Here is a 56503-nt window from a genome sequence, read left to right on the forward strand (position 1 = left end):
CCGAGCAAAAAGCGAATGACGTAGAACTGGGTCGGCGTGGTGACGAACATGGTGGCGGTGGACAGCAGCCCCCAGGTGATCATGATGCGGGCGATCCACATCTTGGCGCCGACGCGCTGCAGGATCAGGTTGCTCGGCACCTCGAACAGAATATAGCCGACGAAGAACAGCCCGGCGCCCAGACCAAAGGCCGCTTCGCTCAGCTGCAGCGCGTCGGCCATCTGCAGCTTGGCCAGCCCGACGTTGATGCGATCGAGGTAGGCCGCCAGGTAGCACAGGCAAAGAAACGGGATCAGTTTCCAGGTGATTTTGCGGTACAGCAGCAGCGATTCTGCGTCCGCTTTCCCCGCCAGCGGGGTGTCGACAATGGCCATGATGTTGTCTCCAGGTGGTGCGTGTTGGCCTCCGCAGGAGGCGCCTGTTGTGTTTGCGTTGCATGGGCGCCGCCCTGTTTCGGGCGGTCGCGTGAGGCGCTGTTTGCGCCTTCGTTATTGTCGTTGCAGGTGAATCGTTGACTCATAACCGGTTCAGGTAGTCGAGCGCCTCCCGTTTGTGCACCACATCGCCGTATTTGCTGTCGATGTCGAACAGGTTGGCTTCGTGCGGGCCGGGGTGACGATCGCCGACGCACTCGCGCACCACCATGGCGCGAAAGCCGTGCTGCACCGCATCCACCGCGCTGGCGCGGATGCAGCCGCTGGTGGAGCAGCCGATCATCAGCAGCGTGTCGATCCCTTGCGCCACCAGCAGCGGCGCCAGCGCGGTGCCGAAGAAGGCGCTGGCGTATTGCTTGCTCAGCACCACCTCATCGGCCAGCGGCGCCACCGGCGGGCAGAACGCCGCCAGCGGGTTGCCCGCCACCATGTCTTTCATCACCGGCGCTTTCTTCACCCACAAGCCGCCATCGGCAAAATGGCCTGCATGATAGCGGATATGGGTGTGGATCACCGGAATTCCCGTTCGGCGTGCGCAGGCCAGCAGCTCGCGGCTTTCCTCGACCGCGCTCACCACGCCCGGCGCGAACAGCGGCGCGCCTTCGGTGGTGTAGGCCTGCATAAAGTCGATCGCCAGCAGCGCCGGGCGCCGGCCGAAGCCGATGCGCTGGCCCCAGACGCCGCGATAGTTGTCGCTGAGGGTGTCGTTCATTCTGCCTCCTCAATAAGCGCCGGACAGCAGGGCGCCGGCGCCGGGAACGATCGGTTCCAGCTCCAGCGCGGTCAGCATCGCGTAAGTGGTGGCGATGGCGGCGGTGATCACCGGTTTGCCGGTTTGGGCCTCCACCGTCGGGACGGCCGGCAGCGAAGGCATCTGCACGCAGGCGGACAGCACGATAGCATCGACCTCGCGTAAGTCCATCTCGGCGACGATCCCCGGCAGCCTGGCCGGATCGTGCCGGCCGACGTCGAGGTTGTCCGGGATCTCCAGCGCGCGCCATACTTTGACCTCGATGCCTTCGTGCTGGATGTAGTCCACCACCAGCTGGGTCAGCGGTTTCATGTAGGGCGCCACCAGCGCGATGCGTTTGGCACCGATCACCTTCAGGCCGTTGACCAGCGCGCCGGCGCTGCTGATGACCGGCGCGGCGGCCTGATTGTCTTTCGTCACCTGCGCCAGCCGGGCCTGCGATTCGCGGTGGTAACCCAGCCCCATCGCCATGATGGCCACCAGGCAGGCGTAGCCGAGCACGTCGACCCGCGCGTCGGACAGCTCCAGCGCGCAGCGATCGGACTCGGCGTCCATCGCCGCCAATTCTTCTTTATTGACGTGTTTCATGCGCATGCGGCTGGAGTGAAAGGTGAAACGCTCCGGGCGTATCAGTTGGCGCGCGCCCAGCATTGCCGGGATCTCGGTTTCCATCGTGGTGTTGGAGCTGGGCACGATCTGGCCGATGCGGTAGTGGTTGCTCATGTCGGTGTTCCTCAGTTAATCCAGAAAATCGCCCAGGGCGCGGAAGAAGCCGTCGAAATCGTCCCACGGGATCATGTGTCCGGCGTTCTCGACCTCGACGATGGCGATCTCCGGCTGCAGCGCGCGGATCTCCGCCCGGTCTTCGGGCTGAATGACGCCGCCTTTGCCCGCGGCCATCAGCAGCGTCGGCATGCTCAGCTGCGGGTAGTCGCGGTGGCTGTCCACCTGATGAAAATCGTCGTAGGCGCGTTGGATCGCCGGCTCGTAGCAGGTGTGCAGCCACTCGGCGCGCAGCTGACGCTGTTCTTCGCTCCAGGTTGGGCAAAAGGCGCGCATCTGCTCGGCGCTCATGCCCGGCAGCGACTGCCGGATGGAGTCGGCGTACCACGGCCATTGGCCGGGATAGGCGCGGCGGCCGGGGCCGGAAACCGGCGGATCGACCAGCACCAGCCGTCGCACGCCGTCGGGCTGCAAAGCGGCGGCGCGCAGGGCGAAGCGGGCGCCCATCGAATGGCCGAGCAGGGCGTAACTGCCTAGGTTCAGCGCGGCGGCGAAGGCGTTGACGTCCTGTGCGCAGGTCTCTGCGTCATAAGCCAACTCCGGGCCGCTGGACGACAAACCGCGGCCGCGCACGTCGAGCACGTAGACGTCGTATTTTTCCCCCAGTCGCTCGGCGACGAAGCCCCAGGTGATCGCCGGGCTGGTGATGCCGGGGACCAGGATCAGCGCCGGGCCGTGGCCGCCGTAGCGCAGGTAATGTTGGCGAATGTCGTTGGCGTGAACGTGGGCGCCGTAGAGGAAGGTGCTCATGCGGCGTTCTCCGATTTCAGCGCTTGCGCGTACAGGTCATAGCCGTAGACCCAGGCCGGATCTTCCTGGGTGCGCAGGAAGGTGTTGGCGTTGGACACCGCCTGCACCCTTGATGCGCGCTCCTTGCGGTTGGCTTCATACAGCTGGAAGGCGGTGCGGTAGTCGCCGAGGCCGGTTTCCTGCAGACAGCGGGTCAGCATGGCGGCGTCTTCGATCGCCATCGCCGCGCCCTGCGCCATGTGCGGTTTCATCGGATGGCAGGCATCGCCGAGCAGCACCAGGCGGCCTTCGCTCCACAGCGGCAGCGGTTTGCGGTTCAGCAATGGCCATTTGGTGACCTGCTCGCTGGATTCGATCAGCGCCTGCACGATCGGGTGGTAGCCGGCGAAGGTCTCGAACATCTCTTCGCGGCTGCTGTCGATGAAGCTGCCCTGGAAATCCCAGGCCGGGTGCGGGACGCCGCTGACGTAGTAATACTCGTCGCGCCGTTGGGTGGTGTAGTAGACCATCAGATGGCGATCCGCCGACCACCACTTTACGCAGTCTTCGAACGTCAGATTGTATTTCGCCAGCTTCTCGCCGCGGATCAGCGCGCGGTGGGCCACCCAGCCGCTGTAGGTCGGCGCTTCAGCGCCCAGCAGGTGCTCACGAATGCGCGAATTGATGCCGTCGGCGCCGATCACGATGTCGGCGTGGGCCGAGGTGCCGTCGACGAAGTTCAGCACCACCTCGTCACCGCGATCTTCAATTTTGCTCAGGCATTTGCCGAAGTGCAGGGTGCCGGGCTGCAGCGCGGAGAGCTGCAACGCCTGCAAATCGCCGCGGTGTACCGTCACATAGGCGGCGCCGTACTCCCGGCGGGCGAAGGCGCCCAGTTCGATGCGCGACAGGTAGTCGCCGCTTTCGGCGTCGCGGCTGAACCAGAAATCGGGATGAGACGCCATCTGCTCCAACCGCTGCTCAATACCGAGGCGGCGGAAAATCTTCAGTACGTTCGGCCCCATGTGAATGCCCGCGCCGAGGCGTGAGAACGCCGGGCTCTGTTCATACAGATCGACGGTAAAGCCGGCTTTTTGCAGCAGCCCGGCGGCAGCGGCGCCCCCCAGCCCGGCGCCGACGACGGCGATGCGTGGTTGTTTGCTCATCATGTTTCCCCTGTCTGTTGGCTTTTTTCAGCGTAGGTCCAACGCATGGCTGGACGATCGATTTATAGTGCACACGCTAGATAACGCAAAGTTGCAAAAGTGTTAAATCAGATCTTGCTCACGCTAATTGACGGCGTATTACTGTTAAACTCATGTTAATCACAGGATTGACGCGGGATGAAATAGGACTTTCTTATGGTGGATATTCGCAGCTTGCTTTCCTTTGCTTTTTTGACTTAGATAAAACGAGTGTGTTCACTTTAAATTGTTTGAAAAATAACCGCCGCTTTGCGGGCGTCGGTCACCCTTGACGAGACAGGAGACAGGCCATGGCGGTCAATGAAACCCAGTTGGTACAGCTGTTCGAGCAGGTGCTTACGCTGTCGAAGGTCGATGCTTCGCAGAGCGTGGCGATTTTGAAAAGCCATTATTCCGATGCGCGCACGGTGCGCGCCGCGACCGACGCGGCGCTGCGGCTGGGCGCCAAGGTGTATGCCGTCGAACTGCCGGCGTTCAACCATCCGCGAGCGATGGGCAACGACATGACCGCCTATTGCGGCGATACCGCGCTGACCGGCAATCTGGCGGCGCAGCGTGCGCTGGAGGCCGCCGACCTGATCGTCGATACCATGATGCTGCTGCATTCGCCGGAGCAGGAACAGATCCTGAAAACCGGCACCCGCATCCTGCTGGCGGTGGAGCCGCCGGAGGTGCTGGCGCGCATGTTGCCCAACGCGGAGGACAAGGCGCGGGTGCTGGCCGCCGCCGCCGTGCTGGAGCAGGCGAAGCTGATGCAGGTAACCTCCGCCGCCGGCAGCGATTTCCGCGCGCCGCTGGGGCAATACCCGACGGTGACCGAGTACGGCTATGCCGATGAACCGGGGCGCTGGGATCACTGGCCGAGCGGTTTCCTGTTCACCTGGCCAAATGAGGAGCAGGCGGAAGGGGTGCTGGTGCTGGAGGTCGGCGATATTTTGCTGCCGTTCAAAAGCTATGCGCGCGAACGCATCACGCTGGAGATCGAAAAAGGGTTCGTCACCCGCATTCACGGCGGCTTCGAGGCGGAATACCTGCGCGAATATATGAAATACTTCGACGATCCGGAGGTGTACGGCATCTCGCACATCGGCTGGGGCCTGCAGCCGCGCGCCCAGTGGACGGCGATGGGCCTGCACGACAAGAACGACGGTATGTGCATGGACGCGCGCGCGTTCTACGGCAACTTCCTGTTCTCCACCGGGCCGAACACCGAAGTGGGCGGCACGCGCAAAACGCCTTGCCATATGGATATCGCGCTGCGCCGCTGCGACATTCGCCTCGACGGGCAAACGGTGGTGGCGGACGGTGAAGTGGTGGCGCCGGAGGCGTCGCGCGTGCGCCGGGCGTAATCGTTGCTGCCAACGGCGGGGGTTTGTACTATTCTCGTGGATTCCATAGATGGTGAGAGTAACGCAATGACGCCCCCCGAATACCCGTCAGCCGTGAGCGGCCAACCCGAAAATTATCATTTTACCGAGCAAGTCGGGCACCTGCTGCGCAAGGTTTATCAGCGCCACGTGGCGATTTTCCAGCAAAACGTCGGCGATTCGCAGCTGACGGCGGTGCAGTTCATCACCCTGTGCGCGGTGCGCGATATGGGGCCGAGCTCGCTGACCGAGCTGGTGCAGGTGACGGCGGTGGATCAGGCCACCATCCGCGGCATCGTCGAACGGCTGAAGGCGCGCGATCTGATCACGGTAACGCCGGATCCGATCGATCGGCGCAAGGTGGTGGTCGGCCTCACCGACGCCGGCGGCGCGCTGCTGGCGGAAACGGTGCCGCAGGCGGCGAAAATCACAGAACTGACGTTCGGTACGCTGAACCCGGCCGAACGGATAGCGCTGATATTCCTGCTGAATAAAATGCTGGAAGAACCTGCCACCGGCTGATTCGCCCGCGCAACGTCGGTTGCCTGGTGGTCGGCGGCGAGAGGCCAGCCCATAAGACCATCACGTGCAGGCGGAGACGCGAACAATGGCGATATCTGAAGTGCAATCGCCCAGGGAAGGCGCGAAAACCACGCTGACGGAGCATCCGCTGATGCTGTCGGTGAACGGCGAACAGCTTCATGCGCAGGTGATGGCGGATACGCCGCTCTTGCTGGTGCTGCGCAACGATCTGGCGCTCAACGGCCCGAAATACGGCTGCGGCCTGGGCGAATGCGGCGCGTGTACCGTGTTGATCGACGGCGTGGCGGCGCGCTCCTGCGTGATCCCGGCGCTCGGCGTGTCCGGACGGGCGATTGTGACCCTGGAAGGCCTTGGCGATCGCCAGCGCCTGCACCCAGTGCAGCGTGCCTTTATCGAAGAGCAGGCGGCGCAATGCGGCTACTGCCTCAATGGCATGATCATGACCACCAAAGCCCTGTTGGATCGCAATCCCGCCCCGAGCGAGGCGGAGATCCGTCAGGCGCTGTCCGGCAACCTGTGCCGCTGCGGCACCCATCTCGAAATCCTGCGTGCGGTTCAGCGCGCCATCATTCTCTGCCGCGATGAGGACGCCCACGCCCATGACTGATTCCCGTGTCCCATCGCCGAGCCAGGCCGACTTGCTGCAGCGCGACGGCGTGCTGCTGATCGTCGACAGCGTGCAACCGCCTTCGGGGCCGGTGCCCAAAGGGCAAACGCCGGTGCTGAAGCCCAAAGAGCAGGGGCTGTTTATCGCCCTGTGCGGCAGCGGCGAAATCTATGCCTTTAACGGCCATGTCGATCTTGGCACCGGCGTGCGCACCGCGCTCGGGCAGATCGTCGCCGAAGAGCTGTACCTGCGCGTGGATCAGGTGCAAATGGTGTTGGGCGATACCGAACGCGCGCCGAATCAGGGCGCCACCATCGCCAGCGCCACGCTGCAGATCTCCGCCGTGCCGCTGCGCAACGCCGCCGCCGAAGCGCGCCGTTGGCTGTTGCGCCAGGCGGCGCAGCGCTTCGATGCGCCGGTGGAACAGCTGACGCTGGAGGAGGGCGTGATCCGCAGCCCGCAGGGGCAGGCGCTCAGCTACGCCGAGCTGGTGGCCGGCGGTCATGTCGAGCTGTCGATTTCCGGCGACGCGCCGCTGAAACCGCAGGCGGAGTATCGCCTGGTGGGCACCAGCGCCGCGCGCGTCGATATTCCGGCCAAGGCGACCGGCGAAACCACTTACGTACACGATATGCGCCTGCCGAACATGCTGCACGGCCGGGTAGTGCGGCCGCCCTATGCCGGGTACGACAGCGGCGAATTTGTCGGCACCAGCCTGCTGGCGGTGGATGAAACCTCGATCGCGCATATTCCCGGCATCGTCAAACTGGTGGTGATCGGCGATTTCATCGGCATTGTCGCCGAGCGCGAAGAGCAGGCGATCAAGGCGGCGCAGGCGCTGCAGGTCAGTTGGAAAGACTGGCGCCGCAATTTGCCGCAGATGACCGACGTGGCGCAGGCGCTGCGCGACAATCCGCACTCGACCCGGGTGGTGCACGATACCGGCGATGTGGACGCGGCGCTGGCGGCGGCCGACAGGCGTTTCACCCGCAGCTACCTGTGGCCGTATCAGCTGCATGCCTCGATCGGCCCTTCCTGCGCGCTGGCGGACTATCGGCCGGAGCGCCTGCAGGTCTGGTCAGGCAGCCAGAATCCGCACCTGCTGCGCGCCGATCTGGCCTGGCTGCTGGAATACCCGGAAGCGCAGATCGAGATCGTTCGCATGGAGGCGGCCGGCTGCTATGGCCGCAATTGCGCCGATGACGTCTGCGCCGACGCGGCGCTGCTGTCGCGGGCGGTGGGCCGGCCGGTGCGGGTGCAGCTGACCCGCGAGCAAGAGCATGTGTGGGAACCGAAGGGCACGGCGCAACTGATGGAGGTGGACGGCGGGCTGGACGCCGCCGGGCACCCGGTCGCCTACGACTTTCGCACCTATTATCCTTCCAACGGCGCGCCGACGCTGGCGCTGCTGCTGACCGGCCGGGTCGAACCGCTGCCGGTGGCCTATGAAATGGGCGACCGCACCTCGGTGCCACCTTATGAGTATCCGGCGCTGCGCGTCAGCATCGAGGACATGGCGCCGATCGTGCGCGCCTCCTGGATGCGCGGCGTTTCCGCCTTGCCGAACACCTTCGCCCACGAATCTTATATCGATGAGCTGGCCCACGCCGCCGGCGTCGATCCGCTGGAATATCGGCTGCGCTATATCCATGACGAACGCGCCAGTGAACTGATGCGCAGCACCGCAGAACGCGCCGGCTGGACGCCGCACACCGAACCGATGCAGACCCCGGCGGAAGACGGCGTGCTGCGCGGGCGCGGCTTTGCTTATGCCCGTTACATCCACAGCAAGTTTCCCGGCTTTGGCGCGGCCTGGGCCGCCTGGGTGGCCGACGTGGCGATCGACAAAGCCAGCGGCGAAGTGGCGGTGACGCGCATCGTGGTCGGCCACGACGCGGGCATGATGGTTAACCCGGACGGCGTGCGCCACCAAATTCACGGCAACGTATTGCAATCGACCAGTCGGGTGTTGAAAGAGCGCGTGACCTTTGAGGAATCGACGGTCTCCGCCAAAGAGTGGGGGGCTTACCCGATCCTGACCTTCCCGGAGGTGCCGGAGGTGGACGTGGTGATGATGCCGCGCCCTTACGATCCGCCGCTGGGCGCCGGGGAGTCGGCGTCGGTGCCCAGCGCGGCGGCCATCGCCAACGCGGTGTTCGACGCCACCGGCATTCGTTTTCGCGAGCTGCCGATCACCTCGGACAAGCTGCGAGAGGCGCTGAACGGGCCGGACGCCGAGCGGCAGGCCGCGCCGCCCAAGAAAAAGAAGCGCGGCAAATGGTGGTTCGGCGGCGCGGCGGGGCTGTTCGGCGCCGTGCTGGGCATCGCCGGCAGCGCCTTGCCGTGGCGGGCGGAGATCGCGCCGGTGGCGACGCCCGGCGCCGGCACCTGGTCGGCCGCCACGCTGGAGCGCGGCCGTCAATTGGCCGCCGCCGGAGACTGCGCGGTTTGCCATACCGCGTCGGAAGGGGCGACCAACGCCGGCGGGCTGGCGATGGCGACGCCGTTCGGCACGCTCTACAGCACCAACATTACCCCGGACGTGGCAACCGGCATCGGCAACTGGTCATTTACCGCATTCGATCGGGCGATGCGCCAAGGCATCGCCCGCGACGGTCGCCATCTGTATCCGGCATTTCCTTACACCGCCTTCAGCAAAATGACCGACGGCGACATGCAGGCGCTGTACGCTTATCTGATGTCGCAGCCGGCGGTGCGCCAGAGCAACCCGGCCAATCAGATGCGCTTCCCGTTTAACCTGCGGCCGCTGATGGCGGGCTGGAACGCGCTGTTCCTGCGCCAGGGGGAATTTCAACCCGATCCGCAACAAAGCGCGCAGTGGAATCGCGGCGCCTATCTGGTCAACGGGCTCGGCCACTGCGCCGCCTGCCATTCGCCGCGCAATCTGCTGGGGGCGGAAAAGGGCGGCGCGGCTTTCCTGGCGGGGGGGATGGTGGACGGGTGGGAAGCGCCGGCGCTGAATCAATTGGCCAACGCGGACAAACCCTGGACCGAGGAACAGCTGTTTCAGTACTTCCGCAGCGGGCATTCCGCCGAGCACGGCGTGGCGGCCGGGCCGATGGGGCCGGTGGTCAGCGAACTGGCGACGTTGCCGCAGAGCGATCTGCGGGCGATGGCCAACTATGTGATGTCGCTGAGCGCCAAGGCGACGCTGAATGTGGAACCGCAGGCGCAGTTGGCGGCCCGCGCGTTGCCTGCGGGTCAACTGGCGGGCGAGCGGTTGTTTCAGGGCGCTTGCCAGGCCTGTCACAGCGCCGCCGCCGGCGGGCCGCAGTTGTTCGGCGTCAGCCCGGATCTGGCCAATAACACCAATATCTTCAGCGATCGCCCCGATAACCTGATCAAGGTGATCCTGCAAGGGATCCCCAAACCGGCCACCGCCGAATTGGGCTTTATGCCGGGCTTTAAGGACAGCTTTTCCGATCGGCAGGTGACGGCGCTGGTGAATTATCTGCGCCATCGCTATGCCGGCGACAAACCGGCCTGGCGCGACGTGGAGGCTCAGGTGGCGCGGCTGCGCGCAGAGCCGCGCACGCACTGAGCCGCCTCAGGCTTGGCGCAGGAATGCCACCAGCCGCTGCGCCGGCAGCGGCAGCTGCGCCAGGTCACGCATAGCGATCGACAGGCGCCGGGTCGCCCACTCGTCTGTCAACGTCAGTGCGCTGTGCCGAATTTGCGGATGGCGTTGGGCGCTCTCTTCCGGCACCACCGCCAGCCCGGCACCGCGCAGCACCATGCGGCAGATGGCGTCGAAATGAGCCGCGCGCGCCCGCAGCCGCATCGGGCCGCCGCTGCGTATCGCCAGCTGTTCCAGATGCTGTTGCAGCGCACTCTCTTCCGGCAGGCCGATGAAATCAAAAGGCAGGGCGTCCGCAAAGCTGAGCGTGCGGCGGCCGCTGAGCGCATGCCCCGGCGGCAACGCCAGCACCAGACGATCCTGGCGAAAAGGGTAGCTTGCCAGCCCACGCAGATCGGCGTGATCCGCCGCGATGCCGATATCCGCTGCCTGTTCAGCGATCGCCTGCGCGATGGCTGGGCTGGGCAGCTCCTCCAGTACAATATCGGTATGCGGGTGCAGCACCAGAAAATCCGCCAACAGCTCCGGCAGAAAAGCGTCGGCGGCGACGGTATTGGCGACGATGCGCAGCCGGCTGCGCTGGCCCGGCGCGAACTCGGCCAGGTCGCCGCGCAACCGCTCACGCTGCTGCAATAGCACTCGCGCGTGATGCAACAGGCGCTCACCGGCGGGCGTCGCCTGGACGCCGCGCGGATTGCGCGTCAGCAGCGCTACGCCGGCCTGTTGCTCCAGCCCGCGCATGCGAGCGCTGGCGGCGGCCAGCGATAGCCCGACGCGCTCGGCGCCGGCGGTGATGCTGCCGGTCTCGAGCACTGCCGCCAACAGTCGCAGATCGATAAAGTCAAAATGCATGCGTTTTCCCTCTGTCTTTGCCGCAGGCAGGCTCTGCCATTGCCGCATTGTGCCGCGCCATACCGCCGGCCACAATCGAGCCGTTGATTCGCCATAAGGATAGACGCATGTCGCTGACGCTACTCGAGATTATCGCCCTGACGGGCATTTTTACACTGGCCGGCACGGTCAAAGGAGCGATCGGTCTGGGGCTGCCGACCGTGTCGATGGGGCTGCTCAGCCTGATGATGCCGCCGGGTCAGGCCGCCGCGTTGCTGTTGCTGCCTTCGCTGATCACCAACCTGTGGCAGTTGCTGCGCGGGGCGCGGCTGGGGGCGCTGTGCCGCCGGCTCTGGCCGATGATGCTGTGCGTCACGCTTGGCACGGTGTTGAGCGCGGGGGCGCTCACTGCCGGCGACGGCCGCCTGGCGCCGCTGGCGCTGGGCGTGTGTCTGATCGGTTATGCGCTGCTGGGTTTTACCCGTTTCGACTGGCGCGTTTCCGCTGCGGCGGAACCCTGGTTGGGGCCGCTGTGCGGCCTGGTGACCGGTGCGCTGACCGGCGCCACCGGAGTGTTCGTCATTCCGGCGGTGCCTTACCTGAATGCGTTGGGCCTGGCGCGCGACGATCTGGTGCAGGCGCTGGGGCTGTCGTTCACCGTCTCGACGCTGGCGCTGGCCGCCGGTTTAGCCTGGCATCAGGCGCTGCCCGCCACGCTGCTCGGCGGTTCGCTGTTGGCTCTGTTGCCGGCGTTGGGCGGCATGTGGCTGGGGGAGAGGGTGCGTCGTCATTGTCGCCCGCAGCTGTTCCGCCGCCTCTTCTTTATTGGGTTATTAATCTTGGGCGTTGAGATTATTTGGCGATTCAATTAATTGAATCGATAGCATGCGCGTGTAATTAGGTTCGATATATTATTCTGGGGTTTATTTTAATATGATGAGTTGCAATGTTTAGAACACACTTTTCTTATTGGTTTTTTTCATGGAATACAGGGTGGTTATGGATTGTTATTAGTGTGTTTTACATTTGCCACTGCAGCTGTTTTTAATGACTGTAAAACCAGTAAACCCATAGGAGAGTATTTATGAATGAAATTTTAAGTAGCCAATTCGATGCGGTGTCAGGTGGATGGTAGGATCGAGATAGGAGTGGAAAAAGAGCGTCTGATAACGGAGATGGGGTATATGATGAATAGATATGTTGTTTTTATAAAGAGTGATGAATCAAAAGTGCTAAAAAAGGAAGTGGTTACGCGAGAAATAATTAACGTCATGAAGCAGAAGGGGTTCAGAAAGCATCATATCGAAGTAGAGGCTGAGAACGAAAGCGATGCCATTAAAAAATTAAATAAGAACAGCAATGATTATTTGGATTCATTGAGGGATTTTTCAGGTGATTTATTGTTCTGTTCTATTTTTGTTATTGTTATGACGATCGTCTATTTTGCTACGATGAAAATGAGTTAGAAGTAGATGCTGTAGGATTTAAAAAATAAAAAGGCTTGTCGAACTGGATCTCTCGGATTTTCTCTGGATATGATACTGCTATTGGGTGAAGCATACGTTCATAAAAATTTATTGGCGCCAGGAATCACTCAGAAGATTTAAAGGTGTTTATTTTAATAGTTTCATATCCTCTCACCAAAATTAACTGACCTTCAGCTTATTTTATTGTCAATACAGTAGTCTGTGAATTTGAATGTTAGCTATCACTAAGGGACGCTGCTCATGTTTCGCCAGGAAGCGATCGAGAATCAGAAAATGAAGTGGCGTGGCAGGGCGCTCCTGCTACCCGGTATTCCCGTTTGGGGCACGACAGGGCTCTGCCTGTTTTTCTTCATCGCCTTTATCACCTTCGCGATCGCCGGTACCTATACCCGGCGGGTCAACGTGACCGGTGAGATCAGCACTTATCCGCGCGCCGCCAACGTTTATTCCGCCGTCCAGGGGATAGTGGTCAAGCAATTCGTCACCGAAGGGCAGGTGATTGCCGCTGGTGCCCCCATTTACCAGATCGACGTCAGCAAGAGTACCCGTAGCGGTGTGATCAGCGACAATCAGCGCCGGGATATCGATGGCCAGCTGGCACGCATTGCGCAAATCATCAACCGACTGGAAAGCAGCAAGCAGGCCACGCTTATCATGCTGGAACAACAGAAGGCGCAATACACCGCCGCATTCACCCGTTCCACCGATATCCTCAAACGCGCCCAGGAAGGGATTCGCATCATGAAGGAAAACATGGAGAACTACCGGCACTATCAGACCAAGGGGCTGATCAATAAGGATCAGCTCACCAACCAGGTGGCGCTGTATTACCAGCAGCAGAACAACCTGCTGGGCCTGTCCGGCCAGAACGAACAGAATGCGCTGCAGATCACCGCGCTGGAAAGCCAGATCCATATCCAGGCTGCCGAATTCGACAACCAGATTTACCAGATGGAGCTGCAGCGCTACGAGCTGCAAAAGGAGCGGCAAAACATAGATGCCACTGGCGATATTATCGTTCGCGCGCTGGCCGGCGGCCGTATCGATTCGCTGAGCGTCACGGTTGGCCAAATGGTCAACGTCGGCGACAGTCTGCTGCAGATTATCCCGCAAAACATCGATCGCTATGCCCTGGTACTGTGGGTGCCCAACGACGCTATCCCCTACATCGTCGCCGGCGATAAGGTCAATGTGCGCTATGACGCTTTTCCGGCGGAGAAATTTGGCCAGTTTGCCGGTACGGTGGCCGTCATCTCCAAAGCCCCGGCCTCGCCGCAGGAAATGCTGACCTATCAGGGAGCGCCCAAAGCGGCGCTGACCGCCGCCGTGCCGTACTACAAGGTGATCGTCATGCCGGAGAAACAGGCCATTGCCTACGACGGTAAACGTCTGAGCCTGGAAAACGGCATGAAAGCGCAAAGCACCCTGTTTCTGGAAAAAAGGAAGATTTATCAATGGATGCTGTCGCCGTTCTACGACATGAAACACAGCGCGACGGGGCCAGTCAATGAGTAGGACCTCATTCAAACAACGGGTCAGCCAACTGGATCTGCGGTTGCGCCACCGGGTTTCGATGGTGCACCAGACCGAGTCGTCGGAATGCGGGCTGGCCTGTCTGGCGATGATCTGCGGTTATTACGGCAAAAATATCGACATGATCGCGCTGCGCCGGCAGTTCAACCTGTCAACCCGCGGTGCAACGCTGGTTGGACTGACCGGTATCGCCGAGCAATTGGGGTTGAGTACCCGTCCCCTGTCGCTGGATCTGGACGAACTCGGCGCGCTAAAACTGCCCTGCATTTTGCACTGGGAATTCAACCATTTTGTGGTGCTGGTCAGCGTCAAAGGCCACCGCGCAGTGCTGCATGATCCGGCGCGCGGGCGCCGGGCCGTCAGCCTGACGGAACTGTCGCACAGTTTCACCGGCGTAGCGCTTGAGGCCTGGCCTGGCAGCGAATTCACCGCCGACAGCGTCCGCCATCGCATTCATCTTCGCACGCTGATCGGCAGCGTGCATGGCCTCAAGGGGGCGCTCGGCAAAATTTTTTGCCTGTCTCTGGTATTCGAAACCATCAACCTGGTGATGCCCATCGGCACGCAGCTGGTGATGGATCATGCTATTCCTGCCGGAGATCGCGGGTTACTGTCGCTCATCTGCGCCGGATTGATGCTGTTTATCTTGTTGCGGGCCGCCATCGGCATGGTGCGGGCATGGTCAGGATTGGTCATGGCGACGCTTATCAACGTTCAGTGGCAGTCCGGGTTGTTCACCCATCTGCTGCGCCTGCCGCTCGGTTACTTTGAACGTCGTAAGCTGGGGGACATTCAGTCACGCTTCGGTTCACTGGATACGCTGCGCAGCACTTTCACCACCAGCATCGTCGGCGCCATCATGGACGGCATCATGGTGATCGGTGTGCTGGTGATGATGGCGCTGTATGGCGGCTGGCTGACCTGGGTAGTGCTCACTTTCACTGCGCTTTATGTGTTGATGCGACTGCTGACCTACGGCTATTACCGTCAGCTGTCCGAGGAGGCGCTGGTGAGAGAGGCTCGGGCCGGCTCGTATTTTATGGAAACGCTGTACGGTATCGCTACCGTCAAAATGCAGGGCATGGCAGAACGCCGCATCGCTCACTGGCTAAACCTTGAAATCGACACCATCAACACGGGGATCCGCGTCACCCGAATGGACATGCTGTTTGGCGGGATCAACACCTTCATAGCGGCGTGTGACCAGATCGTCATTCTGTGGTTGGGAACCAGCCTGGTGATCGATAACCAGATGACCCTCGGCATGTTCGTGGCGTTCGGCGCCTTTCGGGGGCAGTTCTCCGACCGCATCGGGTCGCTGACGGAATTTTTGCTGCAGCTGCGCATGATGAGCCTGCATAACGAGCGCATTGCCGATATCGCCCTGCATCCGCGGGAGGAGCGTAAACCCGATCACCCTTACACGGCGGGCCTGCAACCTTTGGGATTGACGACCCATGCCCTGAGCTATCGTTACGACAGCCAGTCACCGGCTATCTTTGATGGCCTGGACATCAGCGTTGCGCCGGGCGAAAGCGTGGCCATCGTGGGCCCGTCCGGCGCCGGCAAAACCACGTTGATGAAGGTGTTGTGCGGACTGTTTACCCCGGCTGCAGGGCGGGTTGAGGTGAACGGCGTTGATATTCGGCAGCTCGGCATCAACAACTACCACAAAATGATTGCCTGCGTGATGCAGGACGACAAACTGTTCTCCGGCTCAATCCGGGAAAATATTTGCGGGTTCGCGGACAAGATGGATGATGCCTGGATGGAAGCCTGTGCCCGTGCCAGCTATCTGCATGAGGTGATCATGCGCATGCCGATGGGGTATGAAACCCCGATCGGCGAGTTGGGGGAAGGGTTGTCCGGCGGGCAAAAACAACGGCTATTCATAGCCCGGGCAATCTACAAGAAACCGGCTATTTTGTTCCTGGATGAGGCCACCAGTGCACTGGATAAGGAGAGCGAAGCTGCCGTGAATCAGGCAATTAAGAGACTCAATATCACTAAGCTGATCATTGCCCACCGTGAAACGACCATTGCGTCGGCAGATCGGGTTATCCATCTTGGATAAGGGGGGATATCACCTGCGCCACAAGCCATTTACATTGCTTTAAGTGGCGATGGGGCAAGGCTATTTTTGCTGCTCGCTTCCGCTTTCAATTTACGGCGCGGCGCATTGCGCGATATTCTGGTTTTCTGATGGGCTAACGGCGGATGAGGGAACCATGACAGACAGCCAGGCATTTGAACAACAAAGCCTCGATAATCTGCTGAGCTATTGGCGGCGCCACCGCCGCCTGCCGGGCGCGCGTTATCCGGCCGGCCCGACCGACACCCTGTGCGACGTGCCGGGCGTCAGCGTCGGGCATCACACGCTGGCCGACGGCGAATGTCAGACCGGCGTCACCGCCATCGTACCGCCGGGTGATCTGTTCAACCAGCCGCTGCCGTGCGGCAGCGCGGTGCTCAACGGCTTCGCCAAGCCGCTGGGGCTGGTGCAGCTGAACGAACTGGGGGTGCTGCAAACGCCGATCCTGCTGAGCAACACCTTCGCGGTCGGCACGCTGTTCAACGCCATGGTGCGGCGCAGCTGCCGGCGCTATCCGCAGATCGGCCGCGGCAGCGCCACCATCAACCCGCTGGTGCTGGAGTGCAACGACGGCTACCTCAACGATATTCAGGCGATGGCGGTGCGTGAGGAGCACGTCTTCAGCGCGCTGGATAACCATTCCACCCGCTTTGCGCGCGGTAGCGTCGGTGCCGGGCGCGGCATGAGCAGTTTCGGCTTGAAAGGGGGCATCGGCACCGCCTCGCGCTATTGCCCGGGGCTCGGCACCACGCTCGGCGTGCTGGTGCTGGCCAATTTCGGCACTCTCGACTCGCTGACGCTGAGCGGCGTGCGCGTCGGCCAGGCGCTGGGCAAGCTGTTGGCGGATCCGCCGCCGCAGGTGGACGCCGGTTCGGTCATCATCATCATCGCCTGCGATCGGGCGCTGGACAGCCGCCAACTTAACCGCATCGCCCGCAGAGCAGGCGCGGGCCTGGGGCGGGTGGGCAGCCATTGGGGGCACGGCTCCGGCGACATTGCGCTGGCGTTCTCCACCCGATTGTTGGGGGCCACGCTGCCGGATGAACGGCTGGAGCCGCTGTTTGCGGCGGCCGCGGACGCCACCGAATACGCGGTGCTGGATGCATTGCTGAGCGCCGAGGGCGTCAGCGGTTTCCAGCAGCACGATCGTATGGCACTGGGCCCGCTGCTCGATCGGCTGGCGGCAAATTAAATAACGGGAGTGTGATGTGAAAGTCTTTATCTCTGCGGATATTGAGGGTATTGCCGGCGTGATGCGGCCGGAGCAGTGCAACCCGGCCCACGCCGACTATGCGGCGGCGCGCGAGCTGATGGAGCAGGAGGTCAACGCCGCCATCGACGGCGCTTTTGCCGGCGGCGCCACCGAGGTGACGGTGGCCGACAGCCACGCCATGATGCAAAACCTGCGCGCCGATCGCATCGATGCGCGGGTGCGCCTGGTGCAGGGCAAGCCGCGTGGGTTGTCGATGGTGGAAGGGCTGCAGCATCAACGTTACGACGGCCTGATGTTTATCGGTTATCATAGCGCCGCCGGCGAACGCGGCGTGCTGGCGCATACCATCAACGGCCGGGCCTTTTATCGCGTTAGCCTGAACGGCGAGGCGGTAGGCGAAAGCGATCTGTATGCGGCGATGGCGGCGGAGTTGAACGTGCCGCTGTGGTTGGTGAGCGGTGACGACGAGCTGCAACGTTGGATTGCTGAACGTTATCCGCAATCTGGCTATGTTTGCGTAAAACGCGCCATCTCGCAAACCGCCGCCGAATCGCTCAGCCCACAGCGGGCGCGGGCGGAGATCCGCGAACGGGCGATGCAACAGGTGCGCCAGGGCGCCAGACTGCCGGTAGAGCGCCGCTTCATGCCGCCTTACCGGCTGACGCTGATGGCGGCCAAACCGGTGCTGGCGGATCTGTTCAGCCTGGTGCCCGGCGTGGAACGCCAGGACGCGCTCACCGTGGCCTTCGACAGCGACAACATGGCGGCGCAAATCAACCTGCTCAGCGTCTTCTCCTATCTGGCGACGACGCAGAGTTGACTCCGGTGCGGGGGCCTGCCCGCACCGCACGATTCTCCAATAGAAAAACCCTCTTCAACATTAAGTCTACTGAATAATAGGCTACGCTAATTATTGCTCTGTTGCGCTATATCACCTGACGAACGCGACAAGCCATTCCCATAACAAGATTTGTTTCGCCGAAGGCAGTGACGCCTTCGGCTTTTTTGGAGTCATGAGCAATGAGCATATCCCAAGTTCCGCTTTCGCGGCGGCGGTTTATCGTCGGCGCCGGGGCGTTGGTGATCGGCGCCTATCTGCCGTCCACCGGCGCGCTGGCGCGCTCGAACGCCCCGGCCGCCGCCGGCGCGACGGCGTTTGACGCCAACGCCTTCGTCCAGATCGGCGCCGACGGCATCGTCACCGTCATCAGTAAACACACCGAAGTGGGCCAGGGGGTCTATACCGGCATGGCGACGCTGGTCGCCGAAGAGCTCGGCGCCGACTGGGCTCAGGTGCGGGTCGTGGCCGCGCCGGTGGATACCAATATCTACAAAAACCTGGCCTTCGGCTTCCAGGGCACCGGCGGTTCCAGCTCGGTCGCCAATGCCTATGAACAGATGCGGCGCATGGGCGCCATGGCGCGCGCGCTGCTGGTGCAGGCCGCCGCGCAGAGTTGGAAAACCTCCGCGCAGGAAATCACCGTGCAGGCGGGTAAGATCCGCCATGCCGCCAGCGGGCGCGAAGCGGGTTTCGGCGAGTTCGCCGAGTTGGCCGCCACGCTGCCGCCGCCCGATCCCGCCAGCCTGGCGCTGAAGGATCCGGCCAATTTCACCCTGATCGGCAAAACGCGCGGTCTGCACCGCGTCGATTCACTGGCGAAAACCAACGGCAGCGCGCAATTCTCGCAGGATATCCACGAGCCGGGCATGTTGACCGTCACCATCAAGAAACCGCCGCGCTTCGGCGGCAAGGTGGCGACGTTTGACGCCGAACGTGCGTTGGCGGTGCCGGGCGTGGTGGCGGTGAAGCAAATCGCCACCGGCGTAGCGGTTTACGCCAACAATACCTGGGCGGCGATCCAGGGGCGGGATCGGCTTAGGGTCACCTGGGACGATGCGCAGGCAGAGCGACGCAACACCGAGGAAATCTACGCCGAGTTCCGCCAGGTGGCGCAGAAAACCGGCGTGGTGGCGAAGAGTCTCGGCAAGCCGGACGAGGTGTTCGACAAGGCCGACAAGGTGATCGAGGCCGAATACACCTTCCCCTACGTCGCGCACGCGCCGATGGAGCCGCTGGACGGCTATCTGTTCTGGGACGGCGAGAGCGTCAAGGCGCGCTACGGCTGCCAAATTCAGACGCTCGACCATAAGCAGCTGTGCGATCTGTTCGAGTTGCCGCCGGACAAGGTACAGATTGAAACCATTCTGGCGGGCGGCAGCTTCGGCCGTCGCATCGATTTAGGCAACCCGACGCTGGGGCCGGATCTGGCGGCCGACATGGCGGCGGCGGCCAAGGGCATCGGCCCCGGCCACGGCGTGAAAGTGGTGTGGACGCGCGAGGACGACATCCGCAACGGCTGGTATCGCCCAATGATCCTGCATCGCCTGCGCGGCGCCATTCGCGGCGGCAAGGTGGTGGGCTGGACCGATACCGTAGTCGGCCACTCCTGGACGCGCCACAGCGCGATGGATGCGCTGGTGGTCAACGGCCTCGATCAGATGATGGTCGAGGGCGCCAGCGAGGTGCCTTATACCTTCGAAGCTTTCCGCTGCGATGCACATATCGTGCCCGGCAAGGTGCCGACCACCTCGCTGCGGTCGGTCGCCAGCACCCACACCGGCCACGCGGTGGAGAGCTTTATCGATCAACTGCTGCAGGAAAGCGGGCAGGATCCGGTGGAAGGGCGGCTGGCGCTGATGGGCGACGCGCCGCGCGCGGCGGGCGTGCTGCGGGCGGTGGCCAAAGCCGCTGATTGGCAGGGCGCCAAGGTGGTGGACGGACGCGCGCGCGGCGTGGGCGTCGCCAAGGCGTTCGACACCTATGTGGCGCAGGTGGCCGAGGTATCGATCGGCGAAGGCGGCATCCCGAAAGTGCACAAGGTGTGGTGCGCGGTGGACTGCGGCGTGGCGGTGAACCCCGACGTGATCCGCGCGCAGATCGAAGGCGGCATCGGCTACGGCCTGAACCTGGCGCTGTACGGCAATATCACGCTGAAAGACGGCGTGGTCGAACAGTCCAACTTCAATAATTTCCGCCCGCTGCGCATCAATGAGATGCCGGAGGTTGAGGTGATCATCGTGCCCTCGACCGAGAAACCGACCGGCGTAGGCGAACTGGGGGTGCCGACCATCGCTCCGGCGGTCGGCAACGCGCTGGCGCTGCTCGGGCGGCCGCGCGCCTCGCTGAGCCTGCCGCTGCATAATCCCACTGCGAATCCGGCGTCTGACAAGGAGAGAACCTGATGATTCATTTAACCGTAAACGAGCAGCCGCTGACCTTTGAGGGCGATCCGCACATGCCGCTGCTGTGGTTTCTGCGTGACGAAGCCGGCCTGACCGGCACCAAGTTCGGCTGCGGCATCGCCATGTGCGGCGCTTGCACCGTGCATCTGGACGGCGTGCCGGTGCGTTCGTGCATGACGCCGGTCTCCGCCGCCGCCGGCAAGAAAATCACCACCATCGAAGCCGTGGGCGCCACGCCGGAAGGCAAGGCGGTGCAGGAAGCTTGGCTCAACCTGGACGTGGTGCAGTGCGGTTACTGCCAGTCCGGCCAGATCATGAGCGCCAGCGCGCTGCTGGCCCAGAGCAAAAACCCGAGCGATGCGGACATTGACGCGGCGATGGGCGGCAACGTCTGCCGCTGCGCCACCTATGTGCGCATTCGCGCCGCCATCCACCAGGCCGCCAAGGCGTTGGGTTAGGGAGAGATGCGATGAGCAACGCCTTGAAAGGGCTGTTATGGCTGATTATCGCCGTGGTGGTGTTGGCGGGAGGATACGCGCTGTACACGCTGCTGCGGCCTGCCGGCGCGGAGCCTGCGGCGCCGATCGCCGGGGCGCCGGCCGGCATGACCGATAAACTGGCGCGCGGCGAATACCTGGCGCGCGCCGCCGATTGTGTGGCGTGCCATACCGCGCCGGGCGGCGCGCCTTATGCGGGCGGCTTCGCCTTTAAACTGCCGTTCGGCACCATTTACGGCACCAACATCACCGCCGACAAGGAGACCGGCATCGGCAACTGGAGCGACGATCAGTTCGTGCGCGCGGTGCGTGAGGGCATCTGCCCGCAGGGTAACCTGTATCCGGCGATGCCGTACACCTCGTACACCGGGCTGAGCCGCGACGACGTGCTGGCGATCAAGGATTATCTGTTCAGCCTGCCGCCGGTGAAACAGGCCAACCCGCAAAACGATCTGTCGTTCCCGTTCAATCAGCGTTGGGGCATGAAATTCTGGAACCTGGCGTTCTTCCAGGAGCAGCGCTTCGCGCCGGATCTCAACAAGGATGAACAGTGGAATCGCGGCGCCTATCTGGCGACGGCGCTCGGCCACTGCGGCGAGTGCCATACGCCGCGCAATCTGGGGTTCGGCCTTAACCAGAGCAAGCACCTGAGCGGTGAAGTGGTGCAGGGCTGGTTCGCCGCCAACATCACGCCGGACAAACAGACCGGCATCGGCGGCTGGAGCGACCAGCAGCTGTCGCAATATCTGGCCACCGGTCATGCGCCGGGGCGCAGCAGCGCCGCCGGCCCAATGGCGGAAGCGGTGGAAAACAGCCTGCAGTTCCTGACGCCGGAAGATAATCTGGCGCTGGTGAAATACCTGCGCGATATCGAACCGATCGCCGGCGACGGCGCCGCAACGGTGAACTTGCAGCCGAAGGGCGCGGGGGCTTCCACACCGATCCTGCCGGGCGGGCAAGACAGCTCGCTCGGGCGCCGGGTGTTCGCCAACGACTGCAGCGGCTGCCACCAGTGGAACGGGCCGGGCCGCCAGAGTGAGTATGCGTCGCTGGTCGGCAGCACGGCGGTGAACGATCCGCAGGGGCGCAGCGTGGTGCAGGCCATCCTGAAGGGGACAAGCATCAGCGTCGGCGAGCGGCATGAGATGATGCCGGCGTTCGGCAGCGCGTATTCCGACGAGGAAGTGGCGGCGGTCGCCAACTTTGTGGTCGGCCATTTCGGCGACAAGCAGGGCAAGGTCACCGCCAAACAGGTGGCGGAGCAGCGCAAGCAGTAAAGAAAGCGGCGAGGGAGATTCTCCCTCGCCGCGGCGTCAGCGGCTGCGCCGCGACATCACCCGTTTGTCTTTCGGTCTATCCTGCCAGTCCTCAACCTGATTATTGAAGTTGTCCGCCAGCAGGTAGGCCGGGGTTTTCGCCAGCCAGTCGGACAACGAAATATCCTGATAAATGCCGTTGTCCATCACGATCAGTACCTTCAAATCCTCATCGCCGATGTTCTCGATGTAATGGCCGAAGCCCTGCGGCACGTAACCGACGTCCGAAGGGGCGTACTCTTCCGTCTGCGCGTGGCCGTGCGAACTGAACACCGTCATGCGGCCTTTGCCGGCAATATAGTATTGCCATTCGTTGGCATTGGGGTGCCAGTGCAATTCCCGGATTGCGCCGGGTTTCACGATCTCGATGATGCCGGTCATGGTGGTGGAAATGGGAAATTCTTTCGACGACACCAAATGAACGCTGCCGGCGTCATTTTCAAAGAACGGCTTTTGCTTCATTAATTCATAGCGATGGGTCAGCGGGGCGTTATTTAATCCGCCGTCGCTTTTCGGCAATGGCAATGTGGGCGGAACGGCGCCGCCGACAATATAAGCCTCGCCCTGTTTGGCCTTGGAAAATACCGCCGCCGGCATGTCGACGCTTTTTTCCAATACTTCTTTCGGCATATGCGCCACCCAATCGGTAATGCTGAAGGTGCCGAATTCGGAGAAGTGGCCGTTATCAAACGCCAGAATAAAATGCGCGCCGTCCGCCAGCGCCTGAATGGAATGGCCATAGCCTTTCGGGAAATACCAGACGTCGCCGGGGCCGAAGTCCGCCACCTCACATTTGCCTTCGGGATCGAGGATGGTGATGCGCGCATGGCCTTCCAGCATAAACGCCCATTCGGCGGCGATGGCGTGCCAGTGCAGTTCGCGCACGCCGCCCGGCTCCAGCGTCATGTCGACGCCCGCCACGCCTTCGGAGATCGGGAATTGCTCGACGGTGGCTTCGCGCGCCCAACCGTTGGGCAGGCTGCGCTTTTTGCTGTCGGTGAATTTGTATTTATAGAGATGCTGCGCATCGGCAGGCGGCTGATAGCTGCTGGGGGGCACGATATTGCGATGGTCGTCGGCAGCGGCATTTTTGGCGATGCCGCCGATCATGCCGGCGGCGGCCGCGCTGACGGCGGAGACTTTCAATATATCACGACGTGATAGCATAGCGTTTTCTCCAATATAAAACCGTGCGCCTGCAGCAGCAGGCGACAGGGAAGGCGCGATCGCCATTGAAATGATTTTTTGTCATCGGCGGGAATAGGCTGTGACCCTTAAATCCTAGCGGCTGGAATGTATTGCGTAGGCGCTTATTTGTTTGCGTTTGTTACTAAGTGAGAGCGGGTTTAATTAATTAACCGGAAGTTGAATAGTCATGGATTGGAATTAATTTTCACCGCTCACAGGCTTAAATAAATAATAAACGAACGTCATTTTTTATTGGCCGTTCGGGCTTTTTATGACTGCCCCACGGTCTCCAGCACCAGCTGACGAAAGCGCTCGACGATCGGCGAGGCCGGGCTGCGGCGCAGCGCCAGGTAAAGCGGGGCGCTGAGCTGCGCTTCTGCGGCGAGAGTGCGGTAGACGATGCCGTCGCCGCCCAGCCGCCGCATGGAACCGGGCACGATTGACACCCCTAATCCGGCGCCGACCAGGCTGAGGGTGGCCGGCAGGCGCGGCGCTTCCTGCACGATGCGCGGGCTGAAGCCGGCGCGGTGGCAGGCGGCCAGGATAGCGTCGTACAGCCCCTGGCCGGCCGGGCGGCGATAGAGAATAAACGCCTCGTGGGCCAGTTCGGCCAACGGCAGCGGTTGCTGCGTTTCTTGCGCCAGCCGGTGGCCCAGCGGCAGGGCGACGATCATCGGCTCGCTGAGCACTGGCTCGACGCTCAGGCCGGGAATGCCGTTGGCCGGCGAGCGCACGAAGGCGGCGTCGAGGCGCTGTTCCAGCAACGCCTCCATCAGTTCGCCGCTGCCGGCTTCTTCCAGTTGAGTGGTGATGCCCGGCAGGATGTCGCGGTAGCGGCGCAGCAGGTTGGGCACGAACGGGTGCAGCGCGGCGGAACTGGTGAAACCGATAGCGATGTGGCCCTGCTCGCCGCGGGCGGCGCGCTGCACCGCTTCGCGCAGGCGTTCGGCGCGCGCCAGCAGGGCGCGGGCTTCTTCGAACAGCACGCCGCCCGCTTCGGTGACGCGCACGCCGCGCGGCAATCGCTGTAACAACTTCACGCCCAATTCGTCTTCCAACCCCTGCAACAGGCGGGTCAGCGGCGGCTGCTGGATAAACAGCCGCTCGGCGGCGCGGGTGATGTTGCCTTCTTCCACCACGGTGACGAACGCCCGCAGGCGACGCAGTTCAATCATTGCCATACCTCAAAGGTATCTTTCTTTGTTCCGGAATGCATTAGACATCATGGCACGGCGGCGCGCATGATACCAGACATCAAAACAAGCGATGTGGAACGGCAATGTCATGTCAGATATCAATACGTTAAAACCGCACCCGGCGGCAGCGCCGGGCAACGCGGCGCTGTTTTTGGGCTTTCTGTGGCTGGGGCTGATCGGCTTCGGCGGCGTACTGCCGATGGCGCGCAGCATGTTGGTGGAACGCCGGCGCTGGCTGAACGCGGAACAGTTCACCGAGCTGCTCGGCCTGTGCCAGTTTTTGCCCGGCGGCAATGTGATCAACCTGTCGGTGGCGGTGGGGATGGAATTTCGCGGGCTGCGCGGCGCGCTGTGCGCCTTGCTGGGCCTCATCAGCGCGCCGACGGCGATCGTGGTGGGGCTGGGCGTGGTGTACGCCCGCTTCCAAAACGATCCCCATGTGCAGCATGTGTTCGCCGGGCTGGCCGCCGCGGCCGCCGGGCTGCTGCTCTCGACCGGGATCAAGATGCTGCTGCCGCTGCGCGGCAAATGGCCGGCGCTGGCGATCGTCGCGCTGGCGCTGATCGCCATTGCCTGGCTGCGCCTGCCGCTGTTGCCGACCATGCTGGTGCTGGCGCCGCTGAGCATTCTGCTGATGTGGCGGTGGCCGTCATGAGCGGGGTGTTGATGGCGTTGGCGCTGATCTTCACCGAGCTCTCTTTATTGGCGTTCGGCGGTGGCATGACCATTCTGCCGGAGATGCAGCGGCAGGTGGTAGAGGTGCATCAGTGGATGAGCGCCCAGGAGTTCAGCGCGCTGTTCGCCATGGCGCAGGCCGCGCCGGGGCCGAACATGATGATCGTGCCGCTGGTCGGTTGGCACGTGGCCGGCTGGGCGGGGCTGCTGGTTTCTTCGATCGCCAAGTTCGGGCCGTCTTCCATCGTTACGCTATTGGTGATGGGCGCCTGGCGGCGCTTTAAGGATCGTCCGTGGCGCCGCATCGTGCAGGCCGGGCTGGTGCCGCTGACCGTGGGGCTGGTGGTGGCCAGCGGCCTTTTGATCGCCGAGGCTTCCGCGCCCCATTGGCGGCTGGCGGCGATCGTGGCGCTGGCGACGGGATTGAGCATGAGCAAGCGCCTCAATCCGCTGTGGGTGCTGGCGGGCGGCGCGCTGCTCGGCCTGCTGTTTGCCTGAAGGATTAGCGCGGGATCAGCACAAAGCGTGAAGGGCCGTTGCGGTCGATCAGCTCATAGCGCTTCGGCGCGGTCAGGGCCAGAAACGCCACCATGCTCCCTTCAGCGTCGGTCAGCGTCATGCCGTCCGGCGTCGGCCGCCAGGCGACTGGCAGCGCGTGCAGCGCCAGCGGCTGCAGGCACTCGGCGGAGGCGCTGAAGCGGAAAGCGTTGGTGTTGGCTACCGTTTCGTCGCTCAGCTGCACCTCGCAGACGGCTTTACCGTCGCCGATGGCGGCGAGCTGCCAGTCGCCCTTCAGCGCGGCGGGTTCCAGCAACGGCAGTGAACTGCCCAGGGCACTGCTGCACAATACGCTCATAACGACTCCTGTCAGGCTGGCGCGACGCAAGGCGCGCATAAGGAAATGGGTTGGCATCGGGTCACTCCTTTCGGCTGTCCGTTCACACCTTAGCACGTTCCCGGCGGGATGATGAGGCAAGGATTAGGTTTTTTAATCCTCGATTATTCTGATCTAACCGTCGCTAAAAGGCGCGAAAAGACGAGTGATTAACCTGTTATTGCGCTTATTTTTCTCATTAATATAGTGAGAATACAAATTGTTATGGTTATCTCCTTCTTAACGCCCGGCGCGGTGAAGCCAGGCTGGGCGGGCTCGCGTCGCCGGAGTGAGTCACTATACTGGTCAATCCTAAGCCTCGGCTTAGATAAGAACGACTGATGAATAGTCTTACAAATCGAGTGGATTCCTAGTGTGTAAAAGGAGAATGCAATGAGCAGTCGCCACAACGACATTTTGCAAGATGATGATGAGTTCACCAGCCTGGCCGCCACATCCCCCAACGATCATAACTATCAGTTTTACTATCACCAGCCCGGCAGCCTCTATGACGGATTGGGCTACGGCGCGCTGTTCACGCTGGACAACGCTAACCTGTACAGTAACCAGCGCGGCGGGGCGGCGATTAATAATTTGGGTAAAATCCGTGATAACTTCAGCTTCGATCGCGCCGCCGATCAGTTGACGCGGCCGGGCCTGACGCACAACGGCGACCAGGTGTATCACCAGCCGGTCGCGCTGACCTATTCCTTCCTGACGCAAAGCGCGCTGAACCGCATCGGCCAGACCGGTGACGGCGACAAGGGGCTGCAGCCGTTGATCCAGGCGGCGCAGGCTCAGGCGCTGAAATCGATGCAGGCGTGGGCCGACGTGGCGAACGTAACCTTCACCGAGGCGGCGTCCACCGATATCAACCACCGCGCGGATATCACCTTCGCTTACTTCACCCAGCGCGCCGACGGCAGCACCGCAGCCGGCAGCGGCCCGAATGCCATCAATGCTTACGCCTATTACCCGCCGAGTTCCAAATCGGGCAGCGATAACGCCTTTGCGGGCACGGTGTGGTTCAACAAAAATTTCGCCACCCATAAGGCGCCGGTTAGCGGCGACTTCAGCAGCCAGACCTTCACCCACGAACTGGGGCATGCCCTGGGGCTGGCGCATCCGGGATCTTATGACGCATCGTTAGGCAACCCGAGTTACCAGAACGACGCGGCTTATTATCAGGATTCGCTGCAATACTCGATCATGAGCTATTTCAACGCCGGTTACACCGGCGCCGACACCAAAGGGGTGTATGGCTATGGGCCGATGGTGGATGACATCGCCGCGATCCAGAAGCTGTACGGCGCCAACATGAACACCCGCACCGGCGACACGGTGTACGGCTTCAACTCCAACAGCGGCCGTGATTTCCTGACCGCCACGGCGGACAACGGCAAACCGGTCAACTTCGCGGTGTGGGACGCCGGCGGCAACGACACGCTGGACTTCTCCGGCTACAGCCAGCAGCAGATGATCAACCTGAACGACGGCGCGTTCTCCAGCGTCGGCGGCGGCACGCAGAACGTCGCCATCGCGCGCGGGGCGATCATCGAGAACGCCATCGGCGGCAGCGGGCGCGATCTGCTCATCGGCAACGATCAGGACAACCTGCTGGCGGGCAACGCCGGTTCCGACATCCTGTACGGCGGGCGGGGGGCGGACCATCTGTGGGGCGGCAAAGACGCCAACAACTTCACCGACTATTTCGTCTATCTCAACGCCAAAGAGTCGACGGTGGCGGCGTTCGACGTGATTGAAGACTTCGAGCACGGCATCGACAAGATCGATCTCTCCGGCCTGCGCTTCAACAATAGCCTGAGCGAGCTGCGCTTTATCGACAGCGGCAGCGCCTTCAGCGGCCAGAAAGGCGAGATCCAGCTCAACTTCGACGCCTTCAACGGCACCACCGATCTGTTGATGAACACCCAGAGCAACAGCTATGCCGCCGACTTCAAGATCCACGTGGTCGGGCAGGTGGAGCAGAGCGATATTTTGTTTGCCTGAGGTGAGGAAGGGAAAGAGAAAAGGGCCGACCGGCCCTTTTTTTACGACTGGGCCGCCGCGGCGCTTTCCGCCACGAAAGAGCCGGTTTTCACCGCGCCGGCGCGGCGGTAGTGAGCCACAATGACGCCGCCGGGCGAGACCACCGAGTGGGTCAGCGTGAAGGCCGCCGGCGCCGCGTTGTCATCGAACAGCCGCTTGCCGCCGCCGAGCAGCACCGGGTAGGTGAGCAAGCGCAGTTCATCCACCAGATCGTTGGCCAGCAGCTGTTGCATCAGCGTGCTGCTGCCCTGCACCAGCAGCACCGGCCCCTGGGTGCGCTTCAGCTCGCGCAGCCGGGCGAGGATGTCTTGCCCCAGCCACTGGCTGTTCTCCCACGTCAGCGTCTCGCCGTGGTGGGTGGCGACGTACTTGGCCGCCTGATTGAACGTGCGGGCGATATCGGCGGAAAACGGGTCGGCCTCGTCGGTGATATGCGGCCAGTAGCCGGCGAAGATATCGTAGGTGCGCCGCCCGAGCAGCAGATCGAAAGGCGCAGAGAAAAGTTCGCCCATCGTTTCCGCGACGGCGTCATCCCAATAGGGGGCGGTCCAGCCGCCGAAGCGAAAGCCGCCGCTGCGGTCTTCGTCCTGCCCGCCGGGCGCCTGCATAACGCCGTCGAGGCTGACGAACGCGCTGGCAATAATCTGTCGCATGGCTGTCTCCTGCAATTGAGTGCCAGCTGAAAGTTTAGCCGCCGCGCGCCGGCTGCGCCAACCGGCCGCTCAGGGTTGCAGCGCCTTGAGCAACGCCTGATGGAAGCGCGCCGGCTCCTCCATTTGCGGCGCATGGCCCAGCCCGGCGAATTCGATCAGCGTGGCGTGCGGGATCAGTTTCGCCGCCTGCTTGCCCAGCACCGCGTAGTGCCCGATCTTGGCCTTGACCGCCGGCGGGGCGATATCGCTGCCGATGGCGGTGGTGTCGGCGGTGCCGATCATCAGCGTGGTGGGCGTTTGCAGATCCTTGAACTCGTAATACACCGGCTGGGTGAAGATCATGTCGTAGATCAGCGCCGAGTTCCACGCCACCAGGCGGTGGCCCGGCCCGTTGTTCAGCCCGGCCAGCATATCCACCCAGCGATCGTACTCCGGCTTCCAGCGGCCGCCGTAGTAGGTGCGCTGCTCATAGTTGCGGATGCCCTCGGCGGTGGTGTTCAGCTCGCGCTCGAACCACCGATCGACGCTGCGCCACGGCACGCCTTTCGCCTTCCAGTCCTCAAGGCCGATCGGGTTGACCATCACCAGCCGTTCCACCGCCTGCGGATACATCAGGCTGTAGCGCGTGGCCAGCATGCCGCCGGTGGAGTGGCCGATGACGATGGCCTTGCTGATGTTCAGATTCTGCAGCAGGCCGTGGGTATTTTGCGCCAGCTGTTGGAAGCTGTACTGGTAATGCGCCGGCTTGGTGGAGGAGCAAAAACCGATTTGATCGGGCGCGATGACGCGGTAACCGGCCTTGCTCAGCGCCTTGATGGTGTCCTGCCAGGTGGCGGCGCAGAAGTTTTTACCGTGCAGCAGCAGCGCGGTGCGGCCGTTGGCGGCGCCTTCCGGCGGCACGTCCATATAGCCCATTTTTAACGGCTGCCCCTGCGAGGTGAAGCTGAATTGTTGCAACGGGTAGGGGTAGTGAAAGCCCTGCAGCTCCGGGCCGAATTTCGGCGTTTCGGCGGCGCCGGCGGTGAACGCGGCCAACGTGGCGCACAACAGCGCGCGGCGGGTTAATCTCAGCATCCTGATCTCCTGAAAAGGGCGATAGCCGAGTATAGCCACAATCGGCGCGCTGGCGCGCCAGTGGTTTCAGATAATTCTGTAATATTACGGTTTGATTCCCGGCAAGATTCCGACAACGGTCTTTTTCACAGTGAACGGGGTCACGCCGTGCAACATTCGCAGTATCTGATGGTTTTATTTCAAGGCTAAGTTATGCGATGCTTAAGCATTATTTATGCAAAAGGATCCTCGCATGTCCGCTTTATCCCGCTGCGCTTTCAGCGAAGGCAGCGTCGCTTTGCCGGAAGGCTATGCCGATCGCACCGTCAACGTGCTGTTGGCCGGCGATGATGTTTCCCCCTCAGTCAATATTTCCCGCGATGCGCTGCAGCCGGCGGAGAACCTGGAAAGCTACGTCACTCGCCAGCTTGATGCGCTGGCGCAGGGGCTGAAAGGTTGGGCGTTCAAAAGCCGCGAGCCGGCGTCGCTGGGCGATGGGCTGGCCGCCGGTGAGTGGGTGCGCGCCAGCTACCTGCGCGACGGCAAACGCATCTGGCAGAACCAGGCGGTGTTCGCGCTGGCGGAAGGCCGGGTGCTGGTGTTCACCCTGGCGATGGCGCGCAAGCTGACGCCGCAAGACGACGCGCTGCTGCAGCAGGTGCTGAACAGCTACCGGGCGGCCTAACGATGAACTTTTTGCGTAAAAGGAACTTACGATGACCGAAGCGGCCCGCGTCGGCGATACCATCGGGCATTCCCATGCCCTGGCCGGCATGATTGCCGGCACCCTTGTCGGCGGCCTGATCGCCGCCGCAGGCGCATTGGCGGCGGGTGCGCTGTTCGTCGCCGGCCTGGCGGCTTCCTGTATCGGCGTCGGCGTGCTGCTCATCGGCGCCAGCCTGGCGGTGGGGTATCTCACCGGGGAGGCGGCCACCGCGGCGCGCGACGGCATTGCCGACGCCGGTGCCGGTAGCCTGACCCCCAAAGGCAATATCGTCACCGGCTCCCCCAACGTCTTCATCAACGGCAAACCCGCCGCGCTCGCCACCAACAGCCAGGTGGCCTGCAGCGACGACGGCCCGAGCATGCAGATGGCGCAGGGCTCCGACAAGGTCAGCATCAACGGCCAGCCCGCCTCGCGCGTGGGGGACAAAACCAACTGCGACGCGCAGGTGATGGAAGGTTCGCCCAACGTGTTTATCGGCGGCGGCACCGTCACCACCTTGCCGATCAAGCCCGAAGTGCCGGATTGGCTGTATAAGGTCTCCGATCTGACGCTGCTGTTCGCCGGCCTGGTGGGCGGCGTGGGCGGCGCCGCCGGCAAGCTGGGGGCGCTCGGCAAACTGCTGGGCAAACTGCCCGGCATCAACAAACTGGCGCGCATCGCCTGCCGAGCCGGCACCCTGATGACCGCGACCGCCGCGGTCGGCATTATCGCCCGGCCGGTGGATATCGTCAGCGGCCAGAAATTCCTCGACGGCGAAGACGATCTCGATTTCGTGCTGCCATCGCGCCTGCCGGTCGCCTGGCAGCGCTATTGGCGCAGCGGTAACCCCGGCGACGGCGTGCTGGGCCGCGGCTGGAACCTGTTCTGGGAGAGCAGCCTGCAGCCGTATCAGGACGGCCTGGTGTGGCGCGCGCCTTCCGGCGACTTCGTCGCTTTCCCTAGGGTGCCGCGCGGCCACAAAACCTATTGCGAAGCCGAAAAATGCTGGCTGATGCACAACGACGACGGCAGCTGGCAGCTGTTTGACGTCGGCGAACAGATTTTCCACTATCCGCCGCTGGCGGGCGATCGGCCGAGCCGGCTCAGCATGATCACCGACGCCATCGGCAACGCCACCTCGCTGTTCTACGACGACGAGGGGCTGCTGAATGAACTGGTGGACAGCGCCGGGCAGCGCCTGATGTGCCGCTATGCGCAGGGCCGCCTGTGCGAAGTGGCGCTGCAAACCGCCGAAGGCGAACGGACGCTGGCGCGCTACGGTTACGATGAGCAGGGCCAACTGACGACGGTGAGCAACCGCGCCGGTGAGGTGACGCGCCGCTTTGGCTGGCGCGACGGCCTGATGATCAGCCACCAGGACGCCGCCGGACTGCTGAACGAATACCAATGGCAAGAGATCGACGGCGTGCCGCGCGTGACGGCCTATCGCAACAGCGCCGGAGAATCCCTTGAGTTCGGCTATGACTTCGCCGGCGGGCGCCGCAGCGCGGTGCGCGGCGACGGCAAACGGGCGGAGTGGCGGCTGGATGACGACGACAACGTGGCGCAGTACACCGATTTCGACCAGCGCCGCTACGGCTTTATCTACCAACGCGGCGAACTGTGCAGCGTGCTGCTGCCCGGCGGCGCGCAGCGCCGGAGCGAATGGGATCCTTACGGCCGCCTGCTGTCGGAGACCGATCCGCTCGGCCGCGTGACGCGCTATCAATATTCGCGCAACAGCGGCCGGCTGTTCGCCGTCGCATACCCGGACGGCAGCAGCGAAGCGCAGCACTGGGACACGCTGGGGCGCCCGACGCGCTATGTCGATGCGCTGGGCAATGCCACGCTGTACCGCTATCCGGATGACGAAGAGAGCCTGCCGGCCAGCGTGATCGACGCGCTGGGCGGGGAAGTGAAGCTGGAGTGGGACGCCCGTGGCCAGCTGACGCGCTACACCGACTGTTCCGGCAGCGTCACGGCTTATACCTACGATGCGCTGGGGCAACTGACGGCGCAGACCGATGCCGAAGGCCACCAGACGCGCTACCTGTGGGATAACGGCGGCCGCCTGCATACCCTGATCCACCCGGACGGCGGCGAAGAGCGCTTTAACTGGAACGCGCACGGCCAGCTGGCCGAACATCAGGACGCGCTGGGCAGCCTGACCCGCTGGCAGTACAACGCCCTGGGGCTACCGGTCAGCATCACCGATCGCATCAATCGCACCCGGCGCTATCACTACAGCCCGCAGGGCTGGCTGACGCGGCTGGAGAACGGCAACGGCGGCGACTACCGCTTCAGCTACGATGCGGTGGGCCGCGTGCTGACCGAAGAGCGCCCGGACGACACCCGCCATTATTATCGCTACGGCGCGGCCGGGCTGCTGGAGGAGCACCGTGAGGTCGGATTGCCGGGCAGCGCGGGCGAGCTGACGCAGCGCGAACAGCGCTTCCGCTTCGACGAGGCCGGGCAACTGGTCTGGCGCGGCAACGCCAGCGCGGAATGGCATTACCGTTTCGACGCCATGGGGCGGCTGCGCGAGCTGAACCGCCTGCCGACGGCGAGCGGCGCGGCGCTGGGCATCGAGCCGGACAGCGTGCAGATGCGCTATGACGCTGCCGGGCGGCTGCTCGGCGAGCAGGGCGTGAATGGCGAACTGCAATACCAATGGGATGCGCTGGCCAACCTGCAGGCGCTGACGCTGCCCCAGGGCGATCGCCTGCAGTGGCTGTATTACGGTTCCGGCCACGCCAGCGCCATCAAATTCAACCAGCAGGTGGTGAGCGAGTTCACCCGCGATCGCCTGCACCGGGAAACCGGCCGCAGCCAGGGCGCGCTGCAGCAGCAGCGGCGTTACGACGCCATGGGCCGCCGCAGCTGGCAGAGCAGCGCCTTTGGCCACGACAAACTGACCCGGCCGGAAGACGGCGTGCTGTGGCGCGCTTATCGCTACACCGGCCGCGGCGAGCTGGCCGGGGTGAGCGACGCGCTGCGCGGCGAAGTGCACTACGGTTACGACGCCGAAGGCCGCCTGCTGCAACACCGCGAGCCCAATCAGGGCAAACCGGGCGCGCGGCTGGTGTACGATCTGGCGGATAACCTGCTGGGCGAACGCAGCCCGCAGAGCGACATCGACGCGCATCTGCCGCTGGCGCCGATCGCCGACAACCGCCTGACGCACTGGCAAAAACTGTTTTACCGTTACGACGCCTGGGGCAACCTGATCAGCCGGCGCAACGGCCTGTACGAACAGCACTACCGCTACGACGCCGACAATCGGCTGGTGCAGGCGCACGGCCGCGGCCCGCAGGGCGAGTTCGAAGCACAGTATCATTACGACGCGCTGGGTCGCCGCAGTCGCAAAGCGGTGCGCTACAAGGGCAAAACCGAACAGACGACCCGTTTCCTGTGGCAGGGTTACCGGTTGCTGCAGGAGCAGCGCGACGACGGCAGCCGCCGCAGCTGGAGCTACGATCCGGCCAGCCCGTGGAGCCCGCTGGCGGCGCTGGAGCAGGCGGGCGACAGCCGCTCGGCGGATATTTACTGGTATCACACCGATCTGAACAGCGCGCCGCTGGAAGTGACCGACGCGGCGGGCAACCTGTGCTGGTCCGGGCAATACGACACCTTCGGCAAGCTGCAGGGCCAGACGGTGGCCGGCGCGGCGAAGCGGCAGGGCGCGCAATATCAGCAGCCGCTGCGTTACGCCGGGCAATATCAGGACGACGAAAGCGGCCTGCACTACAACCTGTTCCGTTACTACGAACCCGAGGTGGGGCGTTTCACCACGCAGGATCCGATAGGGTTGCGCGGCGGGCTGAACCTTTATCAGTATGCGCCGAACCCGCTGATGTGGGTGGATCCGCTGGGGTTATCTGTAGAAGGAGTTCCACATGGCTTTAATAGTTTCGGCCAATTTAAACAGTTCGGTGAAGCATTACAGGCAGGAATGAGTAAATTAGGATATCCCGGCACAGTTTCATATATGCAAGGAAGCTCCGTATCGGGGGTAAGTTTCTCTACAGGTCAACCATTTGATGTTGGCCGTGTTAGTGATTTTGACGTTGCTATTTCACATCCTGAGCTATATCAAAAAGCAGAGCAGTTGGGAATAGGAAAAGGAGGGCGCACTGGACCAATTGATATGGGTAGTGAAATGGCTAAGAAATTAGGTATTGATGATACATTGCAAAAATTATCCAAAATGTCAGGAGGTAGACCTGTGAACGCAATGGTCTTTGAGTCTGCTGCTGAAGTTAAGGCTAAAGGAAAGGGAACTAGAATACCTGGTAAATGTGGTGGATAAATTATGAAAAAATTATATTTTTTAAAATATGGCAGTGTTATATCAAAAAAAGAAGCGAGCAAATTACTGGACGATAAATGGGATATAACTTGCTCGGAGTATGATAGTTCCTATTTTGGTGTTTACTTTGCATATACTGGCCTTTATGCGGACAAGTTAACCATTACTGATAATTATATTCCTCACTCTAATGAGTGGTTAGAGGAAGATAACAAAGAGTTTAGCACGATAATTAAGGTGTCTTTCACTAATGGGAAGAATCCAGAAAAACTCAGCAGGTACAAATTCTTGAAGAATGCGTTTAATCAACTTGATGGATTATCGATCATAAGTGATGAGTGCATCGAAGAAGAGTGACCGACAAGCTGTCGAAAGGATCCTTTCTTTGGGGCTCTTTAGTGTGCAGCATTAAATATGAGATATAAGATCAAAGCTTGAAAAGGAGATATTAGGTTCTTTAAAAATAAAAAAGGAAGAGTAAAAACATTAGATTGTTAGTTGCATCAAAGGCCGCCTGCTGCAACACCGCGAACCCAATCAGGCAAAGCGGGCGCGCGGCTGGTGTACGATCTGGCGGATAACCTGCTGGGCGAGCGCAGGGCAACCTGATCAGCCGGCGCAACGGCCTGTATGAACAGCACTACCGCTACGACGCCGACAACCGGCTGGTGCAGGCGCACGGTCGCGGCCCGCAGGGCGAATTCGAGGCGCAGTATCATTACGACGCGCTGGGCCGCCGCAGCCGCAAGGCGGTGCGCTACAAGGGCAAAACCGAACAGACGACCCGTTTCCTGTGGCAGGGCTACCGGTTGCTGCAGGAGCAGCGCGACGAGGGCAGCCGCCGCAGCTGGAGCTACGATCCGGCCAGCCCGTGGAGCCCGCTGGCGGCGCTGGAGCAGGCGGGCGACAGCCGCTCGGCGGATATTTACTGGTATCACACCGATCTGAACAGCGCGCCGCTGGAAGTGACCGACGCGGCGGGCAACCTGTGCTGGTCCGGGCAATACGACACCTTCGGCAAGCTGCAGGGCCAGACGGTGGCCGGCGCGGCAAAGCGGCAGGGCGCGCAATATCAGCAGCCGCTGCGCTACGCCGGGCAATACCAGGATGACGAAAGCGGCCTGCACTACAACCTGTTCCGTTACTACGAACCCGAGGTGGGGCGTTTCACCACGCAGGATCCGATAGGGTTGCGCGGCGGGCTGAACCTTTATCAGTATGCGCCGAACCCGCTGATGTGGGTGGATCCGTTGGGGTTGATGAGTTGCTCGACTGATGCAGCTAAGCTTGCCCGAAATCTGGGGCCACAACCTATGGGGGGAGGGAAATATGATGCGCACCATATTATAATGTCCAACTCTTCTGATGCCCGAATGGTTGCATTAAGAAAACGAATGGATGATCTCGATATTGATATTAATAATTCAAAGAATGGAGTTTGGCTTCCTAATACTAGGGCTGACCGTATAGAAGGTACTTTAACGACTGCCCACAAAGGCAATGGGATACATGGCAATGCATATAAACAATATGTTTATGATAAACTTATTAACAGTCAGACGGATAAAGAGTTCTTATCTTCTCTTAAGCAAATAAAAAGTGAGCTTGAGGGAGGTAAGGTATTTCCTCTTGCAAATGGTAGAATCCCTACTTTATAATGGTGATAAAATGAAAGAAGTAGCTGATGGTATAAGGGCTGATTTAGATGAAGTGCAGTCTCTTTTTTCGAATGAAGAGCTATTAGCTGAAAAAATATCTTCTATTAGCCATACGGAATCAAAGGTTGTATCTTGGTCTAAAACTAATGCCTTTAGTATTATTCCATTTTACAATGAGTTAACCGGCTTTAAAACCGGAGAAATATTGAGTAAAGAGCCTAAGAACAAAAGTAATGCATATTGCTATTTTTCAAATGATGGCCTTGTAAATAAAATCGGCAGCTATAACTCAAAAGGAGTTGTGGCGGATACATCTTATGTCATTAGAGATGGTGATGAGGTTCTTGAAATAAGACAGGATGTAAAGGGCAACTATTTAGCTATAAGTAGAGTTTTTTTAAACTCTCAAGGGCAGCCATCTAAAGCTTTTTTTGCAAATGATGATGGCAATTTATCTGGTTATCATTACTTTTATAAAGATGGCAGAATCGATAGTATATTGACGGTAAGTAATTACTCTCCTTTACCATATGTTATTTTATCATGTGTTTATGATGATGGTAAAATTAGTGAAATTTATTTTAATAACAATAAGGGAAAGGTTGTTATATATCCTCGCTAGGATATTAAGTTGATTCTTAATTGACAGGGCGACTTTAGTTATTTACATGCTTCCTGTGGCAGGGCTACCGGTTGCTGCAGGAGCAGCGCGACGACGGCAGCCGCCGCAGCTGGATCTACGATCCGGCCAGCCCGTGGAGCCCGCTGGCGGCGCTGGAGCAGGCGGGCGACAGCCGCTCGGCGGATATTTACTGGTATCACACCGATCTGAACAGCGCGCCGCTGGAAGTGACCGACGCGGCGGGCAACCTGTGCTGGTCCGGGCAATACGACACCTTCGGCAAGCTGCAGGGCCAGACGGTGGCCGGCGCGGCGAAGCGGCAGGGTGCGCAATATCAGCAGCCGCTGCGCTACGCCGGACAATATCAGGACGACGAAAGCGGCCTGCACTACAACCTGTTCCGCTACTACGAACCCGAGGTGGGGCGTTTCACCACGCAGGATCCGATAGGGTTGGAAGGCGGGCTGAACCTTTATCAGTATGCGCCGAACCCGCTGATGTGGGTGGATCCGCTGGGGTTGAGTATTGAATGGGTTAATCCTTCGTCGTTAAATTATTCTCAAGCATATATATCTGATAACGTAACTGGATATATACTGATATGTCTAATAATAATTGGGATTGGAATCGAAGTGGACCATTAAATGTTGCCGAAGTAGATGGGCAATTAGTCTCTCTAGACAACCGCAGGTTATATGCAGCGCAAATGGCTAATGTAGAATCTGTACCAATTAAGAGGGTCAATTTATCTGATCCGTTACCACCACCAGCAACTGGAGGTACGTATGGGAGTAATCTCAATAAAAAACTGAACTCTAAACCTAAGAATTCTGATGTTCCTAGGGTCCAGTTACCAGCAACTGGAACACCTAAGAAGCCAACAATTGTTAGCAAGAACAAAAAAATGGGGAGTTGCAAATGATAGCTAAAGAAATGCAGAGTAAGTGGGAAAACAATCAACTGGTCGGATTAGATGTAATCATTAATGATGTAGGTGTTGTAAGGGAAATAGATATTGAATTCGAGATGAATTATAAATTCAAAGGCACCTTTAATAAAGAGTATAAAGTCTTATTAGGTAATGAGACAACCTTGAATGCATTGATTGAACAGTATGACGAGGTGTGGTCAGAGATTCAAGTGAATAACAAAGTGCAACTTCCTGACGGTGATTTCTTGTTATGTGGTGAGGGTGAAATGGGCAATGAAGGGTTTATTGCACGTACAGATGGAACTAATAGATTAAAATGGTCCATGTACTCAACAACATCTAATCCTTTTGTTAACGTTATTGAGGCTGGCAAATGTGTTTATTTTCAATCTACGCTGGGTTTCTATATCTGTTTTGATATAACCAACAATAACATATCTATAAAAAATGAAAAAAGTTGGTGAGGCTTTAAACGAAAGTGAGTGGCATAGATGAAAGTTTATTTCTATGAAATGATGAGCTAAGCTGGCAAGTTGCAGGGCCAGACGATAGCCGGCACGGCGAAGCGGCAGGGCGCGAAATATCAGCAACCGCTCGCTACGTCGGGCAATATCAGGATGACGAAAGTGGCCTGCATACAACCTGTTCCTAGGTTGGTGTTTTACCACGCTGGAGCCGATAGGGCTGCGCGGTGGGTTGAACCTTTATCCGTATGTGCTGAATACGTCGATGTGAGTTGTTCCGTTTAAGATGTGTCCATAAAAATGAAGAATGTAATTACTGAACTGTGGGAAGCTGGTGAATTACCGATTAAAAATGCTCTGTATTTTTCAGATGGTAGAGCTGAGTTGATCGATATCATATCCTACCCCACGCCTAAAGTATCTAAATCGGGATGTTTCGATTTTTTTGAGTTCTATGAAAAAAATAAAGATGAGGTTACTACTATTGATGTAATAAAAAAAATTAATTTGAGTTGTGGTGGATACTTATGTTTAGGGGAAGGGAGCTATGGTTCAGAAGGTTTTATCGCTTATTTGGATCGCGAAGAAAAGCTAGTTTGGGTTGTTTACTCGGAAAACTCCAACCCCTTCGTTTCTGCAACCATATTACATGATTCAACGGTTGCTATAGATTCAAGTGCTGGATTCCGACTGAAGGTCAATGTGCTAAAACCTGAGGAAATGGTGATAGTTTGATTGCTGAGTGTGCAGGAATTGAATGAGGAAATAAAGAGCATGGAGGATTGTCATGAGGTTTTTTATCTGTGATGACGGTTATCCGTCTATAGAATCTAATAGTGACTATAGGATACTAACTGACTTTATAAAGGATGATATCCAAAGAGGTTTTTATGGTGTCAATGAGTTTATTGAGGCTTGTAAACTTGTAAGATCTGGAAATCTGCCATTTTGGGAGGGAACGGGAAACTCTCATACTATAACTATTAAACCTAATGGTGTGGAGATTTTTAATGAGTACACCGAAGAGTCTATGATTGTTTCGAGTATAGATGAGTTTGAGGAGTGCCTTGAACAATGGAAGAGTCTGTTTTTTAATATGGGTGATTTTACAAATGAAACTAAATAAAGAGAATGAGAGAATATTTCTATCTGGCCATGAAGCAATAGATATATTATCTGAGATAGAGTTTATTTTGATATCATTGCGGAACATTGCACGGCATTATTATACCGATGCAAGTGGGGAAGTAAGTCAGAAGGTGAGAAATGCATATTGTGAGGAAACTACGCAGTTTATTGATAAAAATAATGTTACTGGCCGCTTATCAAAAGTAAGAGGGGTTATTTCTGAAAGGTTTAGTCATGAATTAGGGATGGATAATATGGATGATATAGAAAGGGAAATGGAGAAAATAATTTATTGGGAGAAACCCGTTGACGAATAATGTTTAAATCTATTTGAGAAAATACTTTATGAAATTTATTGATGACAATATAATTAATGAGTGGGTTTTCCAGCATTATGCTACGATTAACCTTTCTCTATCTATGGCACTATTTGATAAATTATCCGCTCTACCTTGGGTAGCTGGGCATCTGGATTTTTCAAAATTAAATCACAGATTGATAAGTGCGCAGGAGATACTGGATAACGACGATGAAAATCAATATGTTAGAATGAATGAGTGGTTGAAAGGCAGTACATTTGAAAAGTGTTCACATGTATTGTTTTGGTATGGAAAGGTTAACCCTTGTGTGATCTGTGAAACTAGCTTTGGGTTGAGTAACATTGATACTGCATATTGGGGTGTTCCTGGTTGGAACTACATATTTAGCTGTGATTTTGAAAATAATGACGTTAAATTGAATTGTGATAATATTTTATCCTTTGATGGAGCTAATCAGTTGGTATTATTAATGCAATAATTTCAACAAAAAAACTCTTTAAAATTAACCTCCGCTAGCTGAACTCACTTACAGTGAGAGATAATTACTGAGCCTCATTAGGGCAAGCCGAATAGGCAGATAAAACCACTCCCCCCAAACTAAATACCCAATGTGCCGTTAATCAGGGTGCAGCACTGCCCGCCGATCCAGGGCTCGCCGTCAATAAAGCGCACGCTCACGCGGCCATCTCGCTTCAGTTGGGTGCCCTGGCGCACCAGGTAGCCCTGCGCGGTTCGGTCGCCGTCGGGGAAGCGGTTGGCCTTCAGTAAGCGCGCCAGGCAGGCGTTGGCGCTGCCGGTCACCGGATCTTCAATCAAAACACCGCATTCCACCATAAACGCGCGCATTTCGTAATCGGCCGGTTCGGTTGCGGAGCAGGGGCCATAGATCACCACGCCATCCACATCGCAAGCCGTTTGCAGCCGTTTAATCGTGGCCTGATCCGGCGTCACCGCCAGGCAGGATGGTGCGTCCGGCAGGCGCACCATCAGCCAGCGAATGCCCATCTCGGCAATCACCGGCAGGGTATCGGCTTCAATCACCGCCGGCTGTAAAGCGGCCATCAGCCGTTCTGTTTCCTCAACCGCCATCGCGCGAAAACTGACTTCGGGCGCGGCGAACGCCAATGCGCCTTCCGGCAGGATATTGATCGCCACCAGGCCGACGCCGCATTCCTGCATCACCGTTCCGGGGCGTTTAGGCGCCAATCCGGCTTCCAGCAGGGCGTGTGCGGTGCCCAGCGTCGGGTGGCCGGCGAAGGGCAGCTCTTTTTCGGTAGTGAAGATGCGCACTTTATAATCCGCCGCCGGGTGCGTCGGTTTAAGCACAAAGGTGGTTTCCGAAAGGTTGGTCCAACGGGCCAATGCCAGCATCTGCGCGTCGTTCAGCCCTTCGGCTTCCAGCACCACCGCCACGGGATTGCCGAGCAGCGGCGTGGCGGTGAAAACGTCCACCTGTTTGTAGGCGCGGGGTGTCACATCATCGCTTCTGAGCATTGGCCATCATCCGTTATCAGCAAAACCTGATGATAACGATATTCGCCAATGGCTTCAAAGGGTTGAATTTTGTTTTGGCATACCTGCCCGTCGCCACCTCAGCCCCGGCTTGGCGAACATCACCAGGTTGCCCAGCAGAATCAGGCACAGCCCCAGCACGGCGTTGAAGTGCCACTGGTAGCCTTCGTAGATCGTCGAGATGGTCAGCGCCACCAGCGGGAACAGCAGGGTGCTGTAAGCCGCCGCGCCGGCGCCGATGCGGCCGAGCAGGCTGAAGTAGGCGGCGAAGGCGATCACCGATCCGAAGACAGCCAGGTACAGCAGGGAGCCGATATAGCGGCTGCTGAATTCGATCTGGAACGATGCGCCCTGCGCCAGGGCGATCAGCGCCATCAGCATCGCGCCGTAGGTCATGGCGTAGGTGTTGGTGGAAAAGATATCCAGCCCGCGGCGCTGATGACGCGCGCTGATCATATTGCCCAGCGAGAAGCCGTAGGTGCCGAGCGCGCTCAGACCGATGCCTTTGAGCAGCTCCGGCGCCATGCGGGTGGCGGCCAGGTCTTGCCAGAACAGCGCCACGATGCCGGTCAACCCCAGCAGCGCCGCCGGCAGCAGGTTGGGGCTGGGGCGCTGGCGGAAAAACAGCAGGCTGTTGAGGGCATTGAACAGCACCGCCATCGAGAAGATCACCGATTCCAGCCCGCTGCTGATATAAGCCGCCGCGTGGTAAAAGCAGAAGAAGTTGAAACCGAACACGCAGCAGCCCTGCAACACGCAGAACAAATGATCGCGCGGGGCGATGCGGCGCAGACGCCGCAGCAACACCAAGACGACGAACATCACCGCGGCGGAAATGGCGAAGCGGTAAGCGATCGAGACAGGAATGGCCACCGGGCCTTCCTGTTGCAGGGTGATCGCAATCCAGGTGGTGCCCCAAATCAGCACCACGGCGAGGTACAACAGCGCATTCATTCTATTCACTCCGAAAAAGCCGATGGCGCAGTATCCGCTTTGGCGTGCGGCCGCGCTTGCAGCGCCTTGCGCCCAGTTGCATATTCTTGCGCTTTTTTTGCCAAAAGCGCGGGGCGGCCGCTGGCATGCCGAGGCGCCACTCTTTACACTGTCGGCATGTCGAACAACGGGGCCGGCGATGTCCAACTATCAGGCGTTTGAAACACTGCGTGAGCATAAAGCGCGGTTGCACGGCAGCGTGCTGCTGGGCACCGGCGTGGAGCTGGCCGCCTGGTCCAACTGCAACGATCGCGTCACGCAGGAGAGCGCCGACCACCATACCCTGAGCCTGTACGTCGCCGATGGCTATGAGTGCTACCAGCAGGTGCCGGGCGGCTGGCGCAACGGCGGCGGGCCGGATCGGTTCTGCATCATGCCGCGCCAGTATGCATCTACCTGGGATGTGCGCAGCGATCTGTCGTTCGTGCATCTGTATTGCACCGACGGGCATTTGCGCCGGCTGGCGGAGCAAACCTGGGATCGCAGCCCGGCGGCGATCAACGTAGAGCCGCGCAGCTTTGGCGAAGATCCGCAAATTACGCTGCTGTATCGCCAGTTTTTGCTTAACTGCGACTGGCGGGACAGCGCCAATCTGCTGGCGCTCAGCAGCGCGTCGAACCTGCTGATGTCGCACCTGATCCAACGCTACAGCCAGCTGCAGTGGACGCTGCCGCAGGCGCGCGGCGGCCTGGCCCCCGCGGTAGCCAGGCGGGTGCGGGAATATATCGCAAGCCATCTCGATCGGCCGCTGCTGCTGGCCGATCTGGCGGCGCAGGCCGGATTGAGCGAGTACCACTTCGCCCGCATGTTCAAGCACGCCACCGGCCTGGCGCCGCATCAGTTCGTGATGCGCGCGCGGCTGCAACGGGCGGAACAGCTGTTGCGGCATAGCCAACAGCCGATAACCGAGATCGCGCTGGCGTGCGGCTTCAGCTCCGCCAGCCATTTCAGCAACCGCTTCAAGGCGGCCTATGGATTTGCTCCGCTGCAGGTGCGGCAGGGGCGCTAACCGGATGGGAGTGTAAGTATGGAACAACAATTTGCGGGCCTGGGCGTGTTGTTTGTCGCCGGATTCGGGCCCATCACGCGTGAGAGCGACGCGAGCAAGGCGTTTTATGTCGAGGCGCTGGGGCTGCCGCTCAAGCCGATGCCGGGCAACGAGAGCTATCTGCTGGCCGAGCAGGGTGCGCTGGACGGGGTGAAACACTTCGCCCTGTGGCCGCTGGCGCAGGCGGCGCAGTCCTGCTTTGGCGACGAGCGCTGGCCGGCGGATCTCGCGGCGCCGCAGGCGTGGATCGAATTTGACGTGGCCGACATGGCGATAGCCACCCAAGGGCTAATCGATCGCGGTTATCGGCTGCTGGTCGCCAACCGTGAAGAGCCGTGGGGGCAAAGCGTTACCCGGTTGCTCAGCCCGGAAGGATTGCTGGTTGGCGTCACCTATACGCCCTGGCTGCGTTAAACGCCGCGCCGTTCGCCGCCGTTCTCCCTGCGGCGGGCGGCTTAAGAACAAATTCGCATTAGCTTAAAGCTATCTGCGCTATAGACCTACCGAATCCCCGAGCTATCCCTCATCCTGAAAACAGTAATCCCGTTCATTGCGTAAAAACCAAGGGTCAGAACGCGCTATTGCCACGCCATTTCACGGCGATTTTTCACCCTCTTTTGGCGTCGTCAGGTGCCTGATGGGAATAGAGATTATTCTTATATTTCCGCTAACCGTTAAGAAATAATAATGATTCTCGTTTTCAACCACGGAAAGGAGAAGGAACGATGAAAACAGTGAAGCGAACGGGTATCGCGCTGGCGATAGCCCTGACTTTCCCCCTGGCATTGCCTGCCGCTACGGCGGCGCAAACCTGCCTGACAAACAGTAAGGCGGCGACGATGACGGAAAAACACGGGCAGTTTATTGCGGTTGGTAAAGTGGTGCAGGTGACCTTTGGCGATTTCGCCTTCAAGCTGGATTTTACCGATGACAAGACCATGACCTTCACCGGCATCGGCGAGGCGTCGCAGGGCATCACCGATACCGTGCAGTACACCGCGGTGGAAATTCGGCCGAAGGTCTACATGGTCTACTGGCATGAGCCGCAGTCCGGTGACAACGTGACGCATATCGAGGACTTCGAGCGCGGCGAGGTGTACACCAACATCGCCGCCAAGGACGGCAGCTTCACCCATCTGAAAGGGCAGCTGAAAATTGTAGGTCACTCAGGAAACTAAGGAGCAGTTATGAAAAAGGCATTGATCACCTGTGCGATCGTCGGCGGCCTGCTGGCGAGTTACCCGGCGCTGTCAACGGATCAGGCGGCGTCTTACAAATCGGCCGGCAAGGGCGGTTATCATCATGCTCAGCAAAAGCTGAAGGTGGTGGAAGATCTGTACGCGGGCTTCTTCAACCGCCATGACATCGGCGTGGCGCGGAAGCTGATTGTGGAAAACTACAAGCAGCATAACCCGTTCGTCGGCGACGGCATCAAGCCGTTCCTCGATTTCTTCAGCCAGACCTTCAAAGACAACCCGCAGTACAGCGCTAAAATATACCGCAGCGCGGTCAACGGCGATCTGGTCTACGTTCACGTCAAATATCAAAATAACCCGCAGGATCGCGGCACTGCCAGCGTGGATATTTATCGGGTGAACGATCAGGGGAAAATCACCGAGCATTGGGACGTCAATCAGGATGTGCCGGAAAAATCGGCCAACGACAACACCATGTTCTGATGCAAAAGGGCCGCTGCGGCGGCCCTCTACGCGCCTGCAACACTTTATTTACTTACATAAATACCAAACGTTCATCGCGTCGAGTAGGCTACGGCCGCCTTTGGCAGTGGCGGCACGGTTGATGGGCGTCATTGTCCCGCCACTGCTTGAGGCGCTTCCCTCGCATTCCCCGCTATCCCGCGCGTTTAGGCTGCACTTTTTTGAACTGATGGCGCAGCTGCAGCGCATTGAACAGCACCAATACCGCCGTCACGGCGAACACCCAACGGAACCCCATCATCGCCGAAATGCCCGAACCCAGCAGCGGGCCGACCACGTTGCCCAGATACATAAATGACTGGTTATAGCCGAAGATGCGCCCGGTCACCTGATCGGAGGAATACTTCAGCAGCAGCGCCTGCACCGCCGGCATCAGCGCGCCATCGGCGAAGCCCAGCAGAAAACGCAGAATGCCCAGCTGCAGCGGCGTATTCACCCAGGCCATCACGGCGAACAGGCCGGTGGTGAACAGCAGCGCGGCGATCAGAATGCGCGCGGTGCCGATGCGATCGCCGAGCCGCCCGAGGCGCGGCGCGGAGATCAGCGCCGCGATGCCGGGCACGGCGGCGATCATGCCGCTGACGAAGGCGATATTGCTGACGTTGCCCGACAGTTCGCGAATGAACAGCGTCAGGATCGGGCTGATGGAGGAGTTGGCCAGCTGAATCATCAGGGTGCAAACGAACAGGGTGACGATCAGCGCCGGATAGGGCAGCGACCGGAATACCGCCTTGCCGCTCAGCTGATCCGCTTTTTTCACCGTGATGCGCCGCTCTTTAATCAGGAACAGCGTCACCAGGAAGCTGACGAACATCAGTCCGGAAGTGACGAAAAACACCACCCGCAACCCCAGATGGTCGGCCATCAGCCCGCCCAGCAGCGGCCCGGCGATCACGCCGGAGATCTGCCCGGTCGAGAGCGTGCCCAGCGCCCAGCCGCTTTTATCGCGCGGCGCCTGCGAGGCGACCAGCGCCATGGCGTTGGGAATATAGCCGGACGTCAGCCCCATCAGGGCGCGCAGCGCGAACAGCTGCCACACGTTGGTGGCCAGCCCCTGCAGCGCGATGACGATCGCCATGCCCAGCGAAGCGCGCAGCAGCATCAGCTTACGGCCTTTACGGTCGGCCAGGCTGCCCCACAGCGGCGACACCACCGCAGAGACCAAAAAGGTGCCGCTGAATACCAGCCCGGACCACAGGCTGAGGGATTGATGATCGCTGACGCCGAGTTGTTCGACGTACAGCGGCAGAAAAGGGAGGATTTGGCTCATCGCCAGCCCGGTGAAGAAACACCCGAGCCAGACCGAGATTAGATTGATTTTCCACGCTTCCATTGATTTGTCGTACCACGTTGAATTTGGAGGGGATATTAAGCACGTTAATAATAACACTGCGAATGGGCTGGCGCGGAAGAATTGCGTGAGCAGACGTAAAGCCAGCCGTGTCGTTACATTTTGCTATAAATTAATAGCTATATTATCATAGGTATTTATTTTAAGCTACTCCTCCTGGCCGCTCGGCGGCCCCATCTTCTACCCATATCGTCGTGTCGGCGGCAAGGAGAAGCTCTCTATGAATACCGCATTGATCGCTTTGGATTACATCGTTGATATCACCCATCCTGAGGGAAAAATCGCGCGTTCTGCGCAGCAGGTCATTGAGCGCGACGTCATCGTGCGGGCAAACAGCGCATTAGCGCTCGCGCGGCGCAAGGATTGGCTGCGTATTTTGGTCAAAGTCGGGTTCGCCGCCGGTTATATCGATCAGCCCAAACAATCCCGGATGTTCGGCCAGGCACATCAATTTGGCGCTATCGCATTGGATCAATCCGGGACGGCTTTTCATCCCGATTTGGCGTCAGAGCTGGGCGAATTAACGATCGTAAAACCGCGCGTCAGCGCTTTTTATGGCACCAATCTGGACGCGATACTGCGCGCCCGCCGCATCGAGCGGCTGGTAATTTGCGGGGTCAGCAGCACCTGGGCGGTACAGGCGACGGCGCGTGACGCGCACGATCGTGATTATCAGGTGTGGGTGCTGGAAGAGGCCTGCGCCGCAGCCACCGCGCAAGAACACCGGATCTCCATGGAAACGCTCGCGACGATCGCCGATATCGTCACGCTGGAACAGCTGGGCGAACGTTGATGCAGCTGCGTGCCGAAATCAACCTGCGGCTGCTGCTGCGGGGCGCGTGGATGTTGGCGCCGCTGCTGGCGCTGACTCTGGCGACCGGAAACGTCGACTGGCTGAAGGCTTCGGTGGTTACCATATCGCTGTTTATCGTGTTCGAAAGGGTTGAGTTGGCGCCGCTCGGCGTCATGCTGCATGCGGCTGCGCTGCTGTCGGTTTTCATGACGTTGCTGTACGCCATGCGGGCGCCGGCGACCTTCATTTTGGCATGCGTTTTTGCGGCGGCGGCGGCGGTGGGGATATCCGCCTGCGGCGGCAAATTGCGATCCTTGGGTAATTTTATCTTTATCCCGGCCCTTTATCTGGCGTGCGAGATTGCAGAAGGCGGCACGCACGCGCCAATGATCCAACGCGCCTGGGCACTGTTTCCCTATCTCTGGGTGGCCGCTTTGCCGGTGTTGGCGCTCGCGCTGATAGAGCACCGGCAACGGGCTTATCTGCCGTTTGAAAATGCATGGCGTCATTACCTTAAACTGCACCGCAGCGAAGGATTTGGCGCCCGGGTCGCCTGCGGTGAAGCGCTGTTGGCCGTGATTTTTGCCGTCGGGCTGTCTGCCGCGCTCGTCGAATGGCGGCAGCTCGATTATGGTCAATGGGTGATCTGGTCGGCCGTCAGCGTGATCACCGGCGATATGGCGACCACGCGCAATAAGCTTCGTCAGCGGGCGTCAGGTGCGTTGATGGGGGTTCCCGCCGGCATTTTGCTGGGGTATCTCATACCGCATAGCGATATGGGCTACGAACTGCTTACAGTGGCCACGATGCTGACATTGGTCTCTTTTCATCGTTATGCCTTAGGCTTTGGCGTGCGTTGCGCCTGCATCGCCTGTGCATTGATTATCGCCGGAAAAGCGCCGGAAATCGCGGCGGAAAGGGCGTTTAATGTGCTGCTCGGCGGCGGTATCGGTTTGCTGTTCGCTTTCCTGATGGATGGCGCGTTGCTGGCCAGTCCCGGCGCGCGCAAATAGCGGCCTGGGGTTTCTCTCGCGCCAATTTCGGTTGACCGTTCCTGCCCCCGGTGTGAAAGTACGATTGAATCTATCGTTATCTATTGATGCCAATGAAAAAAGATCATCCTGAAGACGTGACGCTGCTGCGCACGCAGTTAATGTCGCTGGTGCGCCGCATGCGGCGCGAGTCGCGCAGCGACGAAAAATCCTGGGCCCAGCTGATGCTGTTGGGGGCTATCGATCGCCATGGCGGCGAGGCGACGCCGTCGTTGCTGGCGGAGTCGGAGCGTATGCGCTCCTCAAACCTGGCGGCCGCGTTGCGCGAGCTGGAAGCCGAGGGGCTGCTGGTGCGCACGCCGGATGCCGAAGACAAACGCCGGGTGCGGGTGCGGCTGACGTCCGCCGGGCTGGGTTTGCTGCAGCAAAGCCGCGCCCGACGCGAGGCGTGGTTGCTGGCGGCGATGGAAAGCTGTCTGTCCGAGCGGGAGCAGGCGCTGTTGCTCGAAGCGGGGGCGCTGATGGCGCGGCTGGCGGCGGCGCCGTCTGCGGAAGCGGACTGATTGCAGGGGCGGCCTGAGTTGCCCCCCAGCGGCGAGATTACGGCATCGGCCAATCGACCGGCATGGTGCTGACCACGTCCACGTAGCGATCCCAGGCCGATGACCAGAATTGGGCGAAGGCTTCGAGGGTGAAGTGAATGCCCATCAGGCCCATCACGAACCAGCAGGCGGTAAACAGGCCCAGGCTGCTGAACATGAACGCCATGCCATTGCGGCTGGTTTTACGGCAAACGACGTTTAACTGGCTGGCGAAGAACATCATCACGGCGCTCAGCAACTCCCAGCGCATCATGATTAAACCGGTGGCAATGGTACTCATCGAACTCGATCCTATGTAACAAAAAGCCGCATCCGGCAGGGCGCCGACAGGAAAATGCGGAGGAGAATAACGGTAATAGTGTGATAAGGATCACATTGTAGCATTGAGAGGAACGGCGGCTCAATGGGGCGCGCGGTGAAAAAATCGCCGCCGGTAACATTCCAATATGCTGAAACAGTTATGCCATTTCATTAGCAACCTTTTCATGGGGCGTCGCGCCCGATAACGCTATGCTTGCCGGCTTTTCAGTTCCCTGATTTTGCGGGGAAATGTGACGCAAAAGGTATCGGCTCCGCATGGCCCTGTTAAAAGAAAAAATTCGCGACCACTCCGCGGAAGAGATGCTGTTTATCCGCCGGGCGGCCGTGGCGCTGGCGCTGGTGGTGGTCTGTTTCGGCGCGCTGGTCGTCAACCTCTACCGGCTGCAAATTCGCCAGCACGGCTTTTACCAGACGCGCTCCAACCAGAATGACATCAAGATGTTGCCGATCGCCCCAAGCCGCGGGCTGATCTTCGATCGCAACGGCATTCCGCTGGTACGAAACGTGACACTGTATCGCATCGAGATCACGCCCAGCAAAATCACCGATATATCGGCGCTGCTGCAGGCGTTGACGCCGATCGTCGATCTGACGCCGGAAGATATCAGCGCGTTTCGCGACGACATGCACCACAACAGCCGCTACAAGCCGATAACGCTAAAAGCGGGGCTGAACGACACCGAGGTGGCGCGTTTCGCCGTCAATCAATACCGTTTCGACGGGGTGACTATCGATACCTATCAGCAGCGCGAATATCCTTACGGCGCGCAGCTGGCGCACGTGCTGGGCTACGTGTCGAAGATCAACGACAGCGATCTCAAGCGCCTGGACAAGGCCGGGTTGAGCGAGAACTATGCCGCCGATCGCAACATCGGCAAACAGGGCATCGAGGCCTATTACGAGTCCGAGCTGCACGGCACCACCGGCTATCAGGAGGTGGAGGTGGATAACCACGGGCGGGTGATCCGCTTGCTGAAGGAGCAGCCGCCGCAGGCCGGCAAAAACATCTACCTGACGCTGGATCTGCCGCTGCAGCAGTACATCGAATCGGTGCTGAAGGGGCAACGCGCCGCGGTGGTGGTGGAAGATCCGCGCGACGGCGGCATTCTGGCGATGGTCTCCAGCCCCAGTTACGATCCCAATCCCTTCGTCAAAGGCATCGGCTATCAGGCCTATAAGGCGCTGCTCCGCAACCCGGATTTGCCACTCATCAACCGCGTCACCCAGGGGCTGTACCCGCCGGCGTCGACGGTGAAGCCCTACATGGCGGTTTCGGCGCTGTTTGCCGGGGTGATCACGCCCACCACCACCTTTTTCGGCGCGCCGACCTGGACGCTGCCCGGCACCGAGCGGCGCTATCGCGACTGGCTGAAGACCGGTCACGGCATGCTCAACGTCACCAAAGCGATAGAAGAGTCCGCCGATACCTTCTTTTATCAGGTGGCGTATGAGATGGGCATCGATCGCATTCACCATTGGCTGAGCCAGTTTGGTTACGGCCAGTCGACCGGCATCGATCTGAACGAAGAGTACCGCGGCGTGCTGCCAAGCCGCGACTGGAAGCTGAAGGTGCACAAAAAAGTCTGGTATCAGGGGGATACGGTATCGGTCGGCATCGGCCAGGGATATTGGGTGGCGACGCCTATTCAGATGGTGAAAGCGCTGACTACGCTGATCAACAACGGTAAGGTGAAAACGCCGCACCTGCTGTATTCGCTGCAGCAGGGCAACCGGGTCACGCGTTATCAGCCGCCGACGCAGGCGCTGCAGATTGGCGATCCCCGTTCGCCTTACTGGGGCATTGTGCGCAACGGCATGTATGGCATGGCCAACCTGCCGAACGGCACCGGATACAAGCTGTTCCATACCGCGCCGTACCAGATTGCCGCTAAATCCGGCACCTCGCAGGTGTTCAGCCTGAAGCAAAACCAGACTTACAACGCCAAAATGATACCGGTGCGGCTGCGCGATCACATCTTTTATACGCTGTTCGCCCCCTACAAAAACCCCCGGGTGGCGATGGCGCTGATCCTGGAAAACGGCGGCGGCGACGGCGTGGTGGCGGGGCCGACCGCGCGCGCGATCCTCGACCACATTTTCGATCCGGCCAACGCGCCCCAGCCCGGCGACGCGGCGCAAACTAAACCGCAGTTAAACGACAGTGCGGATGTGCAACGGTGATGCGGTTTGTTTTTACTTTCTTACAAACTGCAATCTCCTGACCATTTCCGGCAAGGTAGACTGAAATAACACGATAAACCGAATAAAAACGCAGGGTTAACACAACAGTGGCGCCATCGACCAAAAAGAGCGGTAAAACCTATTCCACAGTTCGTTTCGGCTGGATTTGTGCCGGCATGCTGGTCTGTTTTTTTCTGTTGGCGTTCAGGGTCGGTTACCTGCAACTGCTGGAACACCAGCAGTTGGCGAACCAGGCAGATCAGCGCTCGATTCGCACCCAGGTAGTGCCGACCAACCGCGCCATGATCACCGATCGCAACAATGAGGCGCTGGCGGTCAGCGTGTCGTCGAAAGACATCGTGCTGGATCCGAAGCATATTCTCGATACCCAGACCGATACCGGCAACGAACGCTGGCAGAGCATGGCCAACGTGCTGAAGATCCCGCTGGCGGACGTGCAGCATCTGATCCAGAGCAACGGGCACAAACGCTTTGTCTACCTGGCGCGCAAGGTGGAGGACGACAACGCCGCTTATATCAGCAAGCTGCACCTGACCGGCGTCAGCACCGAGCAGGATTTCAGCCGCTTCTATCCGATGGGCCAGGACGCGGCCGGACTGATCGGCATCGTCGGCCAGGACAATCAGGGGCTGGAGGGCATCGAGCTGGGCTTCAACCCGTTGCTGCAGGGTAAAAACGGCCTGCGGGTCTACCAGAAGGACGGCAGCGGTGCGGTGATCGGCGTGATTAAAAGCGTGGATCCGGTTCCACCGCCGAATGTGACGCTCAGCATCGACAAATTTATCCAGTACGTGCTCTATGCGCAGATCCGCGACGGCGTGGTGGCTAACCAGGCCGACTCCGGCTGCGCGGTGCTGGTGAAAATCGACACCGGCGAAATCCTCGGCATGGCCAGCTACCCGTCGTTCAACCCGAACAACTATGGCAGCACGCCGGCGAAAGATATCCGCAACGTGTGCAGCAGCGACAGCTTCGAACCGGGTTCGACGGTGAAACCGGTCGTGGTGATGGTGGGGCTGGAACATAAGCTGATTCGGCCGGATACCGTGTTGGACACCACGCCGTATCGGGTGAACGGTCACCTGATCAAGGACGTCGGCCACTGGTCGAAGCTGACCATCACCGGCGTGCTGCAAAAATCGAGCGACATCGCGGTATCGCACATTGCGCTGGCGCTGCCGGCCACCGTGCTGCCGGCGGTCTACCGCAGCTTTGGCCTGGGGCGGCCGACCGAGCTTGGCATCGGCAACGAGAGCAGCGGCTACCTGCCGCAGCATCGCGAGCGCTGGGCCGATATCGAACGCGCCACGTTCTCCTTCGGCTATGGGCTGCGCGTGACGCCGCTGCAAATGGCGCGCGAGTATGCCGCGATCGGTTCCTTCGGCATTTATCGGCCGCTGTCGATCACTAAGGTGACGCCGCCGGTGATGGGGCAACGCATTTTGCCGGCCGATACGGTCAGGTCCGTGGTGCATATGATGGAAAGCGACGCCTTGCCGGGCGGCAGCGGGGTGAGCGCCGCGGTGCCCGGCTACCGTTTGGCGATCAAAACCGGTACCGCCGAGAAAATGGGCCCCAGCGGCAAATACGACGGCGGCTATATCAACTATACCGCCGGCGTGGCGCCGGCCAGCGATCCGCAGGTGGCGCTGGTGGTGATGGTCAACAACCCGAAAGCCGGCAAGCACTTCGGCGGCTCGGTAGCCGGGCCGGTGTTCGGCAAGATCATGGCCCAGGTGCTGGAGCACATGAATATCCTGCCGGATGCCCAGCCGCTCAATGTGGTGTCGTCGGTTAAAGGGTGAGGATTTAAGCGGGAAGTGAGTGGGTCAGAAAATGTCTGACCCACGCTTCAATACAACGAGTTTAACCTACGGCAGTATTTATTATGGATATGCCTTGAAATATTGATTGATATTCGACTTGAATGAATTTCTCTGTTTCTAAAATAATATTTCTTATTTGGCGATTCGCAGAGAAGCTTATTTTCTCACCAAGACAATTCCCTCTTTCGTTCACGCCTTAACATGATTTCAACGCATTCCGAACCCGGCAACACCCGTCTATGGGGGCTGTAATCGTCGTGTCATCAATGCTCGTTAGACTCGCGGCATCCTGGTATTACCGACTAAAAATCATGAACATAAAACTGACACTTGGCCGCGGGGCAAAACCTGCGCCCGCGCTGCCGCGCGCGTTTGGCTTCGGCAAAAGCATGGGGTTATTAAGCGGCGTAATTTGCGTTATCGCGCTATTTTCTCTGCTGCAATTGTTTTCCACCGTATTTATTTCCAATATTCTGCGCGACGCCAAGATTAACCTGGTGACGGGCGACGCCTTGCATCGCCAGCAGGCGGCGATGGATCGCGCCAGGCTGTCGCTGCTGACGGCCAGCGATACCCTGAACCGTGCGGGCATTTACTATCTGCAGGATAAAGCCACCGGCTCCGACGGCAGCTGGCATAGCCTGCTGGATGAATCGCTGGCGGCGTTGCAGGCTTCAGAGCAGGCCTTCGCCCGGTTTGAGCGCCTGAGCGCGACGGCGCCCGAGGCCGCTGACGCCCTGAAAGGCAGTTATCGCCTGTTCTATGACGGTCTGAAGGAGCAGGCGCAAGGGCTGCAACGCAGCGACAGCATCGATGCGTTTTTCGCCGTGCCGATCCAGGCTTTTCAGGCAGATTTCAACGAGAAGTATCTCGCTTATCAGGCGCTGAACGAACGACGCGGCGATGACGTCAACGTGCGGCAATTGGCGGCGCTGGAGCAGGCCAAAACCTATGCGCTTGGCGCGCTCGCGGCGTTGGCGCTGATCGCCTTGGGCGTGTGGTTCGGCGTTGATCGTTGGGTGATTGCACCGTTGCAAAGGGCGATCGCCCATCTCAACGTGCTGGCCGCCGGCGATCTTTCGCGGCCGTTGCCGCCTGAACGGGCGGTTAACCGCGAAATGCGTCAGTTGCAAACCAGCATTGGCCACATGCAAAACGGCCTGCAGCGGCTGGTGAGTGAGGTGCGCGATGCGGCGAGCGGGATCCTGAACGGCGTCGGGCGGCTGGCGGACGGCAATCGACAGTTGACGGCGCAGTCGGCGAAGCAGGACGGCGAATTGCAGTTGGCGACCGAGCACGTGCAGCAGTTGGCGGCGCGGGTGGAAGAAAACGGCCAATACGCGCAGCTGGCCAATCAACGCACCGAACAGGCCAGGCAGTGCGCCGGCGCCGGTGAAAAGATGATGCAAACCGTCAACGTCTCGATGCAAGGGATCGTCAACCAATCGGCCGAGATGCGCGGCATTGTGGCGCTGATCGACAGCGTGGCGTTTCAGACCAATATTCTGGCGCTGAATGCGGCGATCGAGGCCGCGCACGCCGGCGTTCACGGCCGCGGTTTCGCCATTGTCGCTACCTGCTGGCGCAGAAGAGCAGCCATTCTACGCGCGATATTCAGCAGCTGATCAACCGCTCGTTGCAGCAAATCGATCAGGGGTCGCAAGCGGTGGATCTACTGGCGGGCAATTTGCGTCAAATTATCGATCTGGTGAACACGTTTAGCGCACTGATGGGGGAGATCTCGCTGGCATCGCTCAATCAGGGGGAGAGCATTCAGGACGTGACGGCGCGCATCGCCGGGCTGAATCAGGTGGCGCGGCAAACCGGCGCCGTGGTGAACGCGGTGACCGAGGCTTCGCAGTTGCTGCAGGGCGAATCGGAACGATTGGAAAAAGCGATGGCGCGTTTCAGGCTGCCGGCGCAATAAATAACCCTGGCGCAGGTTAATGAATAATAAAGCCGCGCTTAACGTTATTTATTTAGGTTCGCTCCCTGAGGAATTTCAGCGGAGTAAATAAAGCAGGCCGGCGCGTGTGGATTAAAAAAGCGTCGGCCTGCGGAGGTTATTTTTGGCGGGTGAATTAACGGCTGGTCTGGTGGCCGATGATGCCGCCCAGCGCTGCGCCGCCGAGGGTGCCCAGCGTGCTGCCGTCGGTCAATACCGCGCCGCCCACGGCGCCGACGCCCGCACCGATCGCCGTGTTGCGATCGCGATTGGACATATGCCCACATGCGGTAACGGAAAGCGTCGCCATTACCACCACCAACACACCCGCGGCACGTTTAATATTCATAATGAGTTCCTGGTAAATTGGCTAATTAATGGATTAAAAATAATCCGATTAACTCGCCGGTAGAAGTTGGGATGAATGTATTCCTCCGAAAGAAAATCGAACAGGTAAAAATTCTTAATTTTGGCGCGGTGAAAAGCGATCGCTCGCCGAATGTGCGGCCGTCGGCAAAACCGTTCGGCTATACTGGGAAGACGCCTCACGAGGGGCGGGGCGCACACGCTGGAGGCCGCCATGTCCGAGCTCGTTTCCGCATCCGGCAAACCGGTGAAAATTCCCTGCCCGGACCATCCGATTACGCTGACCCGCCATCCGACGCGGGTCGTGGTGCGCGGCGCCGGCCAAATCCTGGCCGACAGCCGTCATGTGCTCATGTTGCAGGAAGCCAACTATCCGCCGGTGTTTTACTTTCCGCGTGAGGATGTGAATATGGCGCTGCTGCATAAAAGCACGCACGTGAGCTACTGCCCTTATAAGGGCGACTGCAGTTATTTCTCCCTCACGCTGAACGGCCCGCAGGGGGACAATGCGGCCTGGAGCTATGAAATGCCTTACAACGCCGTGGTGGCGATCAAGGATCATCTGGCATTTTATCCCGACAAAGTCACGGCGATCCGTACCGAAGCCTGAGCCGCCGCCGCCTTCGGGCGGGGGCAGGTTGACATTCCACTTATCCCTACTCATTATGTGTATTACCGGAAATTGATACGCTTTCCTTATGTTTCAATCCGACATAAGCGAAACTCTGAGCAGGTGCCAAGGTGTCTACCTCTACGCGATTTGCCGTTGCCATCCATAT

At 59.8% G+C, this 56503-nt stretch carries 52 protein-coding genes and 4 pseudogenes (2 of these 56 running past the window's edge); 40 read left to right on the top strand and 16 right to left on the bottom strand.

Features of this window, described 5'->3' with window-relative positions; translation table 11 throughout:
- The 5 genes from HWW83_RS06835 to HWW83_RS06855 form a co-directional block, all read right to left on the bottom strand.
- Positions 1 to 374 carry the start of an MFS transporter gene (locus tag HWW83_RS06835; RefSeq protein ID WP_016927840.1) on the bottom strand. The gene continues 937 nt to the left of window position 1, outside the view, so only the first 374 of its 1311 coding nucleotides appear in the window; its start codon is at positions 372 to 374; the stop codon falls past the left edge of the window.
- A gap of 142 nt (positions 375 to 516) precedes the next feature.
- Complete coding sequence (locus HWW83_RS06840; RefSeq protein WP_033634448.1) at positions 517 to 1146, bottom strand: N-carbamoylsarcosine amidohydrolase; 630 nt, start codon at positions 1144 to 1146, stop codon at positions 517 to 519.
- A gap of 9 nt (positions 1147 to 1155) precedes the next feature.
- Positions 1156 to 1908, bottom strand: coding sequence for a maleate cis-trans isomerase family protein (locus HWW83_RS06845; protein ID WP_016927838.1), 753 nt, complete (start codon positions 1906 to 1908; stop codon positions 1156 to 1158).
- 15 nt (positions 1909 to 1923) lie between these two features.
- A complete protein-coding gene (locus HWW83_RS06850; RefSeq protein ID WP_176589146.1) occupies positions 1924 to 2718 on the bottom strand; it encodes an alpha/beta fold hydrolase in 795 nt (264 codons plus the stop codon).
- Positions 2715 to 3866 carry an FAD-dependent monooxygenase gene (locus tag HWW83_RS06855; protein ID WP_033645813.1) on the bottom strand — a complete coding sequence of 384 codons (1152 nt, stop codon included), beginning with the start codon at positions 3864 to 3866 and terminating at the stop codon, positions 2715 to 2717. The genes HWW83_RS06850 and HWW83_RS06855 overlap by 4 nt, the downstream gene beginning before the upstream one ends.
- A gap of 326 nt (positions 3867 to 4192) precedes the next feature.
- Here HWW83_RS06855 and HWW83_RS06860 point away from each other — a divergent pair, with 326 nt between their 5' ends.
- The 4 genes from HWW83_RS06860 to HWW83_RS06875 all read left to right on the top strand — a co-directional run bounded on the left by HWW83_RS06860 (position 4193) and on the right by HWW83_RS06875 (position 9981).
- Complete coding sequence (locus tag HWW83_RS06860; RefSeq protein WP_046686996.1) at positions 4193 to 5251, top strand: 2,5-dihydroxypyridine 5,6-dioxygenase; 1059 nt, start codon at positions 4193 to 4195, stop codon at positions 5249 to 5251.
- 66 nt (positions 5252 to 5317) lie between these two features.
- Positions 5318 to 5791, top strand: a complete 474-nt coding sequence (locus tag HWW83_RS06865) for a MarR family winged helix-turn-helix transcriptional regulator (protein ID WP_028128198.1) — start codon at positions 5318 to 5320, stop codon at positions 5789 to 5791.
- Positions 5792 to 5876: 85 nt separating this feature from the next.
- Positions 5877 to 6419, top strand: coding sequence for a (2Fe-2S)-binding protein (locus HWW83_RS06870; RefSeq protein WP_047575905.1), 543 nt, complete (start codon positions 5877 to 5879; stop codon positions 6417 to 6419).
- A complete protein-coding gene (locus tag HWW83_RS06875; protein WP_176589147.1) occupies positions 6412 to 9981 on the top strand; it encodes a molybdopterin cofactor-binding domain-containing protein in 3570 nt (1189 codons plus the stop codon). The genes HWW83_RS06870 and HWW83_RS06875 overlap by 8 nt, the downstream gene beginning before the upstream one ends.
- Positions 9982 to 9987: 6 nt before the next feature.
- On the opposite strand, the gene HWW83_RS06880 is transcribed toward HWW83_RS06875, so the two are convergent.
- Positions 9988 to 10869 carry a LysR family transcriptional regulator gene (locus HWW83_RS06880; RefSeq protein WP_142075479.1) on the bottom strand — a complete coding sequence of 294 codons (882 nt, stop codon included), beginning with the start codon at positions 10867 to 10869 and terminating at the stop codon, positions 9988 to 9990.
- Between the two features lie 107 nt (positions 10870 to 10976).
- Here HWW83_RS06880 and HWW83_RS06885 point away from each other — a divergent pair, with 107 nt between their 5' ends.
- The 9 genes from HWW83_RS06885 to HWW83_RS06925 all read left to right on the top strand — a co-directional run bounded on the left by HWW83_RS06885 (position 10977) and on the right by HWW83_RS06925 (position 22190).
- Positions 10977 to 11720: a sulfite exporter TauE/SafE family protein gene (locus tag HWW83_RS06885; protein WP_033642997.1), complete on the top strand. Its 744-nt coding sequence runs from the start codon at positions 10977 to 10979 to the stop codon at positions 11718 to 11720.
- A gap of 315 nt (positions 11721 to 12035) precedes the next feature.
- Positions 12036 to 12314 carry a hypothetical protein gene (locus tag HWW83_RS06890; protein ID WP_122016637.1) on the top strand — a complete coding sequence of 93 codons (279 nt, stop codon included), beginning with the start codon at positions 12036 to 12038 and terminating at the stop codon, positions 12312 to 12314.
- 261 nt (positions 12315 to 12575) lie between these two features.
- The gene (locus HWW83_RS06895; RefSeq protein WP_089194717.1) at positions 12576 to 13850 is read left to right on the top strand and encodes an HlyD family secretion protein; all 1275 of its coding nucleotides are present in this window, start codon (positions 12576 to 12578) and stop codon (positions 13848 to 13850) included.
- Entirely contained in the window at positions 13843 to 15942 is a 2100-nt protein-coding gene (locus HWW83_RS06900) for a peptidase domain-containing ABC transporter (RefSeq protein ID WP_047026162.1), read from the top strand. The genes HWW83_RS06895 and HWW83_RS06900 overlap by 8 nt, the downstream gene beginning before the upstream one ends.
- Before the next feature lie 154 nt (positions 15943 to 16096).
- A complete protein-coding gene (locus HWW83_RS06905) occupies positions 16097 to 17152 on the top strand; it encodes a P1 family peptidase (protein ID WP_122022443.1) in 1056 nt (351 codons plus the stop codon).
- 16 nt (positions 17153 to 17168) lie between these two features.
- Entirely contained in the window at positions 17169 to 17993 is an 825-nt protein-coding gene (locus HWW83_RS06910; protein ID WP_176589148.1) for a M55 family metallopeptidase, read from the top strand.
- Between the two features lie 200 nt (positions 17994 to 18193).
- Positions 18194 to 20416, top strand: coding sequence for a xanthine dehydrogenase family protein molybdopterin-binding subunit (locus HWW83_RS06915; protein ID WP_176589149.1), 2223 nt, complete (start codon positions 18194 to 18196; stop codon positions 20414 to 20416).
- The gene (locus HWW83_RS06920) at positions 20416 to 20874 is read left to right on the top strand and encodes a (2Fe-2S)-binding protein (RefSeq protein ID WP_033650458.1); all 459 of its coding nucleotides are present in this window, start codon (positions 20416 to 20418) and stop codon (positions 20872 to 20874) included. Before HWW83_RS06915 ends, HWW83_RS06920 begins: the two co-directional genes overlap by 1 nt.
- Before the next feature lie 11 nt (positions 20875 to 20885).
- Positions 20886 to 22190, top strand: a complete 1305-nt coding sequence (locus HWW83_RS06925) for a cytochrome c (RefSeq protein WP_176589150.1) — start codon at positions 20886 to 20888, stop codon at positions 22188 to 22190.
- A 36-nt stretch (positions 22191 to 22226) separates the two neighbouring features.
- Here HWW83_RS06925 and HWW83_RS06930 read toward each other — a convergent pair whose 3' ends face one another.
- Together HWW83_RS06930 and HWW83_RS06935 are read right to left on the bottom strand one after the other, a co-directional pair.
- Positions 22227 to 23396 carry a cupin domain-containing protein gene (locus tag HWW83_RS06930; protein ID WP_042784444.1) on the bottom strand — a complete coding sequence of 390 codons (1170 nt, stop codon included), beginning with the start codon at positions 23394 to 23396 and terminating at the stop codon, positions 22227 to 22229.
- A gap of 290 nt (positions 23397 to 23686) precedes the next feature.
- Positions 23687 to 24598, bottom strand: coding sequence for a LysR family transcriptional regulator (locus tag HWW83_RS06935; RefSeq protein ID WP_033643004.1), 912 nt, complete (start codon positions 24596 to 24598; stop codon positions 23687 to 23689).
- Positions 24599 to 24701: 103 nt separating this feature from the next.
- On the opposite strand from HWW83_RS06935, the gene HWW83_RS06940 reads away from it, so the two are divergent.
- Entirely contained in the window at positions 24702 to 25268 is a 567-nt protein-coding gene (locus tag HWW83_RS06940; RefSeq protein WP_042785697.1) for a chromate transporter, read from the top strand.
- Positions 25265 to 25786, top strand: a complete 522-nt coding sequence (locus HWW83_RS06945; protein WP_176589151.1) for a chromate transporter — start codon at positions 25265 to 25267, stop codon at positions 25784 to 25786. Before HWW83_RS06940 ends, HWW83_RS06945 begins: the two co-directional genes overlap by 4 nt.
- A gap of 4 nt (positions 25787 to 25790) precedes the next feature.
- Here the strand turns inward: HWW83_RS06945 and HWW83_RS06950 are convergent, their stop codons facing one another.
- Complete coding sequence (locus HWW83_RS06950; RefSeq protein ID WP_033650455.1) at positions 25791 to 26144, bottom strand: protease inhibitor Inh/omp19 family protein; 354 nt, start codon at positions 26142 to 26144, stop codon at positions 25791 to 25793.
- A gap of 411 nt (positions 26145 to 26555) precedes the next feature.
- Between HWW83_RS06950 and HWW83_RS06955 the strand changes: the two genes are divergently transcribed.
- Complete coding sequence (locus HWW83_RS06955; RefSeq protein WP_176589152.1) at positions 26556 to 28172, top strand: serralysin family metalloprotease; 1617 nt, start codon at positions 26556 to 26558, stop codon at positions 28170 to 28172.
- A 41-nt stretch (positions 28173 to 28213) separates the two neighbouring features.
- Here the strand turns inward: HWW83_RS06955 and HWW83_RS06960 are convergent, their stop codons facing one another.
- Together HWW83_RS06960 and HWW83_RS06965 are read right to left on the bottom strand one after the other, a co-directional pair.
- On the bottom strand, positions 28214 to 28864 hold the full coding sequence (locus tag HWW83_RS06960) for a dihydrofolate reductase family protein (RefSeq protein ID WP_042784450.1): 651 nt from the start codon (positions 28862 to 28864) through the stop codon (positions 28214 to 28216).
- A gap of 69 nt (positions 28865 to 28933) precedes the next feature.
- Entirely contained in the window at positions 28934 to 29938 is a 1005-nt protein-coding gene (locus HWW83_RS06965) for an alpha/beta fold hydrolase (protein WP_033650452.1), read from the bottom strand.
- Between the two features lie 232 nt (positions 29939 to 30170).
- Between HWW83_RS06965 and HWW83_RS06970 the strand changes: the two genes are divergently transcribed.
- From HWW83_RS06970 to HWW83_RS07020, 12 genes and pseudogenes are all read left to right on the top strand, one after another.
- Positions 30171 to 30602 carry a DcrB-related protein gene (locus HWW83_RS06970; protein WP_033643010.1) on the top strand — a complete coding sequence of 144 codons (432 nt, stop codon included), beginning with the start codon at positions 30171 to 30173 and terminating at the stop codon, positions 30600 to 30602.
- Between the two features lie 31 nt (positions 30603 to 30633).
- Positions 30634 to 34932: an RHS repeat-associated core domain-containing protein gene (locus HWW83_RS06975; RefSeq protein WP_176589153.1), complete on the top strand. Its 4299-nt coding sequence runs from the start codon at positions 30634 to 30636 to the stop codon at positions 34930 to 34932.
- A 3-nt stretch (positions 34933 to 34935) separates the two neighbouring features.
- Positions 34936 to 35289 carry a hypothetical protein gene (locus HWW83_RS06980; protein ID WP_016927808.1) on the top strand — a complete coding sequence of 118 codons (354 nt, stop codon included), beginning with the start codon at positions 34936 to 34938 and terminating at the stop codon, positions 35287 to 35289.
- A gap of 148 nt (positions 35290 to 35437) precedes the next feature.
- Positions 35438 to 36590 (top strand): annotated as a pseudogene (locus tag HWW83_RS25600) (RHS repeat-associated core domain-containing protein); the annotation flags it as partial.
- 10 nt (positions 36591 to 36600) lie between these two features.
- Complete coding sequence (locus HWW83_RS06990; RefSeq protein ID WP_176589155.1) at positions 36601 to 37212, top strand: hypothetical protein; 612 nt, start codon at positions 36601 to 36603, stop codon at positions 37210 to 37212.
- Between the two features lie 44 nt (positions 37213 to 37256).
- Positions 37257 to 37736 (top strand): annotated as a pseudogene (locus tag HWW83_RS06995) (RHS repeat-associated core domain-containing protein); the annotation flags it as partial.
- Positions 37737 to 38130: 394 nt separating this feature from the next.
- Positions 38131 to 38607, top strand: coding sequence for a hypothetical protein (locus HWW83_RS07000; RefSeq protein WP_176589156.1), 477 nt, complete (start codon positions 38131 to 38133; stop codon positions 38605 to 38607).
- A 63-nt stretch (positions 38608 to 38670) separates the two neighbouring features.
- Positions 38671 to 38866 (top strand): annotated as a pseudogene (locus tag HWW83_RS25850) (RHS repeat-associated core domain-containing protein); the annotation flags it as partial.
- Positions 38867 to 38907: 41 nt separating this feature from the next.
- A complete protein-coding gene (locus HWW83_RS07005) occupies positions 38908 to 39342 on the top strand; it encodes a hypothetical protein (RefSeq protein ID WP_074446870.1) in 435 nt (144 codons plus the stop codon).
- 52 nt (positions 39343 to 39394) lie between these two features.
- Positions 39395 to 39733, top strand: a complete 339-nt coding sequence (locus tag HWW83_RS07010) for a hypothetical protein (protein ID WP_103101441.1) — start codon at positions 39395 to 39397, stop codon at positions 39731 to 39733.
- Positions 39720 to 40052 carry a hypothetical protein gene (locus HWW83_RS07015; RefSeq protein WP_074446869.1) on the top strand — a complete coding sequence of 111 codons (333 nt, stop codon included), beginning with the start codon at positions 39720 to 39722 and terminating at the stop codon, positions 40050 to 40052. The genes HWW83_RS07010 and HWW83_RS07015 overlap by 14 nt, the downstream gene beginning before the upstream one ends.
- A 28-nt stretch (positions 40053 to 40080) precedes the next feature.
- A complete protein-coding gene (locus tag HWW83_RS07020; RefSeq protein ID WP_139120347.1) occupies positions 40081 to 40533 on the top strand; it encodes a hypothetical protein in 453 nt (150 codons plus the stop codon).
- 119 nt (positions 40534 to 40652) lie between these two features.
- On the opposite strand, the gene HWW83_RS07025 is transcribed toward HWW83_RS07020, so the two are convergent.
- Both HWW83_RS07025 and HWW83_RS07030 read right to left on the bottom strand, forming a co-directional pair.
- Positions 40653 to 41549, bottom strand: a complete 897-nt coding sequence (locus HWW83_RS07025) for a PhzF family phenazine biosynthesis protein (protein WP_176589157.1) — start codon at positions 41547 to 41549, stop codon at positions 40653 to 40655.
- A 54-nt stretch (positions 41550 to 41603) separates the two neighbouring features.
- Positions 41604 to 42521 carry a DMT family transporter gene (locus tag HWW83_RS07030; RefSeq protein ID WP_046687012.1) on the bottom strand — a complete coding sequence of 306 codons (918 nt, stop codon included), beginning with the start codon at positions 42519 to 42521 and terminating at the stop codon, positions 41604 to 41606.
- A gap of 178 nt (positions 42522 to 42699) precedes the next feature.
- Here HWW83_RS07030 and HWW83_RS07035 point away from each other — a divergent pair, with 178 nt between their 5' ends.
- The 4 genes from HWW83_RS07035 to HWW83_RS07050 all read left to right on the top strand — a co-directional run bounded on the left by HWW83_RS07035 (position 42700) and on the right by HWW83_RS07050 (position 45287).
- Complete coding sequence (locus HWW83_RS07035) at positions 42700 to 43569, top strand: helix-turn-helix domain-containing protein (protein WP_033650446.1); 870 nt, start codon at positions 42700 to 42702, stop codon at positions 43567 to 43569.
- 18 nt (positions 43570 to 43587) lie between these two features.
- Positions 43588 to 44022 (top strand): VOC family protein, encoded by a 435-nt coding sequence (locus HWW83_RS07040; protein ID WP_046687014.1) that lies wholly within the window; start codon positions 43588 to 43590, stop codon positions 44020 to 44022.
- A 311-nt stretch (positions 44023 to 44333) separates the two neighbouring features.
- Positions 44334 to 44786 (top strand): MoaF-related domain-containing protein, encoded by a 453-nt coding sequence (locus tag HWW83_RS07045; protein ID WP_176589158.1) that lies wholly within the window; start codon positions 44334 to 44336, stop codon positions 44784 to 44786.
- 9 nt (positions 44787 to 44795) lie between these two features.
- A complete protein-coding gene (locus HWW83_RS07050; protein WP_033643018.1) occupies positions 44796 to 45287 on the top strand; it encodes a nuclear transport factor 2 family protein in 492 nt (163 codons plus the stop codon).
- Positions 45288 to 45459: 172 nt separating this feature from the next.
- Here HWW83_RS07050 and HWW83_RS07055 read toward each other — a convergent pair whose 3' ends face one another.
- Positions 45460 to 46659, bottom strand: a complete 1200-nt coding sequence (locus HWW83_RS07055) for a multidrug efflux MFS transporter (protein WP_046687015.1) — start codon at positions 46657 to 46659, stop codon at positions 45460 to 45462.
- Positions 46660 to 46897: 238 nt separating this feature from the next.
- On the opposite strand from HWW83_RS07055, the gene HWW83_RS07060 reads away from it, so the two are divergent.
- The 3 genes from HWW83_RS07060 to HWW83_RS07070 all read left to right on the top strand — a co-directional run bounded on the left by HWW83_RS07060 (position 46898) and on the right by HWW83_RS07070 (position 49025).
- Positions 46898 to 47470 (top strand): cysteine hydrolase family protein, encoded by a 573-nt coding sequence (locus HWW83_RS07060; RefSeq protein WP_176589159.1) that lies wholly within the window; start codon positions 46898 to 46900, stop codon positions 47468 to 47470.
- On the top strand, positions 47470 to 48483 hold the full coding sequence (locus tag HWW83_RS07065) for an FUSC family protein (protein ID WP_230358679.1): 1014 nt from the start codon (positions 47470 to 47472) through the stop codon (positions 48481 to 48483). Before HWW83_RS07060 ends, HWW83_RS07065 begins: the two co-directional genes overlap by 1 nt.
- Before the next feature lie 92 nt (positions 48484 to 48575).
- Entirely contained in the window at positions 48576 to 49025 is a 450-nt protein-coding gene (locus HWW83_RS07070) for a MarR family winged helix-turn-helix transcriptional regulator (RefSeq protein ID WP_176589160.1), read from the top strand.
- Between the two features lie 37 nt (positions 49026 to 49062).
- Here the strand turns inward: HWW83_RS07070 and HWW83_RS07075 are convergent, their stop codons facing one another.
- Positions 49063 to 49344: a YjcB family protein gene (locus tag HWW83_RS07075; protein WP_046898399.1), complete on the bottom strand. Its 282-nt coding sequence runs from the start codon at positions 49342 to 49344 to the stop codon at positions 49063 to 49065.
- Positions 49345 to 49640: 296 nt separating this feature from the next.
- Here HWW83_RS07075 and mrdA point away from each other — a divergent pair, with 296 nt between their 5' ends.
- The 3 genes and pseudogenes from mrdA to HWW83_RS07090 all read left to right on the top strand — a co-directional run bounded on the left by mrdA (position 49641) and on the right by HWW83_RS07090 (position 55340).
- On the top strand, positions 49641 to 51566 hold the full coding sequence (mrdA, locus tag HWW83_RS07080; RefSeq protein WP_033643022.1) for a penicillin-binding protein 2: 1926 nt from the start codon (positions 49641 to 49643) through the stop codon (positions 51564 to 51566).
- 107 nt (positions 51567 to 51673) lie between these two features.
- Positions 51674 to 53392 (top strand): penicillin-binding transpeptidase domain-containing protein, encoded by a 1719-nt coding sequence (locus HWW83_RS07085; protein ID WP_047026142.1) that lies wholly within the window; start codon positions 51674 to 51676, stop codon positions 53390 to 53392.
- 410 nt (positions 53393 to 53802) lie between these two features.
- Positions 53803 to 55340, top strand: a pseudogene (locus tag HWW83_RS07090) (methyl-accepting chemotaxis protein).
- A 154-nt stretch (positions 55341 to 55494) separates the two neighbouring features.
- Here the strand turns inward: HWW83_RS07090 and osmB are convergent.
- Positions 55495 to 55707: an osmotically-inducible lipoprotein OsmB gene (gene osmB, locus HWW83_RS07095; protein ID WP_004940700.1), complete on the bottom strand. Its 213-nt coding sequence runs from the start codon at positions 55705 to 55707 to the stop codon at positions 55495 to 55497.
- A gap of 231 nt (positions 55708 to 55938) precedes the next feature.
- On the opposite strand from osmB, the gene HWW83_RS07100 reads away from it, so the two are divergent.
- Entirely contained in the window at positions 55939 to 56334 is a 396-nt protein-coding gene (locus HWW83_RS07100; RefSeq protein WP_176589161.1) for a DUF427 domain-containing protein, read from the top strand.
- A gap of 131 nt (positions 56335 to 56465) precedes the next feature.
- Positions 56466 to 56503 carry the 5' end (the start) of an Rrf2 family transcriptional regulator gene (locus HWW83_RS07105; RefSeq protein ID WP_033650438.1) on the top strand. Its footprint extends 433 nt past the window's final position, so the window shows 38 of its 471 coding nt (coding positions 1–38); it begins with the start codon at positions 56466 to 56468; its stop codon lies beyond the right edge, outside the window.

This window comes from Serratia ureilytica, from assembly GCF_013375155.1.
GTDB classification, from domain to species: Bacteria; Pseudomonadota; Gammaproteobacteria; order Enterobacterales; family Enterobacteriaceae; genus Serratia; species Serratia ureilytica.

Coding starts and splice junctions, on each gene's coding strand:
- HWW83_RS06840 (WP_033634448.1), bottom strand. CDS start 1,146: ATGAACGACACCCTCAGCGACAACTATCGCGGCGTCTGGGGCCAGCGC.
- HWW83_RS06845 (WP_016927838.1), bottom strand. CDS start 1,908: ATGAGCAACCACTACCGCATCGGCCAGATCGTGCCCAGCTCCAACACC.
- HWW83_RS06850 (WP_176589146.1), bottom strand. CDS start 2,718: ATGAGCACCTTCCTCTACGGCGCCCACGTTCACGCCAACGACATTCGC.
- HWW83_RS06855 (WP_033645813.1), bottom strand. CDS start 3,866: ATGATGAGCAAACAACCACGCATCGCCGTCGTCGGCGCCGGGCTGGGG.
- HWW83_RS06860 (WP_046686996.1), top strand. CDS start 4,193: ATGGCGGTCAATGAAACCCAGTTGGTACAGCTGTTCGAGCAGGTGCTT.
- HWW83_RS06865 (WP_028128198.1), top strand. CDS start 5,318: ATGACGCCCCCCGAATACCCGTCAGCCGTGAGCGGCCAACCCGAAAAT.
- HWW83_RS06870 (WP_047575905.1), top strand. CDS start 5,877: ATGGCGATATCTGAAGTGCAATCGCCCAGGGAAGGCGCGAAAACCACG.
- HWW83_RS06875 (WP_176589147.1), top strand. CDS start 6,412: ATGACTGATTCCCGTGTCCCATCGCCGAGCCAGGCCGACTTGCTGCAG.
- HWW83_RS06880 (WP_142075479.1), bottom strand. CDS start 10,869: ATGCATTTTGACTTTATCGATCTGCGACTGTTGGCGGCAGTGCTCGAG.
- HWW83_RS06885 (WP_033642997.1), top strand. CDS start 10,977: ATGTCGCTGACGCTACTCGAGATTATCGCCCTGACGGGCATTTTTACA.
- HWW83_RS06890 (WP_122016637.1), top strand. CDS start 12,036: ATGAATAGATATGTTGTTTTTATAAAGAGTGATGAATCAAAAGTGCTA.
- HWW83_RS06895 (WP_089194717.1), top strand. CDS start 12,576: ATGTTTCGCCAGGAAGCGATCGAGAATCAGAAAATGAAGTGGCGTGGC.
- HWW83_RS06900 (WP_047026162.1), top strand. CDS start 13,843: ATGAGTAGGACCTCATTCAAACAACGGGTCAGCCAACTGGATCTGCGG.
- HWW83_RS06905 (WP_122022443.1), top strand. CDS start 16,097: ATGACAGACAGCCAGGCATTTGAACAACAAAGCCTCGATAATCTGCTG.
- HWW83_RS06915 (WP_176589149.1), top strand. CDS start 18,194: ATGAGCATATCCCAAGTTCCGCTTTCGCGGCGGCGGTTTATCGTCGGC.
- HWW83_RS06920 (WP_033650458.1), top strand. CDS start 20,416: ATGATTCATTTAACCGTAAACGAGCAGCCGCTGACCTTTGAGGGCGAT.
- HWW83_RS06925 (WP_176589150.1), top strand. CDS start 20,886: ATGAGCAACGCCTTGAAAGGGCTGTTATGGCTGATTATCGCCGTGGTG.
- HWW83_RS06930 (WP_042784444.1), bottom strand. CDS start 23,396: ATGCTATCACGTCGTGATATATTGAAAGTCTCCGCCGTCAGCGCGGCC.
- HWW83_RS06935 (WP_033643004.1), bottom strand. CDS start 24,598: ATGGCAATGATTGAACTGCGTCGCCTGCGGGCGTTCGTCACCGTGGTG.
- HWW83_RS06940 (WP_042785697.1), top strand. CDS start 24,702: ATGTCAGATATCAATACGTTAAAACCGCACCCGGCGGCAGCGCCGGGC.
- HWW83_RS06945 (WP_176589151.1), top strand. CDS start 25,265: ATGAGCGGGGTGTTGATGGCGTTGGCGCTGATCTTCACCGAGCTCTCT.
- HWW83_RS06950 (WP_033650455.1), bottom strand. CDS start 26,144: ATGAGCGTATTGTGCAGCAGTGCCCTGGGCAGTTCACTGCCGTTGCTG.
- HWW83_RS06955 (WP_176589152.1), top strand. CDS start 26,556: ATGAGCAGTCGCCACAACGACATTTTGCAAGATGATGATGAGTTCACC.
- HWW83_RS06960 (WP_042784450.1), bottom strand. CDS start 28,864: ATGCGACAGATTATTGCCAGCGCGTTCGTCAGCCTCGACGGCGTTATG.
- HWW83_RS06965 (WP_033650452.1), bottom strand. CDS start 29,938: ATGCTGAGATTAACCCGCCGCGCGCTGTTGTGCGCCACGTTGGCCGCG.
- HWW83_RS06970 (WP_033643010.1), top strand. CDS start 30,171: ATGTCCGCTTTATCCCGCTGCGCTTTCAGCGAAGGCAGCGTCGCTTTG.
- HWW83_RS06975 (WP_176589153.1), top strand. CDS start 30,634: ATGACCGAAGCGGCCCGCGTCGGCGATACCATCGGGCATTCCCATGCC.
- HWW83_RS06980 (WP_016927808.1), top strand. CDS start 34,936: ATGAAAAAATTATATTTTTTAAAATATGGCAGTGTTATATCAAAAAAA.
- HWW83_RS06990 (WP_176589155.1), top strand. CDS start 36,601: ATGAAAGAAGTAGCTGATGGTATAAGGGCTGATTTAGATGAAGTGCAG.
- HWW83_RS07000 (WP_176589156.1), top strand. CDS start 38,131: ATGATAGCTAAAGAAATGCAGAGTAAGTGGGAAAACAATCAACTGGTC.
- HWW83_RS07005 (WP_074446870.1), top strand. CDS start 38,908: ATGAAGAATGTAATTACTGAACTGTGGGAAGCTGGTGAATTACCGATT.
- HWW83_RS07010 (WP_103101441.1), top strand. CDS start 39,395: ATGAGGTTTTTTATCTGTGATGACGGTTATCCGTCTATAGAATCTAAT.
- HWW83_RS07015 (WP_074446869.1), top strand. CDS start 39,720: ATGAAACTAAATAAAGAGAATGAGAGAATATTTCTATCTGGCCATGAA.
- HWW83_RS07020 (WP_139120347.1), top strand. CDS start 40,081: ATGAAATTTATTGATGACAATATAATTAATGAGTGGGTTTTCCAGCAT.
- HWW83_RS07025 (WP_176589157.1), bottom strand. CDS start 41,549: ATGCTCAGAAGCGATGATGTGACACCCCGCGCCTACAAACAGGTGGAC.
- HWW83_RS07030 (WP_046687012.1), bottom strand. CDS start 42,521: ATGAATGCGCTGTTGTACCTCGCCGTGGTGCTGATTTGGGGCACCACC.
- HWW83_RS07035 (WP_033650446.1), top strand. CDS start 42,700: ATGTCCAACTATCAGGCGTTTGAAACACTGCGTGAGCATAAAGCGCGG.
- HWW83_RS07040 (WP_046687014.1), top strand. CDS start 43,588: ATGGAACAACAATTTGCGGGCCTGGGCGTGTTGTTTGTCGCCGGATTC.
- HWW83_RS07045 (WP_176589158.1), top strand. CDS start 44,334: ATGAAAACAGTGAAGCGAACGGGTATCGCGCTGGCGATAGCCCTGACT.
- HWW83_RS07050 (WP_033643018.1), top strand. CDS start 44,796: ATGAAAAAGGCATTGATCACCTGTGCGATCGTCGGCGGCCTGCTGGCG.
- HWW83_RS07055 (WP_046687015.1), bottom strand. CDS start 46,659: ATGGAAGCGTGGAAAATCAATCTAATCTCGGTCTGGCTCGGGTGTTTC.
- HWW83_RS07060 (WP_176589159.1), top strand. CDS start 46,898: ATGAATACCGCATTGATCGCTTTGGATTACATCGTTGATATCACCCAT.
- HWW83_RS07065 (WP_230358679.1), top strand. CDS start 47,470: ATGCAGCTGCGTGCCGAAATCAACCTGCGGCTGCTGCTGCGGGGCGCG.
- HWW83_RS07070 (WP_176589160.1), top strand. CDS start 48,576: ATGAAAAAAGATCATCCTGAAGACGTGACGCTGCTGCGCACGCAGTTA.
- HWW83_RS07075 (WP_046898399.1), bottom strand. CDS start 49,344: ATGAGTACCATTGCCACCGGTTTAATCATGATGCGCTGGGAGTTGCTG.
- mrdA (WP_033643022.1), top strand. CDS start 49,641: ATGGCCCTGTTAAAAGAAAAAATTCGCGACCACTCCGCGGAAGAGATG.
- osmB (WP_004940700.1), bottom strand. CDS start 55,707: ATGAATATTAAACGTGCCGCGGGTGTGTTGGTGGTGGTAATGGCGACG.
- HWW83_RS07100 (WP_176589161.1), top strand. CDS start 55,939: ATGTCCGAGCTCGTTTCCGCATCCGGCAAACCGGTGAAAATTCCCTGC.